This is a genomic window from Ruegeria sp. G5, assembly GCF_056533365.1.
The window spans coordinates 565,038-611,520 of sequence record NZ_JBQFOK010000001.1 but is presented as its reverse complement, the minus strand read 5'-3'; the positions used below and the strand labels follow the sequence as shown (position 1 = coordinate 611,520).

The 46,483-nt window shown below is 57.2% G+C and carries 45 protein-coding genes (1 of these 45 running past the window's edge); 27 read left to right on the top strand and 18 right to left on the bottom strand.

The annotated features are described in order from the left end of the window. Nucleotides 1–98 precede the first annotated feature (98 nt). On the bottom strand, nt 99–884 hold the full coding sequence (rlmJ, locus tag ACR0BD_RS03045) for a 23S rRNA (adenine(2030)-N(6))-methyltransferase RlmJ (protein ID WP_480828803.1): 786 nt from the start codon (nt 882–884) through the stop codon (nt 99–101). A 155-nt stretch (nt 885–1,039) separates the two neighbouring features. Between rlmJ and ACR0BD_RS03040 the strand changes: the two genes are divergently transcribed. Genes ACR0BD_RS03040 through ACR0BD_RS03015 form a run of 6 tightly spaced genes read left to right on the top strand, consistent with a single transcriptional unit; the run spans nt 1,040 to nt 7,604 of the window. Continuing rightward, complete coding sequence (locus ACR0BD_RS03040; RefSeq protein WP_039523195.1) at nt 1,040–2,086, top strand: rod shape-determining protein; 1,047 nt, start codon at nt 1,040–1,042, stop codon at nt 2,084–2,086. 56 nt (nt 2,087–2,142) lie between these two features. Then, nucleotides 2,143–3,045, top strand: a complete 903-nt coding sequence (gene mreC, locus ACR0BD_RS03035; RefSeq protein ID WP_480828802.1) for a rod shape-determining protein MreC — start codon at nt 2,143–2,145, stop codon at nt 3,043–3,045. Next, nucleotides 3,038–3,574 (top strand): rod shape-determining protein MreD, encoded by a 537-nt coding sequence (locus ACR0BD_RS03030; RefSeq protein WP_480828801.1) that lies wholly within the window; start codon nt 3,038–3,040, stop codon nt 3,572–3,574. Before mreC ends, ACR0BD_RS03030 begins: the two co-directional genes overlap by 8 nt. After that, entirely contained in the window at nt 3,571–5,520 is a 1,950-nt protein-coding gene (gene mrdA, locus ACR0BD_RS03025) for a penicillin-binding protein 2 (RefSeq protein WP_480828800.1), read from the top strand. Before ACR0BD_RS03030 ends, mrdA begins: the two co-directional genes overlap by 4 nt. After that, nucleotides 5,517–6,656 (top strand): rod shape-determining protein RodA, encoded by a 1,140-nt coding sequence (gene rodA, locus ACR0BD_RS03020; RefSeq protein WP_480695148.1) that lies wholly within the window; start codon nt 5,517–5,519, stop codon nt 6,654–6,656. Before mrdA ends, rodA begins: the two co-directional genes overlap by 4 nt. Before the next feature lie 15 nt (nt 6,657–6,671). Then, on the top strand, nt 6,672–7,604 hold the full coding sequence (locus tag ACR0BD_RS03015; RefSeq protein ID WP_480828798.1) for a 2-hydroxyacid dehydrogenase: 933 nt from the start codon (nt 6,672–6,674) through the stop codon (nt 7,602–7,604). Here the strand turns inward: ACR0BD_RS03015 and ACR0BD_RS03010 are convergent. From ACR0BD_RS03010 to ACR0BD_RS02985, 6 genes are all read right to left on the bottom strand, one after another. After that, nucleotides 7,601–9,616 carry a M3 family metallopeptidase gene (locus ACR0BD_RS03010; protein ID WP_480828796.1) on the bottom strand — a complete coding sequence of 672 codons (2,016 nt, stop codon included), beginning with the start codon at nt 9,614–9,616 and terminating at the stop codon, nt 7,601–7,603. The genes ACR0BD_RS03015 and ACR0BD_RS03010 overlap by 4 nt on opposite strands. Before the next feature lie 58 nt (nt 9,617–9,674). Then, entirely contained in the window at nt 9,675–10,718 is a 1,044-nt protein-coding gene (locus tag ACR0BD_RS03005) for a HesA/MoeB/ThiF family protein (protein ID WP_480828795.1), read from the bottom strand. Next, nucleotides 10,719–11,174 carry a dUTP diphosphatase gene (gene dut / locus ACR0BD_RS03000; RefSeq protein ID WP_480828830.1) on the bottom strand — a complete coding sequence of 152 codons (456 nt, stop codon included), beginning with the start codon at nt 11,172–11,174 and terminating at the stop codon, nt 10,719–10,721. Between the two features lie 15 nt (nt 11,175–11,189). After that, on the bottom strand, nt 11,190–12,386 hold the full coding sequence (coaBC, locus tag ACR0BD_RS02995; RefSeq protein WP_480828794.1) for a bifunctional phosphopantothenoylcysteine decarboxylase/phosphopantothenate--cysteine ligase CoaBC: 1,197 nt from the start codon (nt 12,384–12,386) through the stop codon (nt 11,190–11,192). A 63-nt stretch (nt 12,387–12,449) separates the two neighbouring features. Further along, a complete protein-coding gene (locus ACR0BD_RS02990) occupies nt 12,450–13,265 on the bottom strand; it encodes a ChaN family lipoprotein (protein ID WP_480828793.1) in 816 nt (271 codons plus the stop codon). Further along, nucleotides 13,262–14,140 (bottom strand): RNA polymerase factor sigma-32, encoded by an 879-nt coding sequence (locus tag ACR0BD_RS02985; protein ID WP_480695162.1) that lies wholly within the window; start codon nt 14,138–14,140, stop codon nt 13,262–13,264. The genes ACR0BD_RS02990 and ACR0BD_RS02985 overlap by 4 nt, the downstream gene beginning before the upstream one ends. 49 nt (nt 14,141–14,189) lie before the next feature. Between ACR0BD_RS02985 and cobU the strand changes: the two genes are divergently transcribed. The 4 genes from cobU to ACR0BD_RS02965 are packed head-to-tail and all read left to right on the top strand — an operon-like array spanning nt 14,190 to nt 17,837. Then, nucleotides 14,190–14,762 (top strand): bifunctional adenosylcobinamide kinase/adenosylcobinamide-phosphate guanylyltransferase, encoded by a 573-nt coding sequence (cobU, locus tag ACR0BD_RS02980; protein ID WP_480828828.1) that lies wholly within the window; start codon nt 14,190–14,192, stop codon nt 14,760–14,762. Then, nucleotides 14,759–15,337, top strand: a complete 579-nt coding sequence (locus ACR0BD_RS02975) for a histidine phosphatase family protein (protein ID WP_480828792.1) — start codon at nt 14,759–14,761, stop codon at nt 15,335–15,337. Before cobU ends, ACR0BD_RS02975 begins: the two co-directional genes overlap by 4 nt. 58 nt (nt 15,338–15,395) lie before the next feature. Next, on the top strand, nt 15,396–16,277 hold the full coding sequence (locus tag ACR0BD_RS02970; protein WP_480828791.1) for a glutathione S-transferase: 882 nt from the start codon (nt 15,396–15,398) through the stop codon (nt 16,275–16,277). Nucleotides 16,278–16,322: 45 nt separating this feature from the next. Beyond that, nucleotides 16,323–17,837 carry a YifB family Mg chelatase-like AAA ATPase gene (locus ACR0BD_RS02965; protein ID WP_480828789.1) on the top strand — a complete coding sequence of 505 codons (1,515 nt, stop codon included), beginning with the start codon at nt 16,323–16,325 and terminating at the stop codon, nt 17,835–17,837. On the opposite strand, the gene gshB is transcribed toward ACR0BD_RS02965, so the two are convergent. From gshB to rsmI, 3 genes are all read right to left on the bottom strand, one after another. Beyond that, the gene (gene gshB, locus ACR0BD_RS02960; protein ID WP_480828788.1) at nt 17,834–18,766 is read right to left on the bottom strand and encodes a glutathione synthase; all 933 of its coding nucleotides are present in this window, start codon (nt 18,764–18,766) and stop codon (nt 17,834–17,836) included. The genes ACR0BD_RS02965 and gshB overlap by 4 nt on opposite strands. A gap of 61 nt (nt 18,767–18,827) precedes the next feature. Further along, nucleotides 18,828–19,199, bottom strand: a complete 372-nt coding sequence (locus ACR0BD_RS02955) for a YraN family protein (RefSeq protein ID WP_480828787.1) — start codon at nt 19,197–19,199, stop codon at nt 18,828–18,830. A 1-nt stretch (nt 19,200) separates the two neighbouring features. Continuing rightward, nucleotides 19,201–20,058, bottom strand: coding sequence for a 16S rRNA (cytidine(1402)-2'-O)-methyltransferase (rsmI, locus tag ACR0BD_RS02950; RefSeq protein ID WP_480828786.1), 858 nt, complete (start codon nt 20,056–20,058; stop codon nt 19,201–19,203). An 88-nt stretch (nt 20,059–20,146) separates the two neighbouring features. On the opposite strand from rsmI, the gene ACR0BD_RS02945 reads away from it, so the two are divergent. Genes ACR0BD_RS02945 through murJ form a run of 3 tightly spaced genes read left to right on the top strand, consistent with a single transcriptional unit; the run spans nt 20,147 to nt 25,636 of the window. Further along, the gene (locus ACR0BD_RS02945; RefSeq protein ID WP_480695174.1) at nt 20,147–21,319 is read left to right on the top strand and encodes a penicillin-binding protein activator; all 1,173 of its coding nucleotides are present in this window, start codon (nt 20,147–20,149) and stop codon (nt 21,317–21,319) included. Continuing rightward, a complete protein-coding gene (locus tag ACR0BD_RS02940) occupies nt 21,279–24,098 on the top strand; it encodes a [protein-PII] uridylyltransferase (protein WP_480828785.1) in 2,820 nt (939 codons plus the stop codon). The genes ACR0BD_RS02945 and ACR0BD_RS02940 overlap by 41 nt, the downstream gene beginning before the upstream one ends. After that, entirely contained in the window at nt 24,095–25,636 is a 1,542-nt protein-coding gene (murJ, locus tag ACR0BD_RS02935; RefSeq protein WP_480828784.1) for a murein biosynthesis integral membrane protein MurJ, read from the top strand. Before ACR0BD_RS02940 ends, murJ begins: the two co-directional genes overlap by 4 nt. Here murJ and ACR0BD_RS02930 read toward each other — a convergent pair whose 3' ends face one another. Next, on the bottom strand, nt 25,637–26,323 hold the full coding sequence (locus tag ACR0BD_RS02930) for a rhomboid family intramembrane serine protease (protein ID WP_480828782.1): 687 nt from the start codon (nt 26,321–26,323) through the stop codon (nt 25,637–25,639). It abuts the gene before it with no gap. A gap of 86 nt (nt 26,324–26,409) precedes the next feature. Between ACR0BD_RS02930 and trpS the strand changes: the two genes are divergently transcribed. The 13 genes from trpS to ACR0BD_RS02865 all read left to right on the top strand — a co-directional run bounded on the left by trpS (nt 26,410) and on the right by ACR0BD_RS02865 (nt 38,035). Next, entirely contained in the window at nt 26,410–27,438 is a 1,029-nt protein-coding gene (gene trpS / locus ACR0BD_RS02925) for a tryptophan--tRNA ligase (protein WP_480828781.1), read from the top strand. 59 nt (nt 27,439–27,497) lie between these two features. Further along, entirely contained in the window at nt 27,498–28,361 is an 864-nt protein-coding gene (locus ACR0BD_RS02920; RefSeq protein WP_480828779.1) for a branched-chain amino acid aminotransferase, read from the top strand. A 60-nt stretch (nt 28,362–28,421) separates the two neighbouring features. Next, on the top strand, nt 28,422–28,877 hold the full coding sequence (locus ACR0BD_RS02915; protein WP_480695187.1) for a universal stress protein: 456 nt from the start codon (nt 28,422–28,424) through the stop codon (nt 28,875–28,877). 9 nt (nt 28,878–28,886) lie between these two features. Next, nucleotides 28,887–29,480 (top strand): DsbA family protein, encoded by a 594-nt coding sequence (locus ACR0BD_RS02910; RefSeq protein WP_480828778.1) that lies wholly within the window; start codon nt 28,887–28,889, stop codon nt 29,478–29,480. 69 nt (nt 29,481–29,549) lie between these two features. Further along, entirely contained in the window at nt 29,550–30,113 is a 564-nt protein-coding gene (locus ACR0BD_RS02905; protein WP_480828777.1) for a NifU family protein, read from the top strand. Continuing rightward, complete coding sequence (tsaB, locus tag ACR0BD_RS02900; RefSeq protein ID WP_480828775.1) at nt 30,103–30,690, top strand: tRNA (adenosine(37)-N6)-threonylcarbamoyltransferase complex dimerization subunit type 1 TsaB; 588 nt, start codon at nt 30,103–30,105, stop codon at nt 30,688–30,690. Before ACR0BD_RS02905 ends, tsaB begins: the two co-directional genes overlap by 11 nt. Then, entirely contained in the window at nt 30,687–31,100 is a 414-nt protein-coding gene (locus tag ACR0BD_RS02895) for a GNAT family N-acetyltransferase (protein WP_480828773.1), read from the top strand. Before tsaB ends, ACR0BD_RS02895 begins: the two co-directional genes overlap by 4 nt. A gap of 159 nt (nt 31,101–31,259) precedes the next feature. Further along, complete coding sequence (locus ACR0BD_RS02890) at nt 31,260–32,258, top strand: BMP family lipoprotein (protein WP_480828771.1); 999 nt, start codon at nt 31,260–31,262, stop codon at nt 32,256–32,258. Between the two features lie 92 nt (nt 32,259–32,350). Further along, nucleotides 32,351–33,880 (top strand): ABC transporter ATP-binding protein, encoded by a 1,530-nt coding sequence (locus ACR0BD_RS02885; RefSeq protein ID WP_480695197.1) that lies wholly within the window; start codon nt 32,351–32,353, stop codon nt 33,878–33,880. A gap of 1 nt (nt 33,881) precedes the next feature. Beyond that, complete coding sequence (locus ACR0BD_RS02880) at nt 33,882–34,979, top strand: ABC transporter permease (RefSeq protein WP_480828770.1); 1,098 nt, start codon at nt 33,882–33,884, stop codon at nt 34,977–34,979. Next, nucleotides 34,979–35,989, top strand: coding sequence for an ABC transporter permease (locus ACR0BD_RS02875; RefSeq protein WP_480695201.1), 1,011 nt, complete (start codon nt 34,979–34,981; stop codon nt 35,987–35,989). The genes ACR0BD_RS02880 and ACR0BD_RS02875 overlap by 1 nt, the downstream gene beginning before the upstream one ends. Nucleotides 35,990–36,345: 356 nt before the next feature. Continuing rightward, the gene (locus ACR0BD_RS02870; protein WP_480695203.1) at nt 36,346–37,266 is read left to right on the top strand and encodes a sulfite exporter TauE/SafE family protein; all 921 of its coding nucleotides are present in this window, start codon (nt 36,346–36,348) and stop codon (nt 37,264–37,266) included. Nucleotide 37,267: 1 nt separating this feature from the next. Continuing rightward, a complete protein-coding gene (locus tag ACR0BD_RS02865; protein ID WP_480828768.1) occupies nt 37,268–38,035 on the top strand; it encodes a TIGR02186 family protein in 768 nt (255 codons plus the stop codon). 3 nt (nt 38,036–38,038) lie between these two features. Here the strand turns inward: ACR0BD_RS02865 and ACR0BD_RS02860 are convergent, their stop codons facing one another. The 7 genes from ACR0BD_RS02860 to ACR0BD_RS02830 form a co-directional block, all read right to left on the bottom strand. Next, entirely contained in the window at nt 38,039–38,767 is a 729-nt protein-coding gene (locus ACR0BD_RS02860; protein WP_480828767.1) for an SDR family oxidoreductase, read from the bottom strand. Continuing rightward, nucleotides 38,764–40,296 (bottom strand): ATP-dependent DNA helicase, encoded by a 1,533-nt coding sequence (locus tag ACR0BD_RS02855; RefSeq protein ID WP_480828766.1) that lies wholly within the window; start codon nt 40,294–40,296, stop codon nt 38,764–38,766. The genes ACR0BD_RS02860 and ACR0BD_RS02855 overlap by 4 nt, the downstream gene beginning before the upstream one ends. Nucleotides 40,297–40,356: 60 nt before the next feature. Next, nucleotides 40,357–40,995, bottom strand: a complete 639-nt coding sequence (locus ACR0BD_RS02850; protein ID WP_480828765.1) for an acyl-homoserine-lactone synthase — start codon at nt 40,993–40,995, stop codon at nt 40,357–40,359. Between the two features lie 83 nt (nt 40,996–41,078). Then, nucleotides 41,079–41,798: a helix-turn-helix transcriptional regulator gene (locus ACR0BD_RS02845; protein WP_480828764.1), complete on the bottom strand. Its 720-nt coding sequence runs from the start codon at nt 41,796–41,798 to the stop codon at nt 41,079–41,081. Further along, nucleotides 41,737–41,955: a hypothetical protein gene (locus ACR0BD_RS02840; protein WP_480695876.1), complete on the bottom strand. Its 219-nt coding sequence runs from the start codon at nt 41,953–41,955 to the stop codon at nt 41,737–41,739. Before ACR0BD_RS02840 ends, ACR0BD_RS02845 begins: the two co-directional genes overlap by 62 nt. Before the next feature lie 206 nt (nt 41,956–42,161). Next, entirely contained in the window at nt 42,162–43,448 is a 1,287-nt protein-coding gene (gene ccrA, locus ACR0BD_RS02835; protein ID WP_480695215.1) for a crotonyl-CoA carboxylase/reductase, read from the bottom strand. A 137-nt stretch (nt 43,449–43,585) separates the two neighbouring features. Then, a complete protein-coding gene (locus tag ACR0BD_RS02830; RefSeq protein ID WP_480828762.1) occupies nt 43,586–44,950 on the bottom strand; it encodes a 1-acyl-sn-glycerol-3-phosphate acyltransferase in 1,365 nt (454 codons plus the stop codon). A 50-nt stretch (nt 44,951–45,000) separates the two neighbouring features. Between ACR0BD_RS02830 and ACR0BD_RS02825 the strand changes: the two genes are divergently transcribed. After that, a protein-coding gene (locus tag ACR0BD_RS02825; RefSeq protein WP_480828761.1) for a methylmalonyl-CoA mutase family protein crosses the window boundary here: on the top strand, nt 45,001–46,483 show its 5' portion. It continues 578 nt past the right edge of the window; 1,483 of the gene's 2,061 nt are visible here — the first part of the coding sequence; its start codon is at nt 45,001–45,003; its stop codon lies off the right edge, out of view.

Here is a 46,483-nt window from a genome sequence, read left to right as displayed (position 1 = left end):
GGGCGCCCCTGGCGCGCTGCCGGGCCCAACTTGTTTGACGGCATCTTTGATGCAGGCCAACAAGGCGGGAGGTCTCAGGTTGTCGGCCAAAAGAGCGATCAGAGACCCGCAAAAAGCTCCGTCAGGCGGTTCATCTCGTTTTCGATACCGAAAGGTGCGTTCAAAACATACATCCCTGAACCAACCATCCGGTGCCCTTGGCGAACGGGTGGGAAACGAACCTCATGGCATACAGCTTTCGGAAAATCTTGTGAATTCAGGCTTGAAATCATTGGCTTGTGAAGATCGCTTGTCAAAATAGGATACCACAATGCGATCACGCCCACGTTCCACTTGCGATGTAGTTTGGCAATAATACCCGGCAGACGATCGTATTCGGATTTCACCTCATAACTCGGATCGATCAGCATGAGCCCCCGGCGCGGGGTCGGCGGGCAAAGCGATTGCACCAGCTCATACCCATCCCGTTTGTGAACCTGTCCGCCAAAGGGTGACATTGTCAGCGACAAGGCTTCGTATTCCTGTGGGTGTAACTCTGCCAGTTGAATACTATCGTGATCGCGCAACAGGTTGGCCGCGATCAAGGGTGACCCCGCATAGCTCTGCGACCCATGTTGTGCCTGCACTTTGGTCAAAGCCCGAGTCAACGGATGGGACTCTGCGAACCATCCCTCGCGCACTGCGCGCCCGATGCCGGCTGCGGCCTCACCTGTTCGGGTCGCTGCGGCGTTATCCAAGTGATAAAGACCTCGCCCGGAATGCGTCTCAAGATAGGTCAGTGGCTTTTCTTTTTGGGTCAGGTAATCCAGCATCCAAGCCAATAAAGCGTGCTTTTGTACATCAGCCAGATTTCCAGCATGGTAAATATGTTGATATGAGAGCATGTTGCCTTCTAAAGTCCCAATCAATAAGGCGGAAAGGTGCTGATTGTCGCGGAATCAGCCCTTTTACCGGACGAGATGGCACCCTATAAGGCATCCGTCCCGGAACCGTCGAGTCGCGGGCAGTGGAAATTCTGACGAACGGGATCAGTGAAAACATGGGCATTTTTGGCAATCTGGGCGGCTTGTTCACGGCGGACATGGCTATCGACCTTGGGACAGCGAACACGCTGGTTTATGTCAAAGGGCGTGGTGTTATCCTCTCGGAGCCGTCGGTTGTGGCCTATCACGTCAAGGACGGCGTTAAGAAAGTTCTGGCCGTGGGCGAGGATGCCAAGCTGATGCTGGGTCGGACGCCCGGTTCGATCGAAGCCATCCGCCCGATGCGTGAAGGCGTGATCGCCGACTTCGACACCGCGGAGGAAATGATCAAGCACTTCATTCGCAAGGTGCACAAACGTTCGACCTTTTCGAAACCCAAAATCATCGTTTGCGTTCCCCATGGCGCGACTCCGGTCGAAAAGCGGGCAATCCGACAGTCGGTTCTGTCAGCAGGTGCGCGTCGCGCAGGCCTGATTGCCGAACCGATTGCCGCTGCGATTGGCGCTGGCATGCCGATCACAGACCCAACGGGAAACATGGTCGTCGATATCGGCGGCGGTACGACCGAAGTCGCGGTTCTGTCGCTGGGTGACATTGTTTACGCCCGCTCGGTCCGTGTTGGTGGAGACCGGATGGATGAGGCGATCATCTCGTACCTGCGCCGTCAGCAAAACCTGCTGGTCGGTGAATCCACTGCGGAGCGCATCAAGACCACCATTGGCACCGCCCGTATGCCCGACGATGGCCGCGGCCAGTCGATGCATATCCGGGGCCGTGACCTGTTGAACGGCGTGCCCAAGGAAATCGAAATCAGTCAGGCGCAAGTCGCCGAGGCTCTTTCCGAACCCGTTCAGCAAATTTGCGAGGCGGTGATGACCGCGCTGGAAACCACGCCGCCCGATCTGGCCGCTGACATCGTGGATCGGGGCGTGATGCTGACGGGTGGTGGTGCGCTGCTGGGCGATCTGGATCTGGCGCTGCGCGAACAGACGGGTCTGGCCGTGTCGATTGCCGATGAAAGCCTGAATTGTGTGGCTTTGGGCACCGGCAAAGCGCTGGAATACGAAAAACAACTGCGTCACGCGATTGACTACGAAAGCTAAGGCGCGCACCTTTATGGGGTGAGAACTCGGGCACGAGCAGCACGGGAAGGTAACCTGTGGCAAAGGACCGATCACAACGCGACGAATACACTGCCCCTCTGCGCCGCCTGCTGTTGGGGATTGTTGTACTATGCTTGCTCGGAATCTTTCTGGTTTGGCGAATTGATAGCCCGCGCGTTGAACGTTTCCGCGCGCAAGTGGTGGATAGCGTCGTCCCCTCGATGGAATGGGCGATGGTCCCTGTGACTGGCCTGATCAATCTGGTCCGGGATTTCCAAAGCTACCAACGCCTGAGCGAGCAAAATCAAGAGCTGCGCAGTGAACTGCGCCTGATGCGAGCGTGGAAAGAAGCGGCCCTTCAGCTAGAGCAGGAAAATGCCCGCTTGCTTGATCTGAACAATGTCCGTCTGGACCCGCGTCTGACCTACATAACTGGGGTCGTAATGGCGGACAGTGGTTCTCCGTTTCGGCAGTCCGTTCTGCTTAATGTCGGCGAGCGTGACGGCATTATGGATGGATGGGCTACGATGGACGGGATCGGAGTGGTCGGGCGCATCTCGGGCGTCGGCCCTGACACGGCTCGGGTGATCCTGTTGACCGACGCATCCAGCGCCATTCCCGCGACGATTCAGCCTTCGGGTCAAACGGCCCTGATCGCAGGTGACAATACCTCGTCACCCGCCGTAGAGTTTCTCGAAAACCGCGAGCTAGTGCGCCCCGGTGATCGGGTTGTCACCTCAGGGGATGGGGGGGTGTTTCCCGGTGGCCTGCTGATTGGCCAAATTGCTGAGGACCCCGGTGGGCGCCTTCGCGTCCGTCTGTCTGCCGATTTCGAAAGGCTCGAGTTCCTACGCGTCTTGCGGTTCCATTCTGCCCCGGCGATTGACGATTCCGGCGATATCGTTGGCCCCAGACGCCCCGAGGCCGCCCTGACCCCTGCGGAGGTTGGTGATGGATAGGCAAGCGTCTCGACTCTGGGCCAAGCGAGGGCTGTATCTGTTTCTGGCGACACTGATCCTGTTCCTGCACCTTCTGCCATTGGATTCCAAGCCAGACCGATGGCCATTTCCGGATCTGCTTATCGCACTCACATTTGTCTGGGTTGTACGGCGACCTGAATACGTGCCTGTTCCCCTTATCGCGGTTGTCATGCTGACGGCTGACCTTCTGCTTCAACGACCGCCAGGGTTATTGGCCGCGCTGGTCGTTATTGGCGCGGGTTTTCTGCGAAACTCGGCACCAGGAATGCGGGACGGAGGGTTCGCAAGCGAATGGACAACGGCTGCGGTCGTGATCACGGCAGTTTTTGTGCTGAACCGGGTAGTTCTTGCTATTCTATCTGTGCAGCAGGCGGCATTGGGACTGGTCGTGATACAAGTGGTTTTGACAATCGCAGTTTACCCAGTGGTGGTTTTCCTAAGCCAGAGCGGCTTTGGCGTGCGACGTATATCTGCCGGTGAGGCCGGATCCGCAGGAGCACGGCCATGAAGCAGCGCAAACCAAAATCGCAAGGCCTTGCATATAAACGTCTACCCAGACGAGCGTTGATACTTGGTGGAATGCAAGCCGTCTTTATCGGCGGCCTTGCTGCGCGGATGCGGTTCATGCAGGTCGAGCAAGCCGACGAATACCGCCTGCTTGCAGAAGAGAACCGGATCAATATTCGCCTGATTCCACCAACACGGGGCCGAATTTACGACCGCAACGGGCAAATCATCGGCCAAAACTCTCCTTCGTACCGGATCGTGATGGTGCGCGAGGATGCCGGTGATGTGGATGCCGTTATCTCGAAACTGTCCAGCATTATTCCACTGACCCAAGATGAAATCGAACGCGCCAAAGCCGAGATGCGCCGCTCGGCCCCTTTCTTGCCCGTCACGCTGGCGGATCAGGTGACGTGGGAAGATATCTCGAAAGTTGCGGTTAATGCCCCCGCCCTACCCGGTGTAACGCCCGAAGTCGGTATGACACGGCAGTATCCGCGTTACGAAGACTTTGCACATGTGGTCGGCTATGTCGGCCCGGTCAGCGACTATGACCTAAGCCAGATCGAAGACCCCGAGCCCGTCCTGCGTATCCCCCGGTTCCAGATCGGTAAGGTTGGGTTGGAAGCGAAACAGGAAATTTCGCTGCGCGGCAAGGCAGGCGCCAAACGCGTCGAGGTCAACGCCACCGGCCGTGTTATGCGCGAGTTGGATCGTCAGGAAGGCGAGGCCGGAGCCGATCTGCAACTGTCCGTAGACGCTGACCTGCAGCAATACGCCCAAGCCCGACTTGCCGGAGAAAGCGCCGCCGCCGTCGTGATCGATTGTGAGACTGGCGATATTCGGGCGATCAGTTCCGCACCCAGCTTTGACCCCAACTTGTTTGTGCGCGGCATATCAGTTGCCGATTACCGAACACTGACGCAGGACAATTACCGCCCGCTTGCGAACAAGACCGTGCAGGGGACCTACCCGCCTGGGTCGACCTTCAAGATGATCACTGCCATGGCCGCACTTGAGGCTGGTGTCGTGGGTCCCGGCAATACCGTGTACTGCCCCGGTCACCTTAAAGTTGGCAGCCGACGTTTTCACTGCTGGAAACGCGGTGGCCACGGAACAGTTGATCTTGAGCTTTCGCTGAAACGCAGCTGCGACGTTTACTACTATGATGTCGCCCTGAAAACGGGGATCGACAAGATATCGGATATGGCGCGTACGTTCGGACTGGGGGTCAAGCACGACATTCCAATGTCTGCGGTCGCCGCTGGATTGGCCCCTAATCAGGCTTGGAAAGAGCGCGTCCACGGCGAAGGCTGGCTGGTTGGTGATACCGCGAATGCATCGATCGGTCAGGGCTTTATGCTGGCGTCCCCCTTGCAGCTTGCGGTTATGACCGCCCGAATTGCCACTGGACGTGAGGTCAAACCTCGCCTGGTTCGTTCGATCAACGGGGTTGAGCAGCCATCGGGTGCGGGCGAGCCATTGGCCGTAAACCCGAACAATCTGAAGTATATCCGCGAAGCGATGTTTTCGGTGTCCAACGACCGGCGCGGCACGGCCTATCGTAGTCGCATTATTGCAGAAGACTTCCGCATGGCCGGCAAAACAGGCACCAGCCAGGTTCGCAACATCACCAAGGCCGAACGCGCAGCCGGGGTTATCAGAAATGAGGACCTGCCGTGGGAACGCCGGGACCACGCCCTGTTCGTCAGCTTCGCACCTTATGACAAGCCCAAATACGCGATCGCCGTAGTGGTAGAGCACGGCGGCGGCGGTTCGAAAGCGGCGGCTCCGGTCGCGCGGGACATCATGTTGCAGGCGCTCTACAACGGCACACCTCCGCTAGAAGCTTATCCGGTTGCCGATCGGGACCGCATCAAAGAACAGCAAAAACAGCTTGAGGGCGACCGCCGCCCCAAAGCGCGTCCATCCGAGAAAGACCGCGCATGAGCTATTTGGAATACGCCGTCAAATCCACACCCTCGGGGTTTCGCAAATTCCTTTATATGAACTGGCCGTTGACGCTGTTGCTGATCAGCGTGGCCAGCGCAGGCTTCCTGATGCTGTTCTCGGTGGCGGGTGGATCATGGACCCCTTGGGCCGAACCCCAGATGGAGCGGTTCGGGCTGGGGCTTGCCGTGATGTTCATCATCGCCATGGTGCCCATCTGGTTCTGGCGCAACATGTCTGTCCTGGCCTACCTGGGTTCGATCGGGTTGCTGATCATAGTCGAACTTTTCGGAACGATCGGCATGGGCGCACAGCGCTGGATCGACTTGGGCTTTATGCGGCTGCAACCCTCCGAAGTCATGAAGGTCGCGCTGGTGATGGTTCTGGCAGCCTACTATGACTGGCTTCCGTCGCATAAAACCTCAAGGCCGCTGTGGGTTATAATACCGGTTGTATTGATCCTGATACCGACCTTCATGGTATTGCGCCAACCGGATCTTGGCACTTCGATCCTGCTACTGGCCGCGGGTGGCGGTCTGATGTTTCTGGCGGGGGTTCATTGGGCTTACTTTGCGGCTGTCATAGCTGCAGGCGTCGGACTGGTCGCCACAGTCTTCAACAGCCGCGGCACTGAATGGCAGCTGCTCAAGGATTATCAGTTCCGACGGATTGATACATTTCTGGACCCCTCCACAGACCCGTTGGGCGCGGGCTACCACATCACTCAGTCCAAGATCGCCTTGGGATCGGGCGGCTGGAATGGGCGTGGGTTCATGCAGGGAACGCAATCGCGGCTGAACTTTTTACCCGAAAAGCACACAGACTTCATCTTTACCACGCTGGCCGAAGAGTTTGGCTTTGTCGGCGGCATAACGCTGTTAACCCTCTACGGTCTGATCCTTGTCTTCTGTGTTGTAACAGCGCTTATGACGAAAGATCGGTTTTCGTCGCTGGTGACGCTGGGTATCGCGTTGAACTTCTTCCTGTTCTTTGCTGTGAACATGTCGATGGTCATGGGCCTTGCCCCGGTCGTTGGTGTTCCGCTGCCGATGGTCAGCTATGGTGGGTCGGCCATGCTTGTCCTGATGGCCGCGTTCGGCATCGTTCAAAGCGCGCATATTCACCGCCCCCGCTAAGCTGAAAGGCCACCAATGCCCGTAAACGTTCTGTTTTCTGCGCGCCCTGAACTATGGCCAGAATACCAACCCTTATTGACGAAAGGGCTATCCGACGCGGGGCTGGATGTTAATCTGGATACGCAGATGGCACCGGATCAGGTGGACTACGTGGTCTATGCCCCGAACGGTGGGTTGTCGGATTTCAGCCCGTACACACGGCTCAAGGCGGTGCTCAGCCTATGGGCAGGGGTGGAAAGCATCTCGGACAATCATACCCTGACCGTTCCATTGACGCGGATGGTTGATCACGGGCTGACTCAAGGCATGACTGAATGGGTGGTGGGACATGTGCTGCGGTACCATCTGGGTATGGACAAGCACATCACGGTCCAGAACGGCGTGTGGACACCTATCGCACCTCCGCTGGCTTCGGACCGCACGGTCTGTGTCTTGGGACTGGGCGTTTTGGGCAGCGCAGCAGCGCAAGCACTGGCCTATCTAAACTTTGACCTCATAGGTTGGAGCCGCACGGAAAAAAACATTCCCAATATCACTTGCATGCATGGCCAAGAGGGTCTGCGCACTGCCCTTTCCAAATCCGCGATCGTGGTTTTGTTGCTGCCCGATACACCGGCGACCGAGAATACGATCAACGCCGAAACGCTGGCCCTATTGCCCTCAGGCGCGTGCATTATCAATCCCGGGCGCGGGCCGTTGATTGACGATGACGCTTTGCTTGACGCGCTGAATAGCGGACAGGTCGGGCATACCACGCTTGATGTTTTTCGAACCGAGCCTTTGCCGGTGGATCACCCCTATTGGGCACATCCAAACGTAACCGTGACGCCACATATTGCGTCCGAAACACGCCCCGTAACTGCAGCGCAGGTGATCTGCGAGAATATTCGACGAGGCGAAGCCGGAGAGCCGTTCCTGCACCTCGTCGATCGTTCTTTGGGATATTAAGCGGCGATTAAACCCCGCCCTTTCAGCAGCGCCTCAACACCGGGAAGACGTCCGCGGAACGCCATATACAGATCTTCCGCTTCGCGCGAGCCACCGGTGGACAGGATATGTTCCTCTAACGCCTTGGCGCGTTCGGGATCAAAAGCGCCACCGGCCTCTTCAAAGGCGGCGAATGCATCTGCATCCATAACCTCGGACCACATGTAACTGTAGTAACCCGAACTGTACCCGTCACCGGCAAAGACATGCGAAAAATGCGGGGTTGCGTGCCGCATACCTATCGCCTGCGGCATCCCCAACTCGGCCAAAACTTCGTCCTGTTTTACCATCGGGTCGACAGGCGCGGGACCGTCATGAAAGGCCAAGTCAACCAAGGCCGAAGAGACGTATTCCACGGTCTGGAAACCCTGATCGAAATTGGCAGCCCGTAGGACTTTTTCCAACATGTCTTTCGGCATCGGCGCGCCGGTCTCGGCGTGAGTGGCGAATTTCGTCAATACTTCCGGGACCTCCAACCAGTGTTCATATAGCTGGCTGGGCAGTTCCACAAAATCGCGCGCTACCGACGTTCCCGAGATGCTTTCATAAGTCACGTCCGACAACATCTGGTGCAGGGCGTGACCGAATTCGTGGAACAAGGTTCGCGCATCATCGTATGACAAAAGCGTGGGCTCGCCTTTCGCAAAACTGCAGACGTTCTTGACGATCGGTGTTTGAACATCGGGAAACTTCGCCTGAGATCGCATGGCGCTGCACCACGCGCCCGAACGTTTGGATCCGCGCGCGATGTAATCGCCGATAAACACTGCAACATGCTGACCGTTCCGTGTGACCTCCCACGCACGGCAATCGGGGTGGTAGAGCGGCACGTCCAATGGTGCAAATTCCAATCCAAACAGACGATTGGCGCAATCAAAAGCGGCCTCGATCATTCGGTCCAATTGCAGGTAAGGTTTCAGCTCGGCCTCATCCAGATCATGTTCGACCTTGCGGCGTTTCTGGGCGTAATAACGCCAATCCCAAGCCTTGAGTGATCCGTTTACACCGTCGGCTTGCATCATCTGTTGCAGGGTTTCGGCGTCCGCATCCGCGCGCGACTTGGCCGGTTCCCAAACCTGCATCAACAATTCGCGCACCCGATCCGGGGTACCTGCCATTTCGGTTTCCAGCTTGAAGGCTGCAAAGCTGTCATAACCCAGCAGTTTTGCGCGTTCTTCGCGCAGGTGCAAAATCTCGGTCGCGATTTCCCTGTTATCCGTTTCGCCTCCACCTGCGCCGCGCGCTGTCCACGCCCGGTAGGCCTTTTCACGCAGATCACGACGGTTGGAAAACTGCAGAAACGGCACGATCAAGGATCGCGACAACGTTACAACAGGCCCGCCTGCACCTTTTTCCTCACCCGCCGCACGCGCCGCGTTCACGACGAATTCCGGCAAGCCTTCCAGATCATCTTCCGCCAATTCCATGAACCATTCACGCTCATCAGCCAGAATATTTTGGGTGAAGGACGTCCCCAATGACGCCAACCGCGCCTTGATCTCCTGCATCCGCACGTCTTCTGCGCCGGTAAGGGCAGCCCCGGATCTTACAAAACCGCGATGCGTCAGCATCAGCACACGTTTTTGCTCGTCACTCAGGTTCAGGTCATCCACCTGGCCCCAAAGATCAGCCAACCGGTTAAACAGGGCTTTGTTCGACGAGATCCCTGCGAAATGCGCCGCCAGCTTTGGCGAAAACTCGCGCTGCAATTCCTCGCGCTTGGGATTGCTGTCAGACCCTGCGACGGCATAAAAAACGGACAGAACCCTTTTCACCTGTTCACCCGCAACCTCAAGAGCCTCGACCGTGTTGGCGAACGTGGGTGCCTCTGGATTATTCGCGATTGCTTGGATTTCAGCGTTATGGGTTTGCAGGGCTTCGTCCAATGCGGGCGCATAATCTTCGTCGGAAATCTTGTCGAATGGTGCAATTTCGAACGGGGTCGTCCAATCGGACAGGATCGGGTTGGTCATAGAGCTCTCCTTTGACCATTACCTAGGAACAGAGGCGGCACCGGTCCAGTGCAGATAATCAATCTGTGCCGCAAACCGGGCAATCAGCGCGGCGCGACAGAGTGATTTTCCGGCTTTCGCCATAAAGTGCATCGTAGATCAGCATGTCGCCACGAAGGGCCTGACCGGCCCCTGTGATGACCTTGATCGCCTCGACCGCCATCATCGACCCCACCACACCCGGAAGCGGGCCAACCACTCCGGCCTCGGCGCAGGAAGGGGCTAATCCGGGCGCGGGTGCCTCTGGAAAAATGCATTGGTAGCAAGGCGCTTCGCCCGCAGGGTCAAAAACACTCAATTGCCCTTCCCACTGAGACAACGCGCCCGAGATCAGCGGTTTGCCCAATGCCGCGGCGGTCCGATTGGCCAGATAGCGCGTATCGAAATTGTCAGTACCGTCCAACACCAGATCAAAATCCGCAAACAGGTCGGACGCAATCTCGTCGGTCAGACGTCGGTGATAGGGCAAAACCACCACGTTTGGATTCTGCGCCAACATGGCCTGCTGCGCCGAAAACACTTTGGGCATACCGATATCTGCGTCTCGGTGGATCACCTGTCGCTGAAGGTTGGCATTCTCGACCACGTCATCGTCAATGACACCGATCGTGCCGACACCCGCCGCTGCCAAGTACTGCAATGCCGGAGCACCGAGGCCACCCGCGCCTATCACAAGCACCCGGGCGTGTTTCATCTTTTTTTGACCCGGCCCGCCCAATTCCCGCAGCACGATGTGGCGCGCATAGCGTTCCAGCTCAGTTTCAGAAAATTGGTCAGATGGCATGGCGGGCTCCTTGGTCGTGGAAGGTGCAGCGCGATCTCGCAGCGCTTTCAGCACCTTTCCATAAACCAGAACCAAAACCGCCGAGCCACCCAATATCAACCACATCGCAGCAGAACCACCGGTGGCCTCGCGCAAGGGGTGGCCGTCAGGTAGCACCAGCTGCGCCACGATGACACCTAGCAGCAAAACGCCGACCGAGGCCATGCGCGCGGTGCGTGACACACCCGCCAAATACCCGATACCCCACAGAGCGGAGGCAAGAATGAGGATCAGCAGCATCTAGCCTCGCCCGGTCGAACCAAAACCGCCCGCACCGCGATCCGTATCGCTGAGGGTATCGGCTGCCTCGAACACGGCTTGCACAACCGGGGCAACAACCAATTGGGCGATACGCTCGCCATGTGCGATCTCAAAGGTATCCTGGCCCGCATTCAGGACAATCACACCCAAAGGGCCACGATAATCGCTGTCAATTGTGCCGGGTGTGTTGGGCAAGGTGATGCCGTGTTTCAAGGCCAGTCCCGAACGCGGCCGCACCTGAATCTCGTAACCCTGCGGGATCTCAACGCGCAATCCAGTGGGTACCAGCGCTCTTTGACCCGGTTCCAGTTGAATTGACGCTTTTCCCGGCAGGTTCGCGCGTATATCTGCGCCCGCAGCACCTGCGGTCTCATATGAGGGCAATGGCACCGACAAGTCGGAATCCTCGTCTCGGATCACACGGATCGCTACCATCCTGGGTCCTTTCATCTATCCTGTAAGCGCATCGGCAATTTTGGCGGCCAGGCGTTGGGCGACCGCGTCTTTCCCCATACGCGGCCATGCTTCGGCACCGGTGTCGGAAATCAGGGTCACCGCATTCTCGGACCCGCCCATTATGCCGGTCGCGGGGCTGACATCGTTCGCGACAATCCAATCGCAGCCTTTGCGCGCACGTTTGGCGGTTGCATGTTCGACCACGTTATCTGTTTCCGCAGCGAACCCAACGACAAGCGAAGGGCGGCCCGCCTTTAGTTGAGAGATGCGCTTCAGAATGTCCGGGTTTTCGGCGAACTCGAGCGCAGGCAAGCCATCACGGGTTTTCTTGAGCTTTCGATCCGAGGCGCTTGCCACCCGCCAATCGGCAACGGCTGCAGCAAAAACGCCTGCATCAAAAGGCAGCGCGGCGTCAACCGCGTCAGACATTTGTTGAGCGGTCTCTACGGACACCACCTGAACCCCTGCGGGCGGCGCGACATCGGCAGGTCCGGTCACGAAAATCACCTCAGCCCCCAATGCTGACAGCGCGCGTGCGACTGCTGTGCCCTGCGCGCCAGAAGATCGGTTCGCGATGTATCGGACCGGGTCGATCGGTTCATGTGTCGGGCCAGACGTGACCAGAACACGTTTTCCAGCCAACGGTCCGTCGCCCAGTTGCGCCTCGATAGCTGCGACAATCTCAAGAGGTTCCGACATGCGGCCCGGTCCATATTCACCACAAGCCATGTCGCCCTCATTCGGGCCAACAAACTGAACACCATCTGACTGCAATTGCCGCAGATTGCGCTGGGTCGCGGGATGATCCCACATCCGGACATTCATGGCAGGCGCACACAGAACCGGCGTGTCAGTCGCCATCAGCAAAGTCGAGGCCAAATCGTTGGCCAAACCTGCAGCCATCTTCGCCATCAAGTCAGCTGTTGCGGGGGCAACAACCACCAAATCCGCCGAGCGAGACAGCTGGATATGGCCCATCTCGGCCTCGTCTGTCAGGTCGAACAAGTCACGATAGGCTTTTTCACCCGCTAGTGCAGAAACCGACAGCGGTGTTACGAATTCCTCAGCGGCTTTCGTCAGGACAGGCGTCACGGCAGCGCCGCGTTCTTTCAGCCGACGGATCAGATCCAGCGACTTATAGGCCGCAATCCCTCCGCCGATGATCAGCAGAATGCGTTTGGATGCCAGCATGTTTTGCCCTTCCCGTGCAGATCGGTCCCGACATTAGGCAAGGCTGCGCTCCAGTACCAGCCGTTAATTCTGTGTCTGGAACGCCAGACAGGGATCTTCACGTTCAACCGTGGGACTGTCGATCACGGCATCAAACTCTCCGTTAATATTGCCATCTTCGGATTGTCCCAGAACAAAAACCTTCAGGCCCGGGCGCAGGCGCGACAAAAAGGTGGGAATGCCGCGATCCTTGCGAGCATGGCCATTGCCCGTGATCACTGCGATCGGGCCGCCAGTTTCGTCATCGGCACGGAGGATGGCACGGGTCAGAACCGCATCGCGTAGGCGTTGTATCGCCACCATTTGCGGCAAAGCCTCAGCAGGCAGTGCGTTGCAATGAGCCGCCATTTGATCAGCTTCTCGCTCTGCCTGATCTGCTGCAGACAGCGGCACCGTCAGACCGTACCGCGCAGCATCCGCGCCCAATGCTGTCGCCGCGCCCCGTTGCATTGCCGCACGCGCCGCCGCACGTGGTACCATTGCGCCGTAGACCGGTGCGTCGGTAGCCTGAAAAACAGGATAATACAGGCTGAGAGGCGGCCATCCCATCTCTGCCCACTCAAGAATACGGGCCAGTTCCTCGGGGTTGGTCGCAGCTTTCTGCCCAAGCCGTCGCGCGCCCTCTTCGGTGATCATCTCCCATACAACAGCGGATGGGTTGATCAGTTCCAGTGCTTCTTTTTGAACAATATGGTGCTGAGGGTTGTCGTGAATCTCACCCAGAATAACGATATCTGCGGCCTGCATTGCCGCAGCTACCTCATCAGGTATCAATTGTTCGGCACGGGCCAAGCCCGGCGTAACCATTAGTGCAATAAGCAGAATCGCAATCTGTTTCATGCGATGAAGTGTTGCACCTCGCGCGATTGAGCTTCAAGGTTCTTGCGCATTTTTACAAATGCAGCGGCCTCAAGCTGGCGCACACGTTCTTTCGAAAGACCCAGCTCCTGCCCAAGGCTTTCCAGTGTCCGCGCTGGTTCGCGCAACTTGCGCTCTCGCACGATAAAGCGTTCACGGTCGTTAAGAGATTGCATCGCGGTCACCAACCATTCGCGAAGCTGCTCGGTGTCGTGGCTGTTTTCGACAGTTTCTGCGGCTTGCTCGCTGTCGTCTTCCAGCGCATCAATCCACTCGCGACCATCTTCGTCTGCAGACTGAACTGCGTTGAGCGAGAAATCCGATCCCGAAAGCCGGCCCTCCATCATCTCAACATCGCGAAGAGGCACACCAATCTCGGCGGCAATCATCTGATGCAACTGGTGGCGATCAAGGTCCATGCCTTCGGTTGCAGCCTCACGTTCCAGACGTGCCTGAACCCGACGCATATTAAAGAACAGCGATTTCTGGGAAGAGGTCGACCCGGTCCGAACCATCGACCAGTTCCGCATCACATAGTCCTGAATGCTGGCCTTGATCCACCAAACCGCATAGGTCGAAAACCGCACACCGCGATCAGGGTCAAACTTGTCTGCCGCTTTCATCAGACCCAGCCCGGCCTCTTGGATCAGGTCGTTCATCGGGGCGCCGTAGCGTTTGAACTTTGCAGCCATCGAGATTGCCAGCCGCATATAAGCGGTGATCAACCTGTGAAGCGCCTGCTCGTCGCGGTGGTCTCGCCACGCGTAAGCCAGTTGTAATTCTGTTTCCGCGTCCAGCAACTCGGCTTTCATCGCCTGCCGTGACATTGAGAAATCGTTCGTATTGTCCAGTGCCATGGAAATCTCCCCTTTTCACAGGCGTAGCTCGGCCTTGCTTTGCCAACTTATGGTGGATACGCAGAACAGAACCGGGTGGATCACATGGAAGGTAGTAATAGTGGGTCCGGATTTAACCTTAATCTTGGGTGGAGCGGCCTCTGGGAAGTCGGCTTTCGCTGAACAACTTGTTGTTTCTTATGACAAAGACCGGATATATTTCGCCACTTCACAAGTGTTTGATGATGAAATGCACGAAAAGGTGAACAGACACGTCCAGCAGCGGGGCGCCGGATGGACAACGATTGAGGCCCCTTTCGACCTGCGCCCGGGGTTATCTACACTCAATGAAAGCCAGGTCTGCCTGATCGATTGCGCAACTATGTGGCTGACCAACCATATACTGGCCGAGAATGACCTGGAGCACGCGCAGGCGGAATTGTTTGACGCGCTTTCAGGCTGTCGCGCGCCGGTCGTCATCGTCTCGAACGAAGTGGGGTACGGGATTGTCCCGGACAACGCGCTATCCCGTCGCTTTCGCGAAGCGCAGGGTCGGTTGAACATCGCGTTAGCCGCCCAAGCTGACCGTGTGGTGCAGGTGACGGCTGGATTACCGTTGGTCTTAAAGGGCCAGTTGCCATGACAAGATTGCATCTTGTCCGACATGGGCCAACTCACGCCAAAACCATGGTCGGGTGGTCCGATATACCTGCTGACCTCAGCGACCACGCAGCGATCGCACGATTACATGACCATCTGCCTGCACAGGCTGTTGTCGTTTCATCCGACCTGTCCCGTGCCGCAGATACCGCTTCGGCCATTCAAGGCGCGCGGGCGCGCCTGCCGCATCACCCGCACCTGCGAGAAATCAATTTCGGCAGTTGGGAGTTGCGCGGCTTTAAAGAGATCGAGGCCGAAGACCCGGAATTGACCTTCGCCTATTGGGACAATCCCGGTGACGTCCGTCCGCCAGACGGAGAAAGCTGGAACGAGGTCCGCGCACGGGTCGACGCAGCCATCGACAACCTGATCGCCTCACATTCAGGACAGGATTTGATTGTCGTGGCGCATTTCGGGGTCATTCTGACTCAGGTACAACGCGCTCTGGATATCAGCGCCTATGAGGCGTTCAGCCACAGGATCGACAACCTTTCGGTCACCGAGATCACCTATCATGATGACCGATGGTCAGTCGGGCGGATCAATCACTGCCCGTGATCCATACGCGCACAAATCACTGTTTTACGACCCTGACGAACCGCGCCATTCTGTTGCTATGATTTATGATCTGTTTATCGGTGACCGGCTGTTTTCCAGTTGGTCGATGCGCGGCTGGTTGATGCTGGAAAAGTTTGGACTGCCCTATCGAAGCCATATGATCGGCTTGTATTCGGGCACCATGGGCGAAGACATGAAGCCGTTGGCCCCGGCGCGTCTGGTCCCTGCCCTGCGCCTGCCTGACGGGACGGTTGTCGGTGAAAGCCTTGCGATGGCCGAAACACTGGCCGAACGGCATCCCGAAGCTGCGTTATGGCCCTCAGACCCCGCAGCGCGTGCCACCGCGCGATGGATCTGCTGCGAAATGGTGGCCGGTTTCTCGGCTTTGCGCGGGCAATGTCCGATGCAGCTAAAACACTGCTGGAAAGGGTTTGAGCCTTCGGCCGAAACCCTAGCCGACCTCAGCAGGATCGAAACGCTTTGGGCCCACGCCCGCTGTATTTCAGGGGCCACATCTGGCCCACTGTTTGGGGCTTATTCTCTGGCGGATGTTTTCTATACCCCTGTGGCTGCGCGCGTCGTTGGATATGGTTTACCGATGTCTGCCGAGAACCTAGCCTATTGCCTTGAGTTATTGTCTGACACGTCTGTCCGACAATGGCGCGCCATGGGGATGACAGTTGACTACGACCCTTTCCCATACCCGCAAAACCTGCAGGCTGATCCATGGCCGATTGGGGACATGATGGCGGAACCTGTCGATACAGGACCTGCCATGAACCAAGTCTGCCCCTATTCTGGCAAGGCGGTCACGGATTTCCTCAAACTTAACGAGCAGGTTTGGGGGTTCTGCAACCAATTCTGCCGCGACAAGACCGTGGCCGACCCCGGTGCGTGGCCGGAGTTTGCCGCAATGACCGGTGCCGTTAACGATTCCTAAACCTCAGCCGTGCAAGCAAGAACCTGTTAACCAAAAAGGTCTTGCATGGTCACCCGGTCCCATACAGTTGCATTCCAAGGGGTCGAAGCCCGCCCGGTCGAAGTACAATGCGCCGTCACACCGGGCTTACCCGCCTTTTCCATCGTGGGATTGCCTGACAAGGCGGTATCTGAGGCACGTGACAGGGTACGCAGTGCCTTAAGCGCCATGGCAATTGCGTTGCCGTCCAAACGCATCACGATCAACCTGTCGCCAGCTGACCTGCCGAAAGAGGGCAGCCATTTTGACCTTCCTATCGCCGTCGCGCTGCTGTCTGCGCTTGAGATCATCCCACAGGACGCCGCAGAAAGCGCGGTTTCGTTGGGAGAGCTGTCGCTGGACGGCTCGCTCGTTCCGGTGGTTGGCGCGCTCCCTGCTGCGATGACGGCAGCGGCCGAGGATCGTGCGTTACTCTGCCCCAAAGCCTCCAGCGCCGAGGCCGCTTGGGTAGACGCCACACAAGTATTGGGCGCAGCATCCCTTGCAGAAGTCGTGCGGCATTTCTCTGGTCAAAACCCTTTGCCCACCGCGCAACCCGGCGAAGTCGACCTTTCCCCGAATGCGCGTGATCTGAGAGACGTCAAAGGGCAAGAACGCGCCAAACGCGCATTAGAGATCGCAGCAGCAGGGCGGCACCACCTGATCATGATAGGCACACCGGGATCTGGGAAATCAATGCTGGCGGCCCGGTTACCCGGAATACTTCCACCGCTTACGCCTGCCGAGGCTTTGGAGACCTCGATGATCCAGTCCCTCTGCGGGCTGCTGGACGAAGGCGGCATCAGCCGTTCCCGGCCATTCCGCGAGCCGCACCACACGGCATCAATGGCTGCAATTGTTGGCGGCGGGAAAGGGGCCAAACCTGGCGAGATATCCTTGGCCCATAACGGGGTCCTCTTCATGGATGAATTCCCCGAGTTTCCCCGCACTGTTTTAGAGACGCTCCGCCAGCCTATCGAAACGGGTGAGGTCATGGTTGCACGCGCAAACGCGCATGTGAAATATCCCTGTCGGTTCATGCTAGTTGCGGCCGCCAACCCCTGCAAATGCGGATACCTGACGGACCCTGCGCGTGCCTGTTCCCGTGCGCCCGTCTGCGGAGAGGACTATCTGGGGCGGATTTCCGGTCCGTTGATGGATCGTTTTGACCTGAGGATTGAGGTTCCGCCTGTCGGATTCACCGACCTTGACCTGCCTCCATCCGGGGATAGTTCGGCGACAGTTGCAGCGCGGGTCGAACTGGCACGGCAGGTTCAGGCCGCACGGTTTTCCAAAACTCCTGCGATCCGCCAGAACGCAGATGTGGAGGGGAACCATTTAGAAGAAATCGCCGCCCCAGACGCAGAAGGCAAAGCGCTGCTGTTGCAAGCTGCGGAAAGGTTCGGCCTGTCTGCGCGGGCCTATCACCGCGTGCTAAGGGTCGCCCGCACCATCGCCGACATGGACAACGCCCCAGACGTGCGACGGCCCCATGTGGCCGAGGCGCTGAGCTTTCGCATCAGTGCCAAGGTCGCGTCCTAAAGCTTGGCTTCGATGGCCTGCCAGATTTTTTCGGCGATATTGACCCCGTCAAACCGCTCAAGTTCCTGAATCCCTGTGGGAGAGGTCACGTTAATCTCTGTCAGGTAGTCTCCGATCACGTCGATCCCTACGAAAACCTGCCCTTTTTCCTTCAGCAATGGCCCGATCGCGGCGCAGATTTCCTTGTCGCGCGCGGTCAGGCCTATTTTTTCAGGGCGCCCACCAACGTGCATGTTGGATCGTGTCTCACCTTCAGCGGGAACGCGATTGATGGCTCCGACGGGTTCGCCGTCGACCAAGATCACACGTTTGTCCCCATTGCTGACATCGGGCAGAAATTTCTGCACAATCAGCGGTTCGCGCGAAAACCCGGTGAAAAGCTCGTGCAGTGACGTCAGGTTACGGTCGTTCGCATCCAGCCGGAAAACACCTGCACCTCCGTTTCCGTAAAGTGGCTTCAGAATGATGTCGCCGTGCTTTTCCTTGAAGGCCTTGATCGTTTGCAGGTCTCGCGCAATCGTTGTTGGCGGCGTCAGTTCGGGAAAATCCAGAACAAGCAGTTTCTCGGGATAGTTACGCACCCAAAACGGGTCGTTTACCACCAGCGTCTGCCCCTTCAGGCGGTCCAGCAAATGGGTCGACGTGATATAATGCATGTCGAATGGGGGATCCTGCCGTAGCCAGACCACATCAAACTCTGCCAGATCGACCTCGCGCTCGGGCCCCAGTTCGGCAGGGTTTCCAGCGATGCGCTGAACCTTCATGTCGTGACCACGTGCTGTAATCAGCCCCTCTTGATAGGCCAGCTGGTCCGGGTCGTAGAAAAACAGCGTGTGACCGCGCGCCTGAGCCTCTTCGGCCAGTCGGAACGAGCTGTCAGCATTGATATCCACGGCCCCGATCGGGTCCATCTGAAAGGCGATTTTCATGGTGTGTCCCTCAAATTCACGCCAGATACATGGCGCAGCAGGGGCAGGTGTTCAATGGGGATCAGGTCAAGCCAAAGGCATTTTCGATGATTTGCACCTCACCCAAAGCATCGACCAAGGCAACATCAAAGCGCACATTAGTCAGTTGCCCACCCGGTTGGCCTTCTAAAAACTGGGCCGCTGACGCGCATATCCGGTTCATCTGACGCCGGCTGATCCGTGCAGCCGCCCGTTCAAAGCTGCTGCTTTTCTTGACTTCGATGAAAACAAGACCTTCGCTATCGCGCGCGATCAGGTCGATCTCACCCCCAGCACCGCGCCAACGGCTTTGAATGATGGACAGTCCACGCCGCTCATAATCTTTGGCTGCCAAAATCTCAGCGGACCGACCTGCTTGATAAGAAACGGAACTTTGAGCAGATCGCGCGTTCATTTCATCCCTTCGCCAGTTTCAGAGCCTTCTGATAAATCGGACGTCTTGGCAACTTGTACATGCTTGAAACCAAATCAGCCGCATCCCGAACCGAATGTGTTTCCAAAGCCTTTTTCAGCGCCTCTTCTACATCCGACTCGTTAACAGTTTCTGAATCGCCTCGGTCTACCAGCAAGACAATCTCACCCTTCACGGATTGCTCACTGAGATCAGCGGCCAGTTGCGCCAGGGTGCCACGCCTGACTTCTTCGAATTTCTTGGTCAGCTCTCGGCACATTGCTGCGGGCCTGTTTTCACCCAAGACAGCCGCAAGATCCGCGACACAGGCCGCAACGCGTTTGGGCGATTCGTAGAACACAAGCGTACCGGGCACGTCGCGCAGCGCCTCGATACGAGAGCGTCTGGCGTTCGAAGAGTTGGGCAAAAAACCCGCAAAAAAGAATGCGTCTGTCGGCAGCCCAGCCAGCGTCAATGCCATCAGCGCGGCGGACGGGCCCGGGGCACAAGTCACTGTAAACCCGGCTTCTGCGGCTTGACGGCCCAAATCGTACCCTGGGTCCGCAATCAGTGGCATTCCGGCCTCTGACGCGTAAGCTACGGATTTACCGTCGCGCAGGGCATCCAGTAGCTTTTCTCGTGCACCCGCACCGCTGTGGTCGTGATAGGCAAAGATGCGTCGGCCCTCTAACGGGACGCCGTGGATTTCCATTAAACGCCGCAAGCTGCGGGTATCTTCGGCAGCAATCACATCCGCTGACGCCAGCACGTCAAGCGCCCTGAGCGTAATATCGCGCGCCGCTCCGATCGGAGTGGCAACAAAATACAGGCCCGGGCCCAATCTGACTTTTTGGTGATTCAAAGCTGGACCCTCACAGCGTGACGTTTATTATTGCTGCCTAACAAATTGGCAGCGCTTCAAGCTGCCGGGACAGGGAGTTTTCATTTAGATGTTTACCGATTGCAAGCCCGTTCGCAAACTGGCGAAAACCGCGGCCTTCCTGGCCACCGCAGCATTTCTGGCCGCATGTGAACCGGGCGGTCTTGGCGGAGGCCCGTCGATCAACACGTCCAAACCTGTCCCCGTTGCGCTATTGGTTCCGGCTGGCTCGGCCAATTCCGGTGATGCTGCGTTGGCCCGTAGCCTTGAAAATGCAGCACGTCTGGCAATGTCGGACTTGCAGAACGTCCAAATCGATCTGCGCGTGTACGATACGCGCGGCAGCTCGAATACCGCGGCCGAAGTCGCCCAGCGCGCTGTCTCCGAAGGTGCCAAAGTCATCCTTGGACCTGTTTATGCGCAGGCCGCGAACTCGGCAGGGCTGGCAGTTCTGAACAATAACGTCAATGTCTTGTCCTTCTCGAACAACCCAAGCATTGCAGGCGGCAATGTCTTTGTTCTGGGCCCGACGTTTAACAATACCGCAAACCGACTGGTCAACTTTGCCGGATCGCAAGGCAAAACGGGGATGGTGATCGTGCACAGCAACGATGCCGCCGGTCAGTTGGGTCAATCGGCAATCGCGGGCGCGCTTGCTGGCAGCCGGGTCAACAATGCTGGCACCGTCGGTTACGACCGGTCGCAGCAAGGCGTAATCAATTCGGTCCCCACGATCAAAGCCACCGTGGACGCAGCCGGTGCAGATTCGATTTTCCTGACCGCAACGACCGCAGGAGCATTGCCTTTGTATTCGCAGCTTCTGCCAGAAGCGGGCGTTTCACCTGCTACGACCCAGTATATCGGTCTGACCCGTTGGGATATTCCCGCTCAGACATTAGAGCTGCCGGGTGTTCAGGGCGGCTGGTTCGCTTTGCCTGACCCGACAAAGGCCCAAGCCTATCGTCAGCGCTACAACAACACCTATGGCGAAGCACCTCACCCGATCAGCGGATTGGCATATGACGGCATTGCGGCAATCGGCGCGCTTGTCAGCCAAGGCAAGGCGGATGCACTAACCGCCTCAGCCCTGACACAGAATGCCGGCTTCCAGGGCGTCGGCGGTATCTTCCGTCTACGATCCGACGGCACCAACGAACGCGGTCTGGCTGTCGCCACGATCCAGAATAAACAGGTAGTAGTGATTGACCCTGCCCCACAAAGCTTCTCTGGCGCCGGCTTCTGATAGACCGGCGCTGACGCTCACCCCAAAAGGTGAGTTGATCTGCCCGGCCGAAGATATTTTCGACAGCGCAGCCGTGATGGCTCAGCTGTCGGATGCCTTTGAAGATACCACCGACAATGCAGCGCGACGCAGTGAGACGGTGCGCATTCTACGCGAGGCGCAGAAAACCGGTCGCCAAGCCATTGCCGACGCTTTTGCCCAACGCCCGTTTGACGCGCGGCCTCTGACGCATTCCTACACCTATCTGACGGATGGGCTGGTCTGCACTGCAATGCAGGTCGCCAGCCAGGACCTGCACCCGCTGGCGACACCAACACAGGGCGAAAAGATCGCAGTTCTTGCCGTCGGTGGGTATGGTCGGGGCGAAATGGCACCGTCTTCGGACGTAGACCTGTTGTTTCTGACCCCCTACAAAATCACCGCCTGGGCCGAAAGCGTGATCGAATCCATGCTGTATATCCTGTGGGATTTGCGGCTGAAGGTTGGGCATTCCTCACGCACGATCAAGGATTGCCTGCGGCTTGGGGCAGATGATTTCACGATCAGAACTGCCATGCTGGAGCAGCGCTATCTGGCCGGCGATACAACTCTGGCCAATGATTTAGGCACCCGGCTTAAATCCGATCTGTTCAAAGGAACAGAGCGGCAGTTCATCGAAGCGAAACTGCAAGAGCGCGACGAACGCCACAAAAAACAAGGCCAGCGCTATATGGTCGAGCCCAACGTCAAAGAAGGCAAAGGCGGGCTGCGCGATCTTCAGTCACTCTACTGGATTGCCAAATACATCTACGGCGTGCAGGACGTAGCCGAGCTGGTGCCGCTGGGTCTGTTTACACCCGAAGAGTTTCAAACCTTCGTCAAGGCCGAGGATTTCCTGTGGGCCGTGCGGTCTCATCTGCATCTGGTTACTGGCCGGGCGACTGAACAACTGAACTTTGATCTGCAGGTCGAAGTCGCCGACCGCATGGGTTACGAGGACCGCGCAGGTAGGCGGGCCGTCGAAGTGTTCATGCAACGCTATTTTCGCGAGGCCACCAAGGTCGGTGAACTGACCCGCATTTTTCTGACCAAGCTTGAGGCGACGCATATGAAAGGCGCGCCTTTGCTGGTGCGGATTTTCCGTCGCCGCCCTCATGCCAAACCGGGGTACGAGGTCGTACATGGCCGTCTGGATGTAGCCGATGCGGACGCGTTTCTTTCCGACAAACTGAACTTGCTGCGGTTGTTCGAAGAAGGTCTGCGAACAGGTATGCTGATCCATCCCGACGCGATGCGTCTGGTCAGCGCGAACCTGCACCTGATCGACGAAGACATGCGCGAAGACAAGGAAGCGCAACGCATCTTCCTGGATTTGTTGCTGAAGCACGGCAATCCTGAGCGTGCATTGCGGCGCATGAATGAGCTGGGGGTCCTGTCGGCCTTTTTGCCTGAGTTTGAACACATCGTCGCAATGATGCAGTTCAACATGTACCACAGCTACACCGTGGACGAGCATACGATACAGTGCATCGTGAACCTGGCGCAGATCGAACGCGAAGAACTGGTAGAGTCCTTGCCGCTGGCCTCGTCCATCCTGAAAGAAGGCGTTAATCGCAAAGTCCTCTATGTCGCCTTGCTGCTGCACGACATCGCCAAGGGTCGACCCGAAGACCACTCGATCCTTGGGGCGCAAATCGCGCGAAAAGTTGCCCCGAGACTGGGTCTCAACAAGGCGGATTCCGAAACGGTAGAGTGGCTGGTCCGTTACCATCTGCTGATGTCGGACATGGCACAGAAACGCGATATCTCTGACCCGCGCACGGTGCGTGATTTTGCCAAGGCCGTCAAAACCGTAAAACGGTTGGATCTTCTGACAGTGTTGACGGTGTGCGATATCCGCGGTGTTGGCCCGAACACATGGAACAACTGGAAAGCGACCCTTTTGCGTGCACTGCATGCCGAAACCAAGCGCGCGCTTGAAACCGGTATGGAAGACCTCAACCGGGCCAATCGCGGGGCCGGAGCCAAAAAGGCCCTTCGTGCGGAACTGGCGAATTGGTCCAAGGCAGATCTGAAAACCGAGACCGGCCGACATTATGACCCCTATTGGCAGGGGCTGAACCTCTCGACCCATGTCGAGTTTGCCGAGATGCTGCAAGAGCTTGACCAAACCGGCGATCCGGGGGCGATGGAAATCAGGCTGCAACCGGATGTGGACAGGGACGCAACACGCGCCTGTTTCGCAATGGGCGACCACCCGGGTATCTTTGCACGGATCGCAGGTGCTTTGGCGCTTTTGGGCGCGAATGTTGTAGATGCCCGAAGCTACACCACCAAGGACGGGTATGTGACGGACGCGTTCTGGATTCAGGACGCAGACGGACGCCCTTACGAGGCAAGCCGCCTGCCCCGCCTGACACAAATGATCCAAAAGACGCTGAAAGGCGAAGTCGTTGCACGCGATGCATTGAAATCCCGCGACAAGATCAAGAAACGCGAACGGGCCTTTAACGTGCCCACACATATCATCTTCGACAATGACGGGTCCGAGATCTACACGATTATCGAAGTCGACACTCGCGACCGCCCTGGCCTTTTGTATGATCTGACCCGTACGCTGGCCGCAGCAAACGTCTACATCGCCAACGCGGTCATCGCGACCTACGGCGAACAGGTGGTGGATACGTTCTATGTCAAAGACATGTTCGGGCTGAAGTATCACTCAGAAAGCAAGCAGCGCGGGCTTGAGGCCAAACTGCGCAAAGCCATCACCGAGGGCGCCGAGCGCGCAGCTTCATGAAACAGATCCGGCTGTTTTCAGGACTGTTCACAGTCGGGTTCTGGACACTGGCAAGCCGGATTTTGGGGTTCCTGAGGGAAATCCTGCTAACAGCCTATATCGGCCCGGGCCCGGTGATGGATGCCTTTGTCGCCGCCTTCCGCCTGCCCAACATGTTCCGCCGTTTCTTTGCCGAAGGCGCGTTCAACGCAGCCTTTGTGCCGATGTTCTCGAAACGGCTGGAAGGCGAGGAAAACGCCGAAGGTTTTGCACAGGATGCCTTTAACCTGTTGGCCGTGGCCGTTCTGGCGCTGGTCGGACTTGCCATGGTGTTCATGCCCGCTTTGGTCTGGATCACAGCCGAAGGGTTTTACGGCGACGAACGGTTCGATCTGGCTGTGGACTATGGCTATGTGGTGTTTCCCTACATCCTGTTCATGTCACTGGCGGCGCTGTTTTCGGGCGTTCTGAATGCGACGGGGCGTTTTGCAGCCGCGGCCGCCGCGCCGGTATTGCTGAACATCTTCGCGTGCACTGCATTGATCGCTGGTGCCATGTCGGGCGGCGACGTAATCCGCTGGCTGATCACCGTCATCCCGGTGGCAGGCGTTGCGCAGCTTGCCTTGGTCTGGATCGCAACCGAGCGCGCCGGCATTCGCATACGTCCGGGTGTACCCAAACTCAGCCCCGAGATGCGCCAGATGGTGCGCATTGCCGTGCCTGCCGCGCTGGCGATGGGGGTTACACAAGTCAACCTTGTGGTTGGGCAACTGGTGGCGTCAAAAACAGAGAATGCGGTCAGTTGGCTATTTGCAGCAGATCGTCTGTATCAGCTACCGCTCGGCGTTGTCGGCATTGCCGTCGGCATCGTCCTGCTGCCCGACCTGTCACGACGTCTGCGCGCAGATGACAAAGATGGTGCCCGAAACGCTTTTTCGCGGGCCGGAGAGTTTACTTTGCTGCTGACCCTACCCTCAACCGTGGCGTTTGTGATCATGCCAGCCCCACTGGTCTCGGTCCTGTTCGAGCGTGGCCAGTTCACGTCCGAGGATACCGCCGCCACTGCGTTGGCCGTGGCGATCTATGGGCTAGGATTGCCCGCTTTCATGCTACAAAAACTGCTGCAACCGCTGTTTTTCGCGCGCGAGAATACCAAATCTCCGTTCCGCTATGCCTTGGTGGCAATGGTTGTGAATGCTGGATTGGCGTTCGGCCTGTACCCGATATTGGGATGGATTGCGCCTGCCATTGCCGCCTCTGCCGCCGGATGGGCCATGGTTGGGCTGCTGGTTCTAGGATCACGCAGCATGGGCCAAGAAGCCAGATTTGATGACCGGTTCAAGCGCCGGGTCTGGCGGATCGTGGCGGCGTCACTGGGGATGGGTTTGGTTCTTTTCGTCGCGATCCAGCTTGTCGGCTGGGCCTTCTTGTTACCGGGATGGCGGTATTTGGCACTGATCGTCCTGATCCTCGTTGCAGCGTCCACGTATTTTTTCCTGGCTCACCTGCTACGCGCCTTCGAATTCTCAGAACTCCGCAAAGCCCTGCGCCGGTCGTGATCAGTCGCGGCGGATGCGCCGCACGATACGCGCCCATCCGCCCGGAGCCACAAAGAACGACAGGGCAAAACCTGTCGCGAACCCACCCAGATCAGCCACCGAGTCCAGCGTGCCGCCAAATAGCAATCCGAACAAAAGCTGAATGCCCATCAATACTGCAATCAGACTGAACGCACGCGACTGGTTCTCGCCGACGATCGACAGCCTGCGCCACAAAATCCACGTAAACGCACCGATAAGCCCGTAAACCGGAGGAAACCCACCAACCAGCGGATATTGCGGATCAAACAACAGTGCATATACCAGCGCCCCACCGATGCCCGATATCACGAAAATCACCAGCATCTGAACGCCGCCGAAAACCTCGGCCACCATCTTGCCCATCGCCAGAACAAAAACACAGACGAATATGGCCTGTGTGAAATTGGCTGAAACGAAAGGGTAGGTCACGAAACGGATCAGATGCTCAACCGGCCAACGCCCGTTTTTCACCATCCAATCGAATATGTCCGGCGAGAAAGAATAATGCTGTAGCGCATCCAGCCGCCATCCAACCGCAGACGGCCCTCCGATCAGCCCGCGTGCGCCAAAGTTAAAGGCCAGTTCGATGCCCATGATGAACAGAACCAGCGCCACAACCACGGGCGGCAAGGGGTTCACGGCGGGTGTATAATGCTCACTGCTCATTGGGCTGGCCTTTCGCGGCTGTTGACGTCCCTTGGCCTCATGGGTAAGCGACGGGGGCTGATTTTTCCAGACGGGAGTTCCCTTCGATGACCGAGACCCAGTTCACACCACGCGTGTTTTCCGGCATCCAGCCGTCGGGGAACCTGCATCTTGGCAACTATCTGGGTGCGCTCAAGCGGTTCGTAGATATGCAGGGCGAAGATTATGAGACCATCTATTGCATGGTCGACCTGCACGCCATCACCGTCTGGCAGGACCCGGCCCGTCTGCGTGAAAAAACCCGCGAGGTCTGCGCAGGTTTCATCGCCGCTGGTCTGGACCCGGAAAAATCCATCCTGTTCAACCAAAGCCAGGTGGCCGAGCACACGCAGCTGGCGTGGATTTTCAACTGTATCGCCCGGATGGGCTGGATGCAGCGGATGACGCAGTTCAAGGACAAGGCGGGCAAGAATGCGCAGAACGCCTCACTGGGTCTGTTTGCATACCCGGCACTGATGGCCGCGGATATTCTGATCTATCACGCAACCCATGTGCCGGTGGGCGAAGATCAGAAACAGCATCTGGAACTGACCCGCGACATCGCGATCAAGTTCAACCACGACTACAGCGTCGAGTTCTTCCCGGTGACCGAGCCCGTGATCGGCGGCCCTGCCCCGCGCGTCATGAACCTGCGGGACGGGTCGCGCAAGATGTCGTCGTCGGACCCGTCGGACATGACCCGGATCAACATGACGGATGACGCCGACGCCATCGCCAAGAAAATCCGCAAGGCCAAGACGGACCCGGATGCCCTGCCCTCTGAGGTGGATGGTCTATCTGAGCGCCCCGAGGCGCGCAATCTGGTCAGCATCTACGCAGCCCTTAGCGACCAGACTGCCGAACAGGTTTTGACCGAAGTGGGTGGCAAGCAGTTTGGCGAGTTCAAGCCGATGCTCGCTGAGCTTGCCGTGTCAAAACTGGCCCCGATCTCGTCCGAAATGGCCCGCCTGATGGGCGAAGAGGCCGAGATTGACCGGATTTTGGCCAATGGCGCGGAAAAGGCACGTGCAATCGCGGCACCGATCTTGCAGCAGACTTACGAAATCGTGGGCATGGTGGGCGCAAAACAGGGCTGATAGCTCTGGACCTTGCCGCAACGTCTTCCTAGGTTTGCCGCAAAGCTTGGGAGGGCGTCATGGCAGTCGGCAAGAATATTCGCACCTATTTCGAAGGTCAGTGGCATGACGGGGATGCACCCATCATGCGCGCGGCCGATCATGGCGCCTGGCTGGGGTCGTCTGTCTTTGACGGTGCACGCTATTTCGACGGGCTTGTTCCCGACCTTGCAGCCCATTGCGCCCGTGTAAACCGCTCGGCCGAGGCACTGATGCTGACGCCCTTCGTGACAACCGAACAGATGGTCGAGATCATCCGCGAGGGGTTGGAAAGCTATGCCCCAGACACCGCCGTCTATATCCGCCCGATGTATTGGGGTATCGACGGTGACCGCACGGCGATCGTGCCTTTGGAAAACAGCACCGGCTTTGCCATCTGCCTTGAGGAAATTCCGATGGCACCCGAAAGCGCCTCGGCGACGTTGGGGTATACTCGCTTCCGTCGTCCGGTTTTGGAATCGGCGGTCGTGAATGCCAAGGCCGGCTGTCTTTACCCCAACAACGCGCGCATGCTGAGTGAGGTCCGGTCAAAGGGTTTCTCGAACGCGCTGGTGGCTGATGCGTTGGGCCATGTGGCCGAAACGGCGACCGCCAACATCTTCATGGTCCGCGACGGCGAGGTGTTCACCCCCACCCCCAACGGCACGTTTCTGGCCGGAATCACCCGTGCGCGCCACATCGAAAACCTGCGTGCCGACGGTGTTACCGTGCATGAAAGCATTTTGACCTTTGATGACTTCCATCAGGCGGATGAAGTCTTCATGACGGGTAACATGAGCAAGATTACCCCCATCACAGCGCTTGAAGACACGCAATACCAGGTTGGCCCCATCGCCCGCCGCGCGCGGGAACTGTATTGGGATTGGGCAGCCACCACGCGCTAGGCATCGGTTGCCAGTCAGCATCTGGTCGGGCATGATCACCCGAAAAGAATGAGGACACCCATGCGCAAGTTCCTGGTCGTACTGGATGACAGCCGCGAATGCCTGAACGCTATGCGTTTTGCTGCGATGCGCGCCGCTCATACCAATGGCGGCGTCACGATCCTGTCAGTCATCCCTCCGGATGAGTTCAACCATTGGATCGGTGTGGCCGAGGTCATGCGCGAAGAAGCCCGTGAACGCATCCACGCCCATTACGAGGTTTTTGCGAAATGGATGCGCGACAAGCAGGGCGTTGATCCCGAGCTGGCGATACGCGAAGGCGAACCAGTGGCGCAGATCATCGAACATGTTCAATCCGACCCAGAGATCGGGGTATTGGTTCTGGGCGCTGGTGTCGAAAAGAAAGGCCCGGGCCCGTTGGTGACTCAATTGACCAAGAACTCGGGCAGCCTGCCGATTCCAATCACGATTGTCCCCGGTGATCTGAGCAAGGAAAAGCTGGAAGCAATTACATAAGGCTTTGCTATGCCACGCAGTATCCAGTTCTGGTTCGAGTTTGCGTCGACCTATTCTTATCTCAGCGCCATGCGTATCGAGGACGCTGCGGCAAAGCATAACCTGACTGTTGAATGGCAGCCATTTCTGCTGGGTCCTATCTTTGCAAGTCAGGGCTGGAACAACTCGCCGTTCAACCTTTACCCGGCCAAGGGCAGGTACATGTGGCAGGACATGGCACGCCTATGCGCGAAACGCGACCTGCCCTTTGTGAAGCCCGATCCGTTTCCGCAAAATGGCCTGAGGGCGGCCCGGCTGACTCTGGCGATCAATGACCCATCTCACAAGGCCGCTTTCGTGCGCGCAGTATATTCTGCGGAATTCGCAGATGGTCAGAACATTGCAGACGATGCGGTTTTGGAATCTTGCCTGAACACTGCGGGTTTGTCCGGCGATCTGATGGCCAAGGCCAGTGACCCCGACATCAAACAGGCTTTGGTTGCGCAAACCAAAACAGCACAGGACAAAGGTCTGTTCGGAGCACCCAGCTTTCTGGTGCAAGATGAATTGTTTTGGGGCGACGACAGGCTTGAAGACGCGATTATGCAAGCTGCTGAAATTTAGAACGGTTCCAAATCTTGACTTCCTGAGCCCGGGGTCGCATATCAGGAACACCTGATACGGAGCCGCGACATGTTCATCCAGACCGAATCCACGCCAAACCCTGCGACGCTGAAATTCCTGCCCGGACAGACCGTGCTTGAGGCCGGGACTGCAGATTTTCCATCCGCTGACGCGGCAGAAAAGTCGCCATTGGCCAATAGGATTTTCGCGGTAAGCGGCGTGACGGGCGTGTTCTTTGGCAATGATTTTGTCACCGTCACCAAATCTGATGACGTTCAGTGGGATCACATCAAACCTGCCATTCTGGGCGCTGTGATGGAACACTATCAATCCGGTCAGCCGGTTATGGCTGCAGATGCGACGACGGCCTCAGGACATGCGGAACATACTGGTGAAGACGCCGAAGTTGTTAACCAGATCAAGGATCTTTTGGACAGCCGCGTGCGCCCGGCCGTGGCGCAGGATGGTGGTGACATCACCTTTCATGGTTTCGACCGGGGTATCGTCTACCTGCATATGCAAGGTGCGTGCGCCGGATGTCCGTCTTCGACCCTTACGCTGAAAATGGGCATCGAAAACCTGCTGCGCCACTATATCCCAGAAGTGACCGAGGTACGGCCCGTTGCCGTCTGACCCACTTATTCTGGCTTTTGATACATCGGCCGCGCATTGCGCGGCCGCTTTGTTACGCGGGGATACCTTCCTTACTTCATGTGTTGAGCCCATGAAAAAGGGCCAAGCCGAGCGCCTAATGCCTTTGTTGGAGGAAACGCTATCTACCGCGGGTTTTGTCTGGACTGACCTCACCGCGATTGGCGTGGGTATCGGACCGGGAAATTTCACCGGCATTCGAATTTCCGTCTCCGCCGCGCGCGGGCTCGCGCTGGGTCTTGGCATCCCAGCGGTTGGCGTCAATGGGTTCGAAGCTTTGGCCGCCGAAAACCCCGATGCTCTTCCCGCAATCCGTGCTCCACGCGACCAGGTTTATGTCTCTCCGCCCGGTCAACCCCCAGCATTGATCGCGCTGGATCAGGCAGAATCACTTGGGCCGCTTACCTTCAACGACGACCCAGATGCACAGGTGCGCGCCATCGCCAGTGTCGCGCTTCAAAAGTGGCCAAACGCAGTCGAACCGCCAGCCCCGCTTTACATACGCCCTGCGGATGCGGCCCCGTCCAAAGAGTCACCCCCGGATTTGTTGGACGAATGACGCCCGAGCTTATGGCCCAAATACATAAGGCCGCATTCACCCAATCGCGGCCATGGAATGCTGTGGAATTTGCAGAGCTTCTGAAGAATCGATTTACCTATGCCATTGGGAATGATCAGTCTTTTGCTCTGTTTCAAGTTATCGCCGGTGAAGCTGAATTGCTGACAATTGCCACGCACCCAAGTGTTCAACGCCAGGGCCTGGCTTTGAAATGCATGAATGAATGGCATGCAGAGGCAAAAAAATTAGGCGCAACACACGCCTTTCTTGACGTCGCGAAAGACAACCTGCCCGCGATTTCACTTTACGAGCGTTGTGGATACAGACCCAGTGGGCTGCGCAAAAATTACTATCTGCGTGAAAACAATAAAAAAATTGACGCTATCGTGATGAATTGCGATTTGACCTGAATTCACTTCGCCATTTTTTTCGACCAATTGGTCAAAAATCTGTTGACCCAAGCTGTTGCAAACGTCCTTAATTCCCGCCATCACAACAGTTATGCTCGCCCACATTGGGTAAGCGGGGCGACATTGGCCCCGACTAACAATAACCAACGGGAGTAACAAATGACCCTGATGAAATCCTTGATGGGAGCTGCAGCCGCAGTTGCACTGACCGCAGGTGCAGCACTGGCAGAGCCGGCCCTGATCTTTGACCTGGGCGGCAAATTCGACAAGTCGTTCAACGAAGCTGCTCATAATGGCGCGCAGCGCTGGGCCGACGAAACTGGTGGCAGCTATCGTGAGATCGAACTGCAGTCCGAAGCGCAGCGCGAGCAGGCATTGCGCCGTTTCGCCGAAGCAGGTCTGAACCCGATCATCACCATGGGTTTTGCCATGGCTGATCCGCTTTCTGCAGTTGCAGGTGATTATCCGGATACGAAATTCGTTGCCGTTGACGTGAACTGGCTGGACATCCCCAACATCCGTCAGATCGGCTTTGCCGAACATGAAGGCTCTTATCTGGTTGGCATGATGGCCGCTATGGCGTCTGAGTCAGGTACGGTTGGCTTTATCGGCGGTATGGACATTCCGCTGATCCGTCACTTTGGCTGTGGATATGCGCAGGGTGCCAAGGCTGTGAACCCCGATATCGAAGTCGTCGCTAACATGACCGGAACCACTCCGGCCGCCTGGAACGACCCGGTCAAAGGATCCGAGCTGACCAAAGCTCAGATCAGCCAAGGCGCTGACGTCGTATATGCGGCGGCCGGTGGCACCGGCGTTGGTGTGCTGCAAACCGCAGCCGACGAAGGCATTCTGTCGATCGGCGTGGATAGCAACCAGAACCACCTGCATCCCGGCAAAGTTCTGACCTCGATGCTCAAGCGTGTAGACGTTGCCGTTTACGACGCCATGAAAGCGGGTGAAAACCTTGAAACCGGTGTCTTTGCCATGGGTCTGGCGGAAGACGGCGTAGGCGTTGCCATGGACGAGAACAACGCCCCACTGGTATCCGACGAAATGCAAGCTGCGGTCGACAAAGCGCGTGATGACATCATCGCGGGTAACGTAACCGTGGTCAGCTACTACGAGAACGACAGCTGCCCGGCACTGCAGTTCTGATATCGCGCGAGGCGGGGGTTTGACCTCCGTCTCGCACCCACTCTACCGCTCGGGGTTAGCCGGGCAGCCCCTTCGGGAATTGAGGACAAGACATGAGCGTCCCCGCCATTGAGCTCAAAGGGATTTCCAAAGCCTTTGGGCCTGTTCAAGCCAACAAAGATATCTCAATCAGCGTCGCCCCCGGTACGATCCACGGGATCATCGGTGAAAACGGAGCGGGCAAATCCACGTTGATGAGTATCCTTTACGGCTTTTATAAAGCCGACAAAGGCGAGATTTGGATCAACGGAACCAAAACCGATATTCCCGACAGTCAGGCGGCGATCGCTGCAGGCATTGGAATGGTGTTTCAACACTTTAAGCTGGTTGAAAATTTTACCGTTCTTGAAAACATCGTCTTAGGGGCCGAAGACGGCGGCATGCTGGCACCCTCTTTGGCCAAAGCGCGCAAAGAGTTGAAAGCGCTGGAAGAGGAATACGAGCTGTTCGTGGACCCGGACAAACGCATCGACGAAATCGGTGTGGGCATGCAGCAGCGGGTGGAAATCCTGAAGGCGCTGTATCGCAAGGCCGAGATTCTGATTTTGGACGAACCCACCGGTGTTTTGACGCCCGCTGAGGCCGATCAGCTTTTCCGCATTCTTGATCGCCTGCGCTCGGAAGGGAAAACCATCATCGTGATCACGCATAAACTGCGTGAGATCATGGAAAACACCGACACCGTCTCGGTCATGCGGCGTGGTGAGATGACGGCCACCGTGAAAACAGCTGAGACCAACCCACAAGAGCTGGCCGAGTTGATGGTCGGCCGTAAGGTGCTGCTGCAGGTCGACAAGGTACCTGCCAAACCGGGGCAGCCGGTGCTTGAGGTCGAAAATCTGCGGGTCTTCGATTCAGCCGGTGTTGAACGCGTCAAAGGTATCAACCTGACCGTCCGCGCCGGCGAGATCGTCGGCATTGCTGGTGTCGCCGGCAACGGGCAATCGGAATTGCTTGAGGTGCTGGGCGGCATGCGCCCGGGTCAAGGCGAAATTCGCCTGAACGGCGCGCCACTTGCGCTGTCTGGTGCCGGATCAGACGGTCAGGCCCGGCGCGCGCGCGGCATCGCCCATGTGCCCGAAGACCGCCAGCGCGAAGGTCTGATCATGGACTTCCACGCGTGGGAGAATGTGGCCTTTGGCTATCACCGCGACCCAGCCTACAAGCGCGGCATCTTCATGGACAACGCCGCCCTGCGCGCAGATACCGAGCGCAAGATTGAAAAGTTCGATGTGCGCCCACCCAATGGCTGGTTGGCGGCCAAAAGCTTTTCGGGCGGCAATCAGCAAAAGATCGTCGTCGCGCGCGAGATTGAGCGGAACCCCGATCTGTTGTTGGTCGGCCAGCCCACCCGTGGTGTGGACATTGGCGCGATCGAGTTCATTCACAAACAAATCGTCGCCCTGCGCGATCAGGGGAAAGCAATCCTGCTGGTCTCGGTCGAATTGGAAGAGATCTTCTCGCTGTCTGATCGGATTGCGGTGATGTTTGACGGACATATCATGGGCGAACGTCTGCCGCATGAGACAAATGAAAAAGAGCTGGGCCTATTGATGGCCGGTGTTGCGGGAGAGGCCGCGTAACATGGAAAAAATGCCCAAATGGGCCGACGTCGTTCTGATCCCGCTGATCAGTCTGATCCTGGCAGCAATCCTGTCGGCACTTGTCATTCTTGCGATCGGCGAAAACCCAGTCGAGGCCGTGAACCTGATGGTCACCGGCGCGTTGGGGTCGACTTATGGGTGGGGCTATACGCTCTATTACGCGACCAATTTCATGTTCACCGGTCTCGCAGTGGCGGTGGCGTTTCACGCGCGCCTGTTCAACATCGGTGGCGAAGGCCAGGCCATGCTGGGCGGGCTTGGTGTTGCTATGGTCTGCCTCTATATCGACTGGCCGCATTGGAGCATCGCCCTGCTGGCCGCCTGCCTTGGGTCGATGCTGTTTGGGGCCCTCTGGGCTGCGATTCCGGCCTATTTGCAGGCCAAACGCGGCAGCCATATCGTGATCACTACCATCATGTTCAACTTCATCGCGGCCGCGTTTCTTAACTATATGTTGGTTAACGTGATGCGCCCGCAAGGCTCGCAAGACCCTGCGACCGCGCGTTTCCCCGAGTCAGTGCATCTGCCGACCTTCCAGTCGATGTTCTCGACCGCAGAAAACGTGATGTTCCGGGGTGCGCCAGCAAATATCTCGTTCTTTGTTGCCCTGCTTGCCTGCGTTGTCGTCTGGGCTTTGATCTGGCGTACACGATTAGGCTATGAAATCCGCGCCTACGGACATTCGGAAACAGGCGCGGTCTATGCGGGGATCTCACCAGTTCGCATCACCATTATTGCGATGCTGATCTCGGGCGCGCTGGCGGGCCTGATGGCCATCAACAATGTGATGGGCGAAGCAGAGCGGTTGGTTCTCAACTCGACCGAGGGCGCTGGCTTTATCGGAATCGCCGTAGCCCTGATGGGGCGATCGCACCCGTTTGGTGTATTTCTGGCCGCGATTTTGTTCGGGTTCCTGTATCAGGGCGGTGCAGAATTGGCATTGTGGACGTCAATCCCGCGCGAGCTGATTGTAGTCATTCAGGCTCTGGTCATTCTGTTCACCGGAGCACTGGACAACATGGTTCGGATGCCGCTTGAGAAAGTGTTCCTGAGCCTCCGCAAAGGAGGAGCACAGTAATGGAATTCTTCATTACCCTCGTTCAGGTGCTCGACTCGACGATCCGCCTTGCGACGCCGCTGCTATTGGCCTGTCTCGCCGGGCTATATTCCGAACGGGCCGGGATTTTTGACATTGGGCTTGAAGGCAAGATGCTGATGTCTGCCTTTTTCTCTGCTGCTGTGGCGGCGGTAACAGGATCCGTTTGGTTGGGCTTGTTGGCAGGTACAGCCGCGTCTTTGGTCCTGTCCGGCCTGCATGGTCTGGCCTCGATCACGTTCCGCGGCAACCAACTTATCTCAGGCGTTGCTATTAACTTTCTGGCGTCTGGTTTGACAGTGCTAATAGCGCAAAGCTGGTTCCAACAAGGCGGTCGCACCCCCTCATTGGTAGGAGGCGGCAGGTTTGAACCGACCGAATTCCCGTTTGCAATCGGTCCCGACGATGCCGAGCGAACCGGGGAATCCGTTTCAGAGCTGATGTCTGACGCGAATTTCTTTGAACTCATCTATTCCGAGCTCTTGTCCGGACACTCAGTCCTTGTGTACTTCGCATTCCTGATGGTGCCCGCGACGTGGTGGATCCTCTATCGCACCCGATTTGGTTTGCGGTTGCGCGCTGTGGGTGAAAACCCGGCTGCGGTTGATACCGCCGGGGTTTCTGTCGTTGGATTGCGCTTTGCCGCTGTGGCTATTTGCGGTGTGCTTTGCGGTATCGCGGGCGCTTACCTAGCCACCGCCCTGCAGGCTGGTTTTGTAAAAGAGATGACGGCTGGGCGTGGCTTTATCGCGCTGGCCGCCCTGATCTTTGCTAAGTGGCGGCCGTGGCATGCGATGGGTGCCTGCCTTTTGTTCGGACTGCTACAAGCCATAGCACTGCGGTTTCAGAACATCGATCTGGGCGGAATCGTCATTCCCGTACAGGTCATGGACGCCCTGCCCTATATCCTGACGGTTGTTATCCTGGCCGGGTTTGTCGGCAAGGCGATTCCACCGCGCGCTGGTGGCGAACCCTATGTAAAGGAGCGCTGATAGGTCCAGTTTGGAACTCAGTTCAGTCCTGTTTGCTGCAGGGCGGCATGCAGAGTTGATTTTGCATGCCGCAAAGGCTCTAAAGAGGTATGCGTGTGTTTCCTGTGATAACTGACCTCGGAAAACGAGCCACCGGGGTGACGGGTGCAATGACCCGTGGTTTGACCGCGAGATTACAGAGTTTTGGGAAACATTCAGTGCCCAGTCATCCGACGCGCCGTTACGGTGAGTTTGCGGATGTCTGGCGACCGTCGAACCCGTCGTTTGCAGGTGCGGCATATTCAAGCTTAACCCGGTCTTCCAGAGAAGCTCGTGTCACATTGCGCGATGCATCTGGACTTATTAGTTAGTGCGTCATGCAGATTTACCTTCCAATTGCCGAAGTCTCCGTAAACGCCTTTCTGCTTCTGGGGCTGGGCGGCATGGTTGGCATCTTATCCGGCATGTTCGGTGTCGGTGGCGGGTTCCTGATGACCCCGTTGCTGTTTTTCATTGGCATCCCGCCGGCCGTTGCAGTTGCGACCGAGGCAAACCAGATCGTGGCCTCATCTTTTTCAGGTGTTCTGGCCCATTTCCGACGAAAAACCGTTGATCTAAAGATGGGAACGGTGCTGCTGACCGGAGGCCTGATGGGGGCGGCTCTTGGCGTGGTGGTATTCAATTACCTCAAAAGCCTAGGCCAGGTCGATCTGTTGGTGACGCTTTGCTATGTCGTCTTCCTCGGGGTTGTCGGCAGCCTTATGTTCATTGAAAGCCTGAACGCGCTGCGAAAATCCAAGAAAGGCGGCACGGCCCCTGCCCCGCGCCGCCAACGCGGGTGGGTTCATGCAATGCCTTTCAAAATGCGGTTCCGGACGTCGGGCTTGTATATATCCGTTATCCCACCGGTATTGGTCGGGCTGTGCGTTGGTGTCCTTTCGGCAATCATGGGCGTCGGGGGTGGCTTCATCATGGTTCCGGCAATGATCTACCTGTTGGGAATGCCCACGAAAGTGGTCGTCGGAACATCGCTATTCCAGATTATCTTCGTCACCGCCTTCACAACGATGCTGCACGCGACCACCAACTATACGGTCGATATCGTGCTGGCTGTGTTGCTGCTGGTTGGTGGCGTCATTGGTGCTCAGATCGGAACCGTCATCGGAGCTCGCATGCCAGCCGAGCAATTGCGCGTACTGCTGGCGGCCCTCGTTCTTGTAGTGTGTGGCAAGCTGGCGTTGGACCTTTTGCTTGAACCGTCCGAGCTCTATTCACTGGGCACGGAAGGGGGGCACTGACATGCTGTTGCGTCTTGCCCTGTTTCTGGTCCTGTTCTGCTCGGCTGTGTCAGCGCAAGAGGAACAGGTTGTTCTGGGGCTCAGCCAGGATCGTGTCGCGATCACAGCCAATTTTGATGGCTCTGAAATCCTTATCTTTGGCGCGGTCAAACGCGAAACGCCGATCCCGTCGGGCCCGCCACTCGAAGTCATTGTTGCCGTCGCCGGCCCGTCCGGCCCCGTGACAGTGCGCCGTAAGGAACGCAAACTTGGGATATGGGTGAATACCGATAGCGTGCTGGTTGATCTGGCTCCCAGCTTTTATGCCGTTGCGACCAGCGCACCGCTTGACGATATTCTGACCGATACCGAAGACCTGCGTTATCGGGTTTCTATAGAACGCGCGATCCGTTCAGTAGGCGCCGCCATGCACATTCGCAGCGCTCAGGACTTTGCCGACGCCGTTGTGCGCATCCGCGAGGACGAGGGCTTGTATTCCATCCGTGAAGACACCGTCGCCGTCGATGAACAAACCCTGTTTCGAACCTCTATCGCGATGCCTGCAGACTTGACCGAAGGGGAGTATGTCGCGCGCATTTTCCTGACCCGCGGGGGCGAGGTCGTATCTCGCTTTGAAACGGTAATCGATGTCCGAAAGGTCGGGCTAGAGCGTTTCTTGTACAATATGTCCCGAGAACAACCGGTGTGGTACGGGCTTATGTCCCTTGTCATCGCCATTGCGGCGGGTTGGGGCGCGTCGACGGCGTTCCGGCTTTTGCGTGAGAACTGATCGTTACCCGCGCCCGATATAAGGCATTGTCGTCGCCATCACCGTCATAAACTGCACATTCGCCTCGGGCGGTAACGACGCCATGTGCAGAACGGATCGCGCTGCATCCTCGACCGCCATGGTGGGGTCGGGTTGTTGGCCGGACGCAATGGTTGCATCAGTAAGATCCTGCACCATCTGCGTGCGCGCGTTTCCGATATCAATCTGACCACAGGCGATCCCGAACGCACGCCCGTCCAGTGAAAGGCTGCGGGTCAGACCGGTCACCGCATGTTTGGTGGCGGAATAATGAGTGGAATTCGGGCGCGGTACATGGGCCGCAATTGATCCGTTATTTATGATGCGCCCACCCTGAGGGTGCTGATGGCGCATGATGCGAAACGCCTCACGTGCACATAAGAACATGCCGTTCAGGTTGACGTTGACGCTTTGGTACCAGTCTTCAAGGGCGATCTCATCAATGGTGCCGCCGGGTGCAAAAATACCTGCGTTGTTGAACAGGACGTCCAAGTGACCGGTCTCGTCCTGAAATAGCTGAAACGCCTTCGACACAGCATCGGGGTCGGTGACATCTGCTGGCAGAGAGACTGCATTTGCGTTCTCAGACGCCATTGCATCCAATGCCTCGACACTGCGTGCGATCAAGCCCACGGTCCAGCCTTCGGCCAAGAACAGCTCGGCCGTGGATCGACCGATACCAGAGCTGGCTCCTGTCACGATAATGGTTTTCATGTTTCTTCCGCTTCCAATGTCAGGGCCGCTGCCGGGGCCGCACGCAAATCATCGACGCGCAAGGGATGGGTTGGCTTGGCCAGGCGATTGCGCACGACCCATATTAACCGTTCTTGCGCCCGAGTTATGGCAACATAGGCAAGGCGCTTCCACAAGGGTTGACCCGCTTCGGTCCGCCCCATGCGCGCGGCCGCGTAAATGTCGGGTGCAAAGACCTGCACAGTATCCCATTGCGACCCTTGGGCCTTGTGTATCGTGACCGCCGCGCCATGCAAAAACGTCGCCCCCATCCGCGCTGCGTAGGGAATAAATGGCTCTTCCTCGTCGGGCATTTCAATTTTCACGATCGAAGCCGCGCTGACCTGAGGGTCTTCCGCGCCCGTCACATGTAATCGAGAAAACCCGGGCTTTCGACCCGGCCCAAGATAGATGACCTGAGCCCCCTTGATGAGCCCCCGCGCCTCGAGGTCCAGTCGCTTTTTGCGGTGTTTCAACGGAAGCTCGATCCCATCGCAAATCAGCGGCTCACCTTCCAACAATTCGGTATCAGGTGCCCCGTGCACATGTCTGAACGCCTGTATCAATCGGATTCGCGTGGCGTTTCGCCAGACCAGAACCGGGCTGCGGGCCATTAGGTCAACTTCGACCCGCTGTCCCCATATAACCCGGTCATCCTTTAGCGCGGTCTGCTCGACCATGCGTTCGAAATCCTCAAACCCAAGCGCAGGGTCGGCAAGCGCATGCGCCAGATCCAGAATCGGATTGTCTGCTGTCTGCCTGTGCACGCGCTGCAGGATTTGTTTTCGTGGCTCGGGCAAACCGTCAAAAACCATGCTGCCCGATTGGTTGACCGGCGCCAACTGCGCAGGATCGCCAAACAGAAGCAGAGTAGGGAAAATTTCCTGAAGATCCTCGAATTGCCTGTCGTCCAGCATGGATGCCTCGTCGACAAAGCCAATATCCAAAGGCTCATCCCGGCGTTTCCAACCTGTGATAAAGTCAGATCCCCGCAGTCCTGCCGCGGCCAACGCGCCCGGTATCGACTTGTTGTTTTCATAAAACGCGGCCGCCCGGTCCAGCGCTTCATCGGTCAGGCCTTCGATCTCGGGTCGCTCGTCATTTCCCGCCAGCCATTCTGCGATCCGTTCATATTCCGGGTCATAGACCGGCGTATAAAGGATACGGTGAATCGTTGTTGCAGGCACCCCTCGCAGCCGCAATACGCTGGCGGCCTTGTTGGTTGGGGCAAGAATAGCGAGACTACGCTTATCACGGGCTTTTCGGCTTTCGAAATCACCCGAGACAACTTGTACACCTGTTTCAGCAAGGGCTTTGTAAAGCTCGGCCAACAACAGCGTTTTGCCTGACCCGGCCTTGCCAATAACGGCCATGACACCGGATTTTCCGTTGCCCGGCAATTTCAGCAAAGCGTCATCATCCAGGTCTACGCCTGCTGATTTCAACATCTCTGAGATGTTGTCGTAGGCGGCAGCCTGGTCATCGGAAAAGGTTACGGGGGTCAAAGACATGGCGCGACCCTACAGGGCCGCGCAGCCTATCGCCAGATGTGGATTTGGGTTTTCCGCCTTTCAGGCTGACATCGCAAAACGATGCTGCCGCCCGGTGCCAAAAGCTGTTTTAAACCAAAGACGCGACAGCTCGCGAGGGATGCCTGCGCGTTCGGCGACGCGGTTACAGTCTTCTGAAGAATAGGGCCACAAACCGACCGAGATCTGATCGCGCCCTTCACCTTCCGAACCAAGGACAACCGGCGATGATCCAATCAGACGGTAAATACGGATCATTCGCGCGTCAAAGACACCGGCGATATGGGTCAGGCCAAAACCCTCCATGATCTCTCCGCCGCTCAACATAATCGCCCCGGCCGTACGAGGGCTGGCTGTTCGCGACAGACAAAACCGTGTCACTTCCCAAATCAGAGGGCTGTGAACCGGTTTGCCACCCGTGAGATGCCCAAACACTTCGTTGACCATAACCGGGCCGGTTGTCGGAAGGACGCGCATGGAACCACCATGGCTGCCATCCTCTTCTTCCCAGATTACATAGAGCGGGTTCAGGTCATCGTATTGATCCCGCTCTTCACCCTTGTCGTTAACATGAACGTCCCAACCCAGCCGGGTCTTGAACTGATCTGCCCGGTCCCGAAACATCCCGTCCGCCAGATTTGGAAACTTGTGTAATTCGTCGGCAAACAAATAGCGCAACATGACTTTTTCCCCTTGTCGTCCTGTGCAGGAACGAAGGGGGTACAAAGCCGTGGTTAATTTCCGGTTCGAGGGGCGCTCGGTCGTTAAACGACTATTAATCCCCGGCTGAGCGCAGTTGCGATGGCATGCGTGGTGTTCAGCGCCCCAAGCTTGGCGCGCGCGCTTTCGATATAGACCCGTAAGGTATGTTCAGAGATCGACAGTGAATGTGCCACCTGCGCGCGGCTGTATCCCAGCGCAAGTAACGTCATCGCATCGACCTCGCGCGGAGACAATCCGCGGGGTGCATCCGGTTGACGGTTGCTTTCAAATTCTAACGCTTTGCGATTAAAGAAATGCGCGATCAGGATCAGCTCGCGCCCATGGCTGTCGATGAAAGCCTTCCACACTTCATCGCTGCAGGAGTGGTTTACGGTAAACAAAGCGAACTGCCCGTTCGGACCACGGATCGGAATCGAATAACCTTGGTTCCCGACCCCATGCTCTAACGCGTCCTGAAGAAAGTTCTTCGCGACTTTTCCTGACCAGTCCAGCGCTTTCCAGTCGACAGGATGGAACCGTTGAAAACAGCCCAGGATCACAGGATCAATCCGGTGATAGTTGCGTTCAAGATACCTTTCGGCCCACGCATCCGGATAGGTCGTATACCCGTACTGATCGCCAGCACCATCAACCCAATGGTAAATCAGATGCTGTACCTTCAGCCGATCACGCAGTCGAACTGCAACATCACCCAGCTCGTCAAGCGTGCTGGTGCTTTCCAAGTCCTCCAGGACCTGGCTCAAATCGATTTGCGTTCCCATTCGCAGGCGCTCGTGCCTCGTTCTTCATGGACGCAATCTCGGCCGCTGCGATCAGCTTGGTGTCATCAAGCTGTTCAGCAAGCGCGGTCAAACCGTTCTCAACCGCGAAGGCGTTGAGGTCCGACAAAACGTCCAGTATCCACTCATTTTGCGCCATCCAAAGTCTCTCCGAAACGGTTAACGAAGGGTTAACACAACCATAACATGTACAGTGTTTTTTAGCCTATTCACCGATTTCTACTCCCCAAAAATAGCGGGGCAGCAATTTCCAAGCCTTTGGTAATTCTGCTCCTAGCGTGAAAAAGGAACCACCCGCGAACCGGTTGCGCGGTTCGCGGGTGTCTCTGATGTTTGTTTGACGGGTTACCTGCCCGCGTCAAGGACCTCTTCGAGGGTGCGCATACCGGTGCGCGGTGCCTGAACCAGAACCGACATATTCCCCGGCTTATGTTCGTTGCGCATCATTTTCATGTGCGCCTCAGGCAGGTCCTGCCATGTAAAGACTTCGGACATGCAGGGATCAAGGCGGCGTTCAACCATCAATTGGTTCGCAGCCGAAGCTTGTTTCAGGTGCGCAAAGTGCGAACCTTGCAGGCGCTTTTGATGCATCCACATGTAACGCACGTCGAATGTCAGGTTGTAGCCTGTAGTACCCGCGCAGATCACAACCATGCCGCCCTTTTTCACCACGAAGGTCGAGACCGGGAACGTGCTTTCACCGGGGTGTTCGAATACCATATCGACATTCACGCCCTTACCGGTGATGTCCCAAATGGCCTTGCCGAATTTACGGGCCTCTTTGAACCACTCGGCATATTCGGGTGTGTTGACTGTAGGCAGCTGACCCCAGCAATTGAAATCCTTGCGGTTCAGAACACCCTTGGCGCCCAGACCCATCACAAAGTCACGTTTGCTTTCGTCAGAGATAACCCCGATCGCATTCGCACCAGCGGTGTTGATCAACTGAATAGCGTAAGAGCCCAATCCTCCTGATGCGCCCCAGACCAGAACATTTTGGCCGGGTTTCAGGTCATGCGGCTCGTGCCCGAACAGCATCCGGTAGGCGGTGGCTAGCGTCAGAGTGTAACAGGCGCTTTCCTCCCAAGTCAGGTGCTTGGGGCGCGGCATCAGCTGTTGCGCCTGAACATTGGTGAACTGCGCAAATGAACCATCGGGCGTTTCATAACCCCAGATGCGCTGGCTATCCGAATACATCGGGTCACCGCCGTTGCAAGCCTCGTCATCGCCGTCATCCTGATTGCAGTGAATGACAACTTCATCACCCACTTTCCAGCGCTTTACCTTGTCACCCACGGCCCAAACGATACCCGATGCGTCCGAACCGGCGATGTGAAACGGTTGACCATGCCCATCAAACGGGCTGATCGGTTTACCGAGCGAGGCCCAAACACCGTTGTAGTTAACGCCGGCGGCCATCACCAGAACCAGAACCTCATGGCTGTCGAGCTTGGGAACATCGACCACTTCCAGCTGCATAGCCGTATTCGGCTCGCCATGACGTTCCCTGCGGATCGCCCAGGCGTACATTTTCTTGGGCACATATCCCATCGGAGGGATTTCACCCATTTCATAGAGGTCTTTTTCCGGCGCATCGTAAGACGCGATACCGCTTTCGGTGTCCAGAGCCATATTGGCCTCCTTTATCTCATTGCTTTCGCCGCGATGCAGAATCGCTTGCATTAACAGATGAGATATTGGGCATTGAGAAATATTGCAATAGATTTTGGATGTATTTTGTAATTTTATGACCCAGCGGATGCAGAAAATTACTTTGCTATCGCAGCATTCAAGCTTTCCCGATCCAAATCGACAGAGTCTGCATAGTAGTTCAACAGGTCAACGCGTTGGCCGGACTGGGCTATTTTCCCCTCCGATCGCAGTAAAATCCGACGTTCAACTAATTGATCCAATGCCGCCGATACCGAGGCCTGAGCCTGTTCTGCGGAGTTTCCGTCGCGTAGCATAAGATCCGCAATCACGCGACGCGCCTCGTCTTCGGGCAGGCTTTCACACTCGCGAACAAGCCAGCACGCGGCTGGAATCGGAAGTACGGGAATCGCGCCCCTGATACGCGACATCAACTCTCGGGCCAGATCGGTAACGACATCACCACCGTGCTCGGCCTGAAACTGTTGCAGCGAAACAGGCCGACCGTAACGCACAGCGGCAAGACCAAAGCGTTTGTAGCGCCCGACCAGTCGGCGGCCGATCTGTTTAAGTATCCATCCGGTGATAACACCAATCCGTGCGTGGAACCGCCGTTGATTTCCAAGGGCTGCCTTGGTCAGAATCGTATCTTCCAGCACACGGTCGTAATTCAATGCGACGGGCACAAACACCACGTCCTTACCGTCCGGTCGCGTACCGTCGACGATATATTTCAACAAACCAAGTTTGGGCCGACCCAAAGCCCCCGTCAGGCTAAGGCCGCCCTCTGGAAACATGGCCTGTGTCACGCCAGCCTCGGTCGCGTGCCTAACATAACAAGACAGCACTTGACGATACAACTCGCTTCCTGACCGGCGGCGGATAAAGTAAGCTCCCATCGCCCGGATCAGGCGGCTAAGTGGCCAAACCCTGGCCCATTCGCCCACAGCATAAGACAGCGCAGATTGCTGCGCGGCAAGATACGTCACCAGAACGTAGTCCATGTTGCTGCGGTGATTCATCACAAAAACCACTGTCGCGTCAGGGTCGATATTCTTTACGGCGTCATTATCCTGATAGGTCAGCCGCACATCATAAAACGCGTTGCTCAAAGCCCGGGCCGCTCGAATGGCAAAACTGAAATACGCGACCGCAGAAAAGGAAGGCACAATTTCACGCGCGTAACGCCGCGCCTGTTCGAAAGCGACGGCCTCAGGCACACCCGCTTCGCGCGCATGATCCTGTACGGCGTGACTAACCTGAGGATCATAAATCAAGCGCTGAATCATGTCGTGACGTTCGGCCAATTTGAAGGGCTGGATGGGTCGCTGAAGACGTGTGTTCAGCCGTTTAACCGCCCGTTCAAGCCTGCGTCGGAAAAACCACCGCACGGACGGAAACAAAAAATGAGACGCCAACGTGACCACGGCGAACACCAGGATCAGCAAAAAAAGCCAAAGCGGAAGCTCCACGGTCTGAGTCATGCGCGCACCCTGCCAGCAAACGCTGCGTCCTACAATCACAAGAAACCCATATGCCGCAACGCAGCGAATTGACATATCCCGAAAATTGCGCTTTAGAACCTCTGAGAGTAATTTTCTTACCCGTCAAGCACACGAGGCCCCTTATGACGCAGATGCAGAAAGATCGCCCTTGGCTCATCCGAACCTACGCCGGTCATTCCACCGCCAAGGCGTCAAACGCATTGTACCGGGGGAACCTCGCAAAGGGGCAAACGGGCCTGTCGGTGGCCTTCGACCTGCCGACTCAGACCGGGTATGACAGCGACCACACGCTGGCGCGCGGCGAGGTGGGAAAAGTCGGCGTACCGATCAGCCATCTGGGCGACATGCGGGTCCTGTTCGATCAGATTCCGCTGGAACAGATGAACACCTCGATGACGATCAATGCGACAGCCCCATGGTTGCTGGCGCTATACATCGCGGTTGCCGAAGAACAGGGTGCCGATATTTCACAACTGCAAGGCACCGTGCAGAATGATCTCATCAAAGAGTACCTGAGCCGCGGAACCTATGTTTGCCCGCCAAAGCCATCCCTGAAGATGATCGCGGACGTGGCTGAGTATTGTTATTCGCATGTGCCCAAATGGAACCCGATGAACGTATGTTCCTATCACCTGCAAGAAGCCGGTGCCACGCCCGAGCAGGAATTGGCATATGCGCTCGCCACCGCGATTGCCGTTCTGGACGAGCTGCGTCCGCGCGTCCCTGCTGAGGATTTCCCTGCGCTTTGCGGCCGGATTTCGTTCTTCGTGAACGCGGGCATCCGCTTTGTCACCGAGATGTGCAAGATGCGCGCCTTCGTCGACCTATGGGATGAGATTCTGCTGGACCGCTACGGCGTCGAAAACCCCAAGTTCCGCCGCTTTCGCTATGGCGTTCAGGTGAACTCGCTTGGATTGACCGAGCAACAGCCCGAAAACAACGTCTATCGCATCCTGATTGAGATGCTGGCCGTAACCTTGTCCAAAAAGGCTCGTGCGCGCGCCGTTCAATTGCCTGCTTGGAACGAGGCCCTCGGCCTACCCCGCCCTTGGGATCAGCAATGGTCGATGCGGATGCAGCAGATTCTGGCTTATGAGACCGATCTTCTGGAATATGGCGACCTGTTCGATGGCAACCCGAATGTGGACTCTAAGGTCGAAGAACTGAAAGAAGGCGCACGCGCAGAGCTGGCCAATCTGGACTCGATGGGAGGTGCCGTAGCCTCGATCGAGTACATGAAGTCCCGCCTTGTGGATTCAAACGCAGAACGGCTGAACCGGATTGAACGGAACGAGACTGTCGTGGTTGGCGTCAACAAGTGGACCGACGGTGAAACATCGCCACTGCAAACCGAAGACGGCGGGATCATGGTCGTCGACCCAGCCGTTGAACAAGAACAGATCGCACGCCTGAATGAATGGCGCGGCGATCGCGACGAGGCGGCAGTAGCCAGCGCGCTTGCTGCGCTGCGGGACGCGGCGCGAACCGGAGCAAACGTTATGGCTCCGTCCA

What these genes read in the sequence shown, in the direction of transcription:
- ACR0BD_RS03010 (WP_480828796.1), bottom strand. Translation starts at nt 9,616, where the DNA reads ATGACCAACCCGATCCTGTCCGATTGGACGACCCCGTTCGAAATTGCA.
- ACR0BD_RS02870 (WP_480695203.1), top strand. Translation starts at nt 36,346, where the DNA reads ATGCAGATTTACCTTCCAATTGCCGAAGTCTCCGTAAACGCCTTTCTG.
- ACR0BD_RS02885 (WP_480695197.1), top strand. Translation starts at nt 32,351, where the DNA reads ATGAGCGTCCCCGCCATTGAGCTCAAAGGGATTTCCAAAGCCTTTGGG.
- ACR0BD_RS02840 (WP_480695876.1), bottom strand. Translation starts at nt 41,955, where the DNA reads ATGGCGCAAAATGAGTGGATACTGGACGTTTTGTCGGACCTCAACGCC.
- ACR0BD_RS02845 (WP_480828764.1), bottom strand. Translation starts at nt 41,798, where the DNA reads ATGGGAACGCAAATCGATTTGAGCCAGGTCCTGGAGGACTTGGAAAGC.
- ccrA (WP_480695215.1), bottom strand. Translation starts at nt 43,448, where the DNA reads ATGGCTCTGGACACCGAAAGCGGTATCGCGTCTTACGATGCGCCGGAA.
- ACR0BD_RS02955 (WP_480828787.1), bottom strand. Translation starts at nt 19,199, where the DNA reads ATGAACGCGCGATCTGCTCAAAGTTCCGTTTCTTATCAAGCAGGTCGG.
- ACR0BD_RS02875 (WP_480695201.1), top strand. Translation starts at nt 34,979, where the DNA reads ATGGAATTCTTCATTACCCTCGTTCAGGTGCTCGACTCGACGATCCGC.
- ACR0BD_RS03040 (WP_039523195.1), top strand. Translation starts at nt 1,040, where the DNA reads ATGGGCATTTTTGGCAATCTGGGCGGCTTGTTCACGGCGGACATGGCT.
- ACR0BD_RS02990 (WP_480828793.1), bottom strand. Translation starts at nt 13,265, where the DNA reads ATGAAACAGATTGCGATTCTGCTTATTGCACTAATGGTTACGCCGGGC.
- ACR0BD_RS02860 (WP_480828767.1), bottom strand. Translation starts at nt 38,767, where the DNA reads ATGAAAACCATTATCGTGACAGGAGCCAGCTCTGGTATCGGTCGATCC.
- ACR0BD_RS03030 (WP_480828801.1), top strand. Translation starts at nt 3,038, where the DNA reads ATGGATAGGCAAGCGTCTCGACTCTGGGCCAAGCGAGGGCTGTATCTG.
- dut (WP_480828830.1), bottom strand. Translation starts at nt 11,174, where the DNA reads ATGGTAGCGATCCGTGTGATCCGAGACGAGGATTCCGACTTGTCGGTG.
- ACR0BD_RS02915 (WP_480695187.1), top strand. Translation starts at nt 28,422, where the DNA reads ATGCGCAAGTTCCTGGTCGTACTGGATGACAGCCGCGAATGCCTGAAC.
- gshB (WP_480828788.1), bottom strand. Translation starts at nt 18,766, where the DNA reads ATGAAAATCGCCTTTCAGATGGACCCGATCGGGGCCGTGGATATCAAT.
- murJ (WP_480828784.1), top strand. Translation starts at nt 24,095, where the DNA reads ATGAAACAGATCCGGCTGTTTTCAGGACTGTTCACAGTCGGGTTCTGG.
- ACR0BD_RS02985 (WP_480695162.1), bottom strand. Translation starts at nt 14,140, where the DNA reads ATGGCACTGGACAATACGAACGATTTCTCAATGTCACGGCAGGCGATG.
- ACR0BD_RS02865 (WP_480828768.1), top strand. Translation starts at nt 37,268, where the DNA reads ATGCTGTTGCGTCTTGCCCTGTTTCTGGTCCTGTTCTGCTCGGCTGTG.
- ACR0BD_RS02965 (WP_480828789.1), top strand. Translation starts at nt 16,323, where the DNA reads ATGGTCACCCGGTCCCATACAGTTGCATTCCAAGGGGTCGAAGCCCGC.
- ACR0BD_RS02905 (WP_480828777.1), top strand. Translation starts at nt 29,550, where the DNA reads ATGTTCATCCAGACCGAATCCACGCCAAACCCTGCGACGCTGAAATTC.
- ACR0BD_RS02970 (WP_480828791.1), top strand. Translation starts at nt 15,396, where the DNA reads ATGATTTATGATCTGTTTATCGGTGACCGGCTGTTTTCCAGTTGGTCG.
- ACR0BD_RS02880 (WP_480828770.1), top strand. Translation starts at nt 33,882, where the DNA reads ATGGAAAAAATGCCCAAATGGGCCGACGTCGTTCTGATCCCGCTGATC.
- mrdA (WP_480828800.1), top strand. Translation starts at nt 3,571, where the DNA reads ATGAAGCAGCGCAAACCAAAATCGCAAGGCCTTGCATATAAACGTCTA.
- ACR0BD_RS02930 (WP_480828782.1), bottom strand. Translation starts at nt 26,323, where the DNA reads ATGAGCAGTGAGCATTATACACCCGCCGTGAACCCCTTGCCGCCCGTG.
- ACR0BD_RS03005 (WP_480828795.1), bottom strand. Translation starts at nt 10,718, where the DNA reads ATGCTGCTGATCCTCATTCTTGCCTCCGCTCTGTGGGGTATCGGGTAT.
- ACR0BD_RS03015 (WP_480828798.1), top strand. Translation starts at nt 6,672, where the DNA reads ATGCCCGTAAACGTTCTGTTTTCTGCGCGCCCTGAACTATGGCCAGAA.
- ACR0BD_RS02855 (WP_480828766.1), bottom strand. Translation starts at nt 40,296, where the DNA reads ATGTCTTTGACCCCCGTAACCTTTTCCGATGACCAGGCTGCCGCCTAC.
- ACR0BD_RS02830 (WP_480828762.1), bottom strand. Translation starts at nt 44,950, where the DNA reads ATGACTCAGACCGTGGAGCTTCCGCTTTGGCTTTTTTTGCTGATCCTG.
- ACR0BD_RS02920 (WP_480828779.1), top strand. Translation starts at nt 27,498, where the DNA reads ATGGCAGTCGGCAAGAATATTCGCACCTATTTCGAAGGTCAGTGGCAT.
- ACR0BD_RS02850 (WP_480828765.1), bottom strand. Translation starts at nt 40,995, where the DNA reads ATGTTGCGCTATTTGTTTGCCGACGAATTACACAAGTTTCCAAATCTG.
- ACR0BD_RS02975 (WP_480828792.1), top strand. Translation starts at nt 14,759, where the DNA reads ATGACAAGATTGCATCTTGTCCGACATGGGCCAACTCACGCCAAAACC.
- ACR0BD_RS02890 (WP_480828771.1), top strand. Translation starts at nt 31,260, where the DNA reads ATGACCCTGATGAAATCCTTGATGGGAGCTGCAGCCGCAGTTGCACTG.
- ACR0BD_RS02910 (WP_480828778.1), top strand. Translation starts at nt 28,887, where the DNA reads ATGCCACGCAGTATCCAGTTCTGGTTCGAGTTTGCGTCGACCTATTCT.
- rodA (WP_480695148.1), top strand. Translation starts at nt 5,517, where the DNA reads ATGAGCTATTTGGAATACGCCGTCAAATCCACACCCTCGGGGTTTCGC.
- rlmJ (WP_480828803.1), bottom strand. Translation starts at nt 884, where the DNA reads ATGCTCTCATATCAACATATTTACCATGCTGGAAATCTGGCTGATGTA.
- cobU (WP_480828828.1), top strand. Translation starts at nt 14,190, where the DNA reads ATGGTGGATACGCAGAACAGAACCGGGTGGATCACATGGAAGGTAGTA.
- coaBC (WP_480828794.1), bottom strand. Translation starts at nt 12,386, where the DNA reads ATGCTGGCATCCAAACGCATTCTGCTGATCATCGGCGGAGGGATTGCG.
- ACR0BD_RS02945 (WP_480695174.1), top strand. Translation starts at nt 20,147, where the DNA reads ATGTTTACCGATTGCAAGCCCGTTCGCAAACTGGCGAAAACCGCGGCC.
- ACR0BD_RS02895 (WP_480828773.1), top strand. Translation starts at nt 30,687, where the DNA reads ATGACGCCCGAGCTTATGGCCCAAATACATAAGGCCGCATTCACCCAA.
- trpS (WP_480828781.1), top strand. Translation starts at nt 26,410, where the DNA reads ATGACCGAGACCCAGTTCACACCACGCGTGTTTTCCGGCATCCAGCCG.